This window comes from Pontibacter sp. JAM-7, assembly GCF_048548695.2.
Taxonomy (GTDB): Bacteria; Pseudomonadota; Gammaproteobacteria; order Pseudomonadales; family Balneatricaceae; genus Neptuniibacter.
In genome coordinates this window covers 287,492-335,809 of sequence record NZ_JBLYIF020000004.1, presented here as the reverse complement: position 1 = coordinate 335,809, position 48,318 = coordinate 287,492, and the positions used below count along the sequence as shown (strand labels likewise).

General features: G+C 51.5%; 48 protein-coding genes (1 of these 48 running past the window's edge). 21 read left to right on the top strand and 27 right to left on the bottom strand.

Going from position 1 to position 48,318, the window contains the following annotated elements; all coding sequences use genetic code 11:
* Positions 1-290: 290 nt before the first annotated feature.
* A complete protein-coding gene (gene tyrS, locus ACFVYJ_RS07815) occupies positions 291-1,586 on the bottom strand; it encodes a tyrosine--tRNA ligase (protein ID WP_419414563.1) in 1,296 nt (431 codons plus the stop codon).
* A gap of 172 nt (positions 1,587-1,758) precedes the next feature.
* Between tyrS and ACFVYJ_RS07810 the strand changes: the two genes are divergently transcribed.
* Both ACFVYJ_RS07810 and ACFVYJ_RS07805 read left to right on the top strand, forming a co-directional pair.
* Positions 1,759-3,135 carry an OapA family protein gene (locus ACFVYJ_RS07810; protein ID WP_419414564.1) on the top strand — a complete coding sequence of 459 codons (1,377 nt, stop codon included), beginning with the start codon at positions 1,759-1,761 and terminating at the stop codon, positions 3,133-3,135.
* A complete protein-coding gene (locus ACFVYJ_RS07805; RefSeq protein ID WP_419414565.1) occupies positions 3,132-4,247 on the top strand; it encodes an anhydro-N-acetylmuramic acid kinase in 1,116 nt (371 codons plus the stop codon). Before ACFVYJ_RS07810 ends, ACFVYJ_RS07805 begins: the two co-directional genes overlap by 4 nt.
* Before the next feature lie 4 nt (positions 4,248-4,251).
* Here the strand turns inward: ACFVYJ_RS07805 and ACFVYJ_RS07800 are convergent, their stop codons facing one another.
* From ACFVYJ_RS07800 to argC, 3 genes are all read right to left on the bottom strand, one after another.
* A complete protein-coding gene (locus tag ACFVYJ_RS07800) occupies positions 4,252-4,692 on the bottom strand; it encodes a DsrE family protein (protein WP_419414566.1) in 441 nt (146 codons plus the stop codon).
* Positions 4,693-4,730: 38 nt separating this feature from the next.
* Positions 4,731-5,081, bottom strand: a complete 351-nt coding sequence (gene erpA, locus ACFVYJ_RS07795) for an iron-sulfur cluster insertion protein ErpA (RefSeq protein ID WP_419414567.1) — start codon at positions 5,079-5,081, stop codon at positions 4,731-4,733.
* A gap of 63 nt (positions 5,082-5,144) precedes the next feature.
* Positions 5,145-6,179: an N-acetyl-gamma-glutamyl-phosphate reductase gene (gene argC, locus ACFVYJ_RS07790; RefSeq protein ID WP_419414568.1), complete on the bottom strand. Its 1,035-nt coding sequence runs from the start codon at positions 6,177-6,179 to the stop codon at positions 5,145-5,147.
* 176 nt (positions 6,180-6,355) lie between these two features.
* On the opposite strand from argC, the gene ACFVYJ_RS07785 reads away from it, so the two are divergent.
* From ACFVYJ_RS07785 to ACFVYJ_RS07765, 5 genes are all read left to right on the top strand, one after another.
* Positions 6,356-8,083, top strand: a complete 1,728-nt coding sequence (locus tag ACFVYJ_RS07785) for a chloride channel protein (RefSeq protein ID WP_419414569.1) — start codon at positions 6,356-6,358, stop codon at positions 8,081-8,083.
* A complete protein-coding gene (thiE, locus tag ACFVYJ_RS07780) occupies positions 8,080-8,706 on the top strand; it encodes a thiamine phosphate synthase (protein WP_419414570.1) in 627 nt (208 codons plus the stop codon). Before ACFVYJ_RS07785 ends, thiE begins: the two co-directional genes overlap by 4 nt.
* Positions 8,707-8,720: 14 nt before the next feature.
* Positions 8,721-10,001: a glutamate-1-semialdehyde 2,1-aminomutase gene (hemL, locus tag ACFVYJ_RS07775; RefSeq protein WP_419414571.1), complete on the top strand. Its 1,281-nt coding sequence runs from the start codon at positions 8,721-8,723 to the stop codon at positions 9,999-10,001.
* On the top strand, positions 10,001-10,600 hold the full coding sequence (locus tag ACFVYJ_RS07770; RefSeq protein ID WP_419414572.1) for a hypothetical protein: 600 nt from the start codon (positions 10,001-10,003) through the stop codon (positions 10,598-10,600). The genes hemL and ACFVYJ_RS07770 overlap by 1 nt, the downstream gene beginning before the upstream one ends.
* A gap of 63 nt (positions 10,601-10,663) precedes the next feature.
* On the top strand, positions 10,664-11,146 hold the full coding sequence (locus ACFVYJ_RS07765) for a CBS domain-containing protein (RefSeq protein ID WP_419414573.1): 483 nt from the start codon (positions 10,664-10,666) through the stop codon (positions 11,144-11,146).
* Here ACFVYJ_RS07765 and ACFVYJ_RS07760 read toward each other — a convergent pair.
* The gene (locus ACFVYJ_RS07760) at positions 11,140-11,706 is read right to left on the bottom strand and encodes a hypothetical protein (RefSeq protein ID WP_419414574.1); all 567 of its coding nucleotides are present in this window, start codon (positions 11,704-11,706) and stop codon (positions 11,140-11,142) included. The genes ACFVYJ_RS07765 and ACFVYJ_RS07760 overlap by 7 nt on opposite strands.
* On the bottom strand, positions 11,694-14,024 hold the full coding sequence (mrcB, locus tag ACFVYJ_RS07755; protein ID WP_419414575.1) for a penicillin-binding protein 1B: 2,331 nt from the start codon (positions 14,022-14,024) through the stop codon (positions 11,694-11,696). The genes ACFVYJ_RS07760 and mrcB overlap by 13 nt, the downstream gene beginning before the upstream one ends.
* A 43-nt stretch (positions 14,025-14,067) precedes the next feature.
* Between mrcB and ACFVYJ_RS07750 the strand changes: the two genes are divergently transcribed.
* Entirely contained in the window at positions 14,068-15,627 is a 1,560-nt protein-coding gene (locus ACFVYJ_RS07750) for a bifunctional aminoglycoside phosphotransferase/ATP-binding protein (RefSeq protein WP_419414576.1), read from the top strand.
* A gap of 13 nt (positions 15,628-15,640) precedes the next feature.
* Positions 15,641-15,988, top strand: coding sequence for a Rieske (2Fe-2S) protein (locus ACFVYJ_RS07745; protein WP_419414577.1), 348 nt, complete (start codon positions 15,641-15,643; stop codon positions 15,986-15,988).
* Here ACFVYJ_RS07745 and sfsA read toward each other — a convergent pair.
* Both sfsA and ACFVYJ_RS07735 read right to left on the bottom strand, forming a co-directional pair.
* Positions 15,985-16,692, bottom strand: a complete 708-nt coding sequence (gene sfsA / locus ACFVYJ_RS07740; protein WP_419414578.1) for a DNA/RNA nuclease SfsA — start codon at positions 16,690-16,692, stop codon at positions 15,985-15,987. The two genes, ACFVYJ_RS07745 and sfsA, sit on opposite strands and share 4 nt — an antisense overlap.
* A 1-nt stretch (position 16,693) precedes the next feature.
* Complete coding sequence (locus ACFVYJ_RS07735) at positions 16,694-17,854, bottom strand: pyridoxal phosphate-dependent aminotransferase (RefSeq protein WP_419414579.1); 1,161 nt, start codon at positions 17,852-17,854, stop codon at positions 16,694-16,696.
* A 303-nt stretch (positions 17,855-18,157) separates the two neighbouring features.
* Between ACFVYJ_RS07735 and dksA the strand changes: the two genes are divergently transcribed.
* From dksA to ACFVYJ_RS07700, 7 genes are all read left to right on the top strand, one after another.
* Complete coding sequence (gene dksA, locus ACFVYJ_RS07730; protein WP_419414580.1) at positions 18,158-18,520, top strand: RNA polymerase-binding protein DksA; 363 nt, start codon at positions 18,158-18,160, stop codon at positions 18,518-18,520.
* 44 nt (positions 18,521-18,564) lie between these two features.
* A complete protein-coding gene (gene gluQRS / locus ACFVYJ_RS07725) occupies positions 18,565-19,461 on the top strand; it encodes a tRNA glutamyl-Q(34) synthetase GluQRS (protein WP_419414581.1) in 897 nt (298 codons plus the stop codon).
* 562 nt (positions 19,462-20,023) lie between these two features.
* Positions 20,024-21,430 (top strand): polynucleotide adenylyltransferase PcnB, encoded by a 1,407-nt coding sequence (gene pcnB / locus ACFVYJ_RS07720; RefSeq protein ID WP_419414582.1) that lies wholly within the window; start codon positions 20,024-20,026, stop codon positions 21,428-21,430.
* The gene (folK, locus tag ACFVYJ_RS07715) at positions 21,423-21,914 is read left to right on the top strand and encodes a 2-amino-4-hydroxy-6-hydroxymethyldihydropteridine diphosphokinase (RefSeq protein ID WP_419414583.1); all 492 of its coding nucleotides are present in this window, start codon (positions 21,423-21,425) and stop codon (positions 21,912-21,914) included. The genes pcnB and folK overlap by 8 nt, the downstream gene beginning before the upstream one ends.
* A gap of 35 nt (positions 21,915-21,949) precedes the next feature.
* A complete protein-coding gene (gene panB / locus ACFVYJ_RS07710) occupies positions 21,950-22,744 on the top strand; it encodes a 3-methyl-2-oxobutanoate hydroxymethyltransferase (RefSeq protein ID WP_419414584.1) in 795 nt (264 codons plus the stop codon).
* A gap of 8 nt (positions 22,745-22,752) precedes the next feature.
* Positions 22,753-23,613, top strand: a complete 861-nt coding sequence (gene panC, locus ACFVYJ_RS07705; RefSeq protein WP_419414585.1) for a pantoate--beta-alanine ligase — start codon at positions 22,753-22,755, stop codon at positions 23,611-23,613.
* Between the two features lie 384 nt (positions 23,614-23,997).
* Positions 23,998-25,179, top strand: coding sequence for an acetyl-CoA C-acetyltransferase (locus tag ACFVYJ_RS07700; RefSeq protein ID WP_419414586.1), 1,182 nt, complete (start codon positions 23,998-24,000; stop codon positions 25,177-25,179).
* 48 nt (positions 25,180-25,227) lie between these two features.
* Here the strand turns inward: ACFVYJ_RS07700 and ACFVYJ_RS07695 are convergent, their stop codons facing one another.
* The gene (locus ACFVYJ_RS07695) at positions 25,228-25,608 is read right to left on the bottom strand and encodes a hypothetical protein (protein ID WP_419414587.1); all 381 of its coding nucleotides are present in this window, start codon (positions 25,606-25,608) and stop codon (positions 25,228-25,230) included.
* A gap of 81 nt (positions 25,609-25,689) precedes the next feature.
* A complete protein-coding gene (locus ACFVYJ_RS07690) occupies positions 25,690-26,526 on the bottom strand; it encodes a 6-carboxytetrahydropterin synthase (RefSeq protein WP_419414588.1) in 837 nt (278 codons plus the stop codon).
* Positions 26,527-26,645: 119 nt separating this feature from the next.
* On the opposite strand from ACFVYJ_RS07690, the gene rsuA reads away from it, so the two are divergent.
* Together rsuA and ACFVYJ_RS07680 are read left to right on the top strand one after the other, a co-directional pair.
* Positions 26,646-27,341, top strand: a complete 696-nt coding sequence (rsuA, locus tag ACFVYJ_RS07685) for a 16S rRNA pseudouridine(516) synthase RsuA (RefSeq protein ID WP_419414589.1) — start codon at positions 26,646-26,648, stop codon at positions 27,339-27,341.
* Positions 27,338-28,375, top strand: coding sequence for a methyltransferase (locus ACFVYJ_RS07680; RefSeq protein ID WP_419414590.1), 1,038 nt, complete (start codon positions 27,338-27,340; stop codon positions 28,373-28,375). The genes rsuA and ACFVYJ_RS07680 overlap by 4 nt, the downstream gene beginning before the upstream one ends.
* Positions 28,376-28,378: 3 nt before the next feature.
* Here ACFVYJ_RS07680 and ACFVYJ_RS07675 read toward each other — a convergent pair whose 3' ends face one another.
* The 3 genes from ACFVYJ_RS07675 to ACFVYJ_RS07665 form a co-directional block, all read right to left on the bottom strand.
* Positions 28,379-28,801 carry a VOC family protein gene (locus ACFVYJ_RS07675; protein ID WP_419414591.1) on the bottom strand — a complete coding sequence of 141 codons (423 nt, stop codon included), beginning with the start codon at positions 28,799-28,801 and terminating at the stop codon, positions 28,379-28,381.
* A 160-nt stretch (positions 28,802-28,961) separates the two neighbouring features.
* Positions 28,962-29,456 (bottom strand): acetolactate synthase small subunit, encoded by a 495-nt coding sequence (gene ilvN / locus ACFVYJ_RS07670; protein ID WP_419414592.1) that lies wholly within the window; start codon positions 29,454-29,456, stop codon positions 28,962-28,964.
* A gap of 2 nt (positions 29,457-29,458) precedes the next feature.
* The gene (locus ACFVYJ_RS07665; protein WP_419414593.1) at positions 29,459-31,180 is read right to left on the bottom strand and encodes an acetolactate synthase 3 large subunit; all 1,722 of its coding nucleotides are present in this window, start codon (positions 31,178-31,180) and stop codon (positions 29,459-29,461) included.
* Positions 31,181-31,605: 425 nt separating this feature from the next.
* Between ACFVYJ_RS07665 and ACFVYJ_RS07660 the strand changes: the two genes are divergently transcribed.
* Positions 31,606-31,872 carry a hypothetical protein gene (locus ACFVYJ_RS07660; RefSeq protein WP_419414594.1) on the top strand — a complete coding sequence of 89 codons (267 nt, stop codon included), beginning with the start codon at positions 31,606-31,608 and terminating at the stop codon, positions 31,870-31,872.
* A gap of 12 nt (positions 31,873-31,884) precedes the next feature.
* On the opposite strand, the gene ACFVYJ_RS07655 is transcribed toward ACFVYJ_RS07660, so the two are convergent.
* Together ACFVYJ_RS07655 and ACFVYJ_RS07650 are read right to left on the bottom strand one after the other, a co-directional pair.
* Positions 31,885-32,673, bottom strand: coding sequence for a response regulator (locus ACFVYJ_RS07655; RefSeq protein ID WP_419414595.1), 789 nt, complete (start codon positions 32,671-32,673; stop codon positions 31,885-31,887).
* Positions 32,674-32,740: 67 nt separating this feature from the next.
* Positions 32,741-33,436: a hypothetical protein gene (locus tag ACFVYJ_RS07650; RefSeq protein WP_419414596.1), complete on the bottom strand. Its 696-nt coding sequence runs from the start codon at positions 33,434-33,436 to the stop codon at positions 32,741-32,743.
* A gap of 371 nt (positions 33,437-33,807) precedes the next feature.
* On the opposite strand from ACFVYJ_RS07650, the gene ACFVYJ_RS07645 reads away from it, so the two are divergent.
* Positions 33,808-34,065, top strand: coding sequence for a hypothetical protein (locus tag ACFVYJ_RS07645; protein WP_419414597.1), 258 nt, complete (start codon positions 33,808-33,810; stop codon positions 34,063-34,065).
* A gap of 42 nt (positions 34,066-34,107) precedes the next feature.
* Here ACFVYJ_RS07645 and clpB read toward each other — a convergent pair whose 3' ends face one another.
* The 6 genes from clpB to rluD form a co-directional block, all read right to left on the bottom strand.
* Positions 34,108-36,687 carry an ATP-dependent chaperone ClpB gene (clpB, locus tag ACFVYJ_RS07640; RefSeq protein WP_419414598.1) on the bottom strand — a complete coding sequence of 860 codons (2,580 nt, stop codon included), beginning with the start codon at positions 36,685-36,687 and terminating at the stop codon, positions 34,108-34,110.
* A 140-nt stretch (positions 36,688-36,827) separates the two neighbouring features.
* Positions 36,828-37,169, bottom strand: coding sequence for a hypothetical protein (locus tag ACFVYJ_RS07635; RefSeq protein WP_419414599.1), 342 nt, complete (start codon positions 37,167-37,169; stop codon positions 36,828-36,830).
* Positions 37,166-38,119: a GTP-binding protein gene (locus tag ACFVYJ_RS07630; protein WP_419414600.1), complete on the bottom strand. Its 954-nt coding sequence runs from the start codon at positions 38,117-38,119 to the stop codon at positions 37,166-37,168. Before ACFVYJ_RS07630 ends, ACFVYJ_RS07635 begins: the two co-directional genes overlap by 4 nt.
* 218 nt (positions 38,120-38,337) lie before the next feature.
* Complete coding sequence (locus ACFVYJ_RS07625) at positions 38,338-38,961, bottom strand: M15 family metallopeptidase (RefSeq protein ID WP_419414601.1); 624 nt, start codon at positions 38,959-38,961, stop codon at positions 38,338-38,340.
* Entirely contained in the window at positions 38,958-39,707 is a 750-nt protein-coding gene (gene pgeF, locus ACFVYJ_RS07620) for a peptidoglycan editing factor PgeF (RefSeq protein ID WP_419414602.1), read from the bottom strand. The genes ACFVYJ_RS07625 and pgeF overlap by 4 nt, the downstream gene beginning before the upstream one ends.
* A gap of 7 nt (positions 39,708-39,714) precedes the next feature.
* On the bottom strand, positions 39,715-40,677 hold the full coding sequence (rluD, locus tag ACFVYJ_RS07615) for a 23S rRNA pseudouridine(1911/1915/1917) synthase RluD (protein WP_419414603.1): 963 nt from the start codon (positions 40,675-40,677) through the stop codon (positions 39,715-39,717).
* Positions 40,678-40,797: 120 nt separating this feature from the next.
* On the opposite strand from rluD, the gene ACFVYJ_RS07610 reads away from it, so the two are divergent.
* Entirely contained in the window at positions 40,798-41,730 is a 933-nt protein-coding gene (locus ACFVYJ_RS07610; RefSeq protein ID WP_419414604.1) for an outer membrane protein assembly factor BamD, read from the top strand.
* A gap of 60 nt (positions 41,731-41,790) precedes the next feature.
* Here the strand turns inward: ACFVYJ_RS07610 and nadE are convergent, their stop codons facing one another.
* The 6 genes from nadE to ACFVYJ_RS07580 all read right to left on the bottom strand — a co-directional run.
* A complete protein-coding gene (gene nadE / locus ACFVYJ_RS07605) occupies positions 41,791-42,624 on the bottom strand; it encodes an ammonia-dependent NAD(+) synthetase (RefSeq protein ID WP_419414605.1) in 834 nt (277 codons plus the stop codon).
* 87 nt (positions 42,625-42,711) lie between these two features.
* Positions 42,712-43,797 carry a glycine oxidase ThiO gene (thiO, locus tag ACFVYJ_RS07600; RefSeq protein ID WP_419414606.1) on the bottom strand — a complete coding sequence of 362 codons (1,086 nt, stop codon included), beginning with the start codon at positions 43,795-43,797 and terminating at the stop codon, positions 42,712-42,714.
* A gap of 18 nt (positions 43,798-43,815) precedes the next feature.
* Positions 43,816-45,909 (bottom strand): type IV pilus modification PilV family protein, encoded by a 2,094-nt coding sequence (locus tag ACFVYJ_RS07595; protein ID WP_419414607.1) that lies wholly within the window; start codon positions 45,907-45,909, stop codon positions 43,816-43,818.
* A 10-nt stretch (positions 45,910-45,919) separates the two neighbouring features.
* Positions 45,920-47,209, bottom strand: coding sequence for a hypothetical protein (locus tag ACFVYJ_RS07590; protein WP_419414608.1), 1,290 nt, complete (start codon positions 47,207-47,209; stop codon positions 45,920-45,922).
* An 18-nt stretch (positions 47,210-47,227) separates the two neighbouring features.
* Positions 47,228-47,872 (bottom strand): PilW family protein, encoded by a 645-nt coding sequence (locus tag ACFVYJ_RS07585; protein ID WP_419414609.1) that lies wholly within the window; start codon positions 47,870-47,872, stop codon positions 47,228-47,230.
* A protein-coding gene (locus ACFVYJ_RS07580) for a GspH/FimT family pseudopilin (RefSeq protein WP_419414610.1) crosses the window boundary here: on the bottom strand, positions 47,866-48,318 show its 3' portion. The gene runs 84 nt beyond the window's last position; 453 of the gene's 537 nt are visible here — the last part of the coding sequence; its start codon lies beyond the right edge, outside the window; it ends in the stop codon at positions 47,866-47,868. The genes ACFVYJ_RS07585 and ACFVYJ_RS07580 overlap by 7 nt, the downstream gene beginning before the upstream one ends.

Below are 48,318 nucleotides of genomic sequence, written 5' to 3'. Positions count from 1 at the left end.
ATATTCTACTTCCCGCCCCTTCAAAGTCAACCGTTATTTTTACCCTTTGTGACAATTTATCACACCGTACATAACGCCAACTTCACACCACCTAAAACGCACAAAATATAAACAATTTCATTTGTTTACAGCGGTTAATCCTAAACCCCACCCGGCAGATAAACACTGCCCTGTAGCGGTCAGGGAGGCGCATTCTACACCGCACAGAATTAAGGTCAACAGGCGGCATAAAATATTAATTAAAAAGGGTGCTATAGCACCCTTTTTAATTCGTCCACTGTAACGCTCAGTTAAAGCATAAACAGATGGTGCTTTTTCTTACCTAGCTTGACCAGGAAGTATCGCCCGAATCGCGCCTGCTCAGCTGCAAAGATATCCGCAGCACGCATATTGTCATCCATACCAACACCAATGCCATTCACTACAACCGCATTGCGCTGAAGGGCATCTTTAACCTGCTTGCCACTGGGCGCCATTCCGGCTTCAGATAACAGCGTTGTCAACGGCAGCTCTGTCAGCTCAGCCTGGTTAAGGACAGAGACAGGCAAACCATCAAGCGCCAGTTGTTCATAATCCGCTTCAGCCAGAGCAGAAGTATCACCGGAAAATAACGCTTCTGTAATACGTCTTGCCGCCGTCAGCCCCGCCTCATCATGTACCAAACGAGTGACCTCTTCAGCTAATATCGCCTGCGCCTGAGGACGCCCCTGACGCTCAGCATCTTCCCGCTCGATCTGCTCAATTTGCTCAACCGACAGGAATGTAAAGTAGCGCAGGAATTTATATACATCCGCGTCAGCAGTATTCATCCAGAATTGGAAGAAGTTATAAGGCGAGGTTTTCGCCGGATCCAACCAGACAGCGCCCGCTTCAGTTTTGCCAAACTTAGTCCCGTCCGCCTTAGTGATCAGCGGCACGGTTAAACCAAACACCTGGGCCCCATTCTGACGGCGGGACAGATCAATACCACCAACAATATTGCCCCATTGATCTGAACCACCAACCTGCAAGGTACAGGCGTAGCGACGGTTCAGTTCAGCAAAATCCATACCTTGCAACAGCGCATAAGAAAACTCAGTAAACGAAATGCCAGCGCCATCACGGTTAAGGCGCTGTTGCACGGATTCTTTATTGATCATCGCATTAACAGAAAAGTGTTTACCAACATCCCGCAGGAAATCCAGCACACTCATCTCGCCGGTCCATTCCAGGTTATTCACCACCGTTGCGGGATTTTCAACACCATCAAAGTGAATGAACTGACTAACCTGTTGGCGTATTTTATCGGCCCAGCCAGCAACAACATCCGCTGTATTCAACTGCCGCTCTGACGCTTTAAAACTCGGATCGCCTATCAAGCCGGTCGCCCCGCCTACCAACGCAATCGGGTTATGCCCTTCATTCTGAAATCGGGTTAGCACTAACAAGGGAACTAAATGCCCCAGATGCAGACTATCTGCAGTCGGATCAAAACCGCAGTACAAGGTCACGCTTCCGTTAGCCAGGTGCTGTTCCAGTTCTTCTTCGCTGGTCATTTGAGCAACCAGCCCACGGGCTTTCAGATCTTGTAACAGTGTTCCGCTCATGAGGTATTCAGTATCCGGATCAAATAATAGATAGAAAAAGAGGCCATATTCTAGCGGCAGCGGCAGTAGCAAACAAATACCCGTGACTGCAGATTGACATTCTGGTGCCGACAATATTAAAAGGAGATGGCATAATGGCAGGTTATTACATTGTTTTAAGCAGGAGTAGAGCGTGCTAGATCACATCAAGCGCTTAAAAGGCAGCTTTCCCACCGTACATCTTATGGCTGTTAGCGTATGCGTTTTCATTATCAGCATTACTCTAATGCTATTGCCCTCAGAAGAGGTCTCAGCAACACGCAGTATCGCTCTGGATATAAATGACACTTCGCCGCATAGTACTGAAAGCGATAATACACCTGAACAGCTAGCGATAACCCCTGCTCTTTTGCCCGCAGCAAAATCCGTTCCGGCGACCACAGCACCAGCGAAACCCGTTCCCGCACCAGAAAACTGGGTCGAGTATGAAGTAGAATCCGGCGACAATCTCACTACGCTATTTAAAAAAGCAGGCCTGTCTGCCCGGGATGTCTATACCGTTGCGACTGCCGCAAAGCCTCATAAAACGTTTGCCCGCATGCATCCAGGCGAACGTCTGGCCTTCCTGATTGAAGGCGGCAAACTGGAAAAGCTGCGTTATATCCAATCCCGCCTGACCAGCACGTTATTGATCCGGGATGAAGACAGCTTTACCGTTGAAAAGATAGAACGCATCCCCGAAGTTCGACAGCAATTTACTTCTGGCACTATCGAAAACTCGTTGTTTGTTGCTGGCGAACATGCCGGGCTGTCGAATAAAAAAATCATGGAACTCGCCAGCCTGTTTGGCTGGGATGTAGATTTTGTACTCGACATCCGCCAAGGCGATAGCTTCAACGTTATGTATGAAGAGCATTACCTTGATGGTGAAAAAATCGATGAAGGACCAATCCTTGCCGCGCAATTCACCAATCAGGGCAATACCTTTACTGCGCTGCGCTATATCAATCAGGATGGCGACAGCAACTATTACACCCCCGATGGGTACAGTATGCGCAAAGCGTTTCTGCGCTCTCCAGTAGATTTTGCCCGCATCAGTTCGCGCTTTAACCTAAAACGCAAACACCCGGTACTTAACCGCATTCGCGCACACAAGGGTGTCGACTACGCAGCAGGCTCCGGCACACCGATTAAATCCGCCGGCGATGGTAAAATCATTTTCCGGGGCGTAAAAGGCGGCTATGGCAATGTAGTGATTGTGCAACATGGTGGCAATATCACCACCCTGTACGCCCATATGAGAAGTTTCAAACGCGGTCAATCCGTTGGCAGCCGAGTCAAGCAAGGCCAAGTCGTTGGCTTTGTCGGCTCCAGCGGACTAGCAACCGGTCCCCACCTGCACTATGAATTCCGGGTGAATGGGGTGCATAAAAATCCACTAACGGTGAAATTACCCCAGGCTGAACCAATACCGAAATCTGAGCGTGGCTCATTTGATATTGCCGCCAACAGGTTACTGGCTCAACTGGAAACCTATCAGGCAACGCAATTGGCTCAGCTAAATCAATGAACCCCCAGGCTGATCTCTATATCGGCCTAATGTCCGGCACCAGTGTGGATGGCATTGACGCCGCACTGGTGCAGTTCGAGCCCAGTTTCAAACTGCTCGCTACACACAGCTGCGCCTTTCCCTCTGACATTCACGCTGAAATATTAGCGCTCTGCCTATCAGGAGCCAATGAGATAGACCGGATGGCACAGCTTGACCTGCGCATTGCCGATTGCTTTGCGCAGGCCGCAGCACCACTCATAAGCAAAAGAGCCAGCCATCAAACCATTCGAGCTATCGGCAGCCACGGGCAAACCATCCGTCACCGACCAGAGCTAGGGTTTTCATTACAAATTGGAGAGCCCAGCAGGATCGCTGAAAAGTCCGGCATTACAACTGTTGGCCACTTTAGGCAGCGTGACCTGTCTGCCGGGGGCCAGGGTGCCCCTCTGGTACCGGCATTTCATGCTGCACTATTCAGCAAACCCGGTCAGGAACGTTTTATCCTGAACCTGGGCGGCATGGCGAACATCACTCACCTACCGGGACGGACGGACCAATCAGTGACCGGATTTGATACCGGCCCTGGAAACGTACTGCTAGACAGCTGGACCTTACAGCATCTACAACAACCTTTTGATCGCAATGGCGATTGGGCGGCTACTGGTAAAGCAATCCCCCCTCTGTTAACTATCATGCTTTCCGAGCCTTATTTCTCTGCACCAGCACCCAAAAGCACGGGGCGGGAACAATTTAACACTGGATGGCTGGAGCAAGCACAGGCAAGAGCCGACCTAACAGATGCCAGAGCCGAAGACATTCAAGCAACACTACTTCAGCTCACTGCCCAAACAGCCTGCGATGCCATTCAAAGTCAGGCATTAAGTAATCAATATGAGGTATTTGTCTGCGGCGGCGGCGCGCATAACCGTACGTTAATGCAGGCTATCAGGGAGCAACTCCCTGCCCAACGGGTAAGTTCAACGATGTCGCTGGGTCTTGATCCGGACTGGGTAGAAGCAGTAGCATTTGCCTGGCTGGCTTGGCGCTGCATTAACAAACAAAGTGGCAACATCCCTGAAGTCACAGGCGCTGCGGGCAACCGCATCTTAGGCGCCATTTATCCAGTCTGACAGGCTAGAAATAAAGGTAACCCGACTGTTTTAGCTGACGGCCATATTCAGGCCCATTAGGCACTGTATCGATAAAGTCAGGCAAGTCAGCGCGCTGTATACCGTGGTCCAGCATCCAGGCCTCACACACCCTGACATCAATAATATGCTGCTCATCCAACTGACGTGCCAAACCGATCAGATTAGAAAAACGCTGGGCATTGGCATTTAAAAACGCAAACGTTTCATCACCATGCAAAATGAACACAATGGGCTCATGCTGGCGCACTTCAGAGGAGTCCTGCGCCAGCATTGCTGCGCGCTGAAACAAGTACTCCAATTCCGTAGGCGTATGTTTAACCAGATACGCCATAAAGCGGGATTCGGACTGAGGGACAGGAGATTGAAGGGGCGCGGCGACCACGCCCATTGCCAAAACCAGAAAACATGATGCGAGCCATTTCATACCTGCACCTCCGGTTGCGGCTTAAGCCTGTAAAACAATCAGATAGAGAAGGATGAACCACAACCACAGGTTGTCGTGGCATTCGGGTTATTGATAACAAATTGCGACCCTTGCAGGCCTTCTTTGTAGTCAACCTCAGCACCAGCAAGATACTGATAGCTCATTGGGTCAACCACCAGCGCCACGCCATCACGCTCAACCACAGTGTCATCTTCTGCTGCCTGCTCATCAAAGGTAAAGCCATAAGAAAAGCCTGCGCAACCACCACCGGTGATGAACACCCGCAGTTTAAGGCTATCATTGGTTTCTTCTTCCATCAGTGTTTTCACTTTACGGGCAGCTGCCTGAGTAAAAACAAGTGGGGTATTTGGATCTTCAGTTTCGATCATTGCCGTCTACATATCATTTGCTAGGGCTTAATTATCCACTTAACCAAGCAAATTAGTCAAGTATTATGGCATCAAACCTACCAGATTCAGACCTGCAGTCTCTTCCAGTCCTAGCATGATGTTCATGTTTTGTACTGCCTGACCCGCCGCACCTTTAACCAGATTATCAATCACCGAAAGCACCACAACCACATCTTCACCCTGGGGCTGATGTAAGCTGATACGGCACATATTGGCGCCTTTCACACTACGCGTCTGGGGGTGACTGCCCATTGGCATGACATCAACAAAGGGCTCATCCGCATAACGGCGCTCGAAAAGCTGTTGCAAACCCTGATCTATCGGGTCCTTGAGCACGCTGTAACACGTGGCATGAATACCCCGAATCATAGGCGTCAGGTGCGGCACGAAGGTCAATCCCACCGGACGTCCAGCTGCTTCTGTCAGGCCTTGTTTAATTTCCGGTAGATGACGATGACCTGAGGCACCATAGGCACTCAGACTTTCAGAGGCCTCACACAGCAGCGAGCCAACTTTAGCACCACGCCCTGCACCGCTAACACCTGACTTACAGTCAGCAATCAACCGCCGGTGATCCACCAGCCCCTGCTCCAACAGAGGAATGTACGCCAGCTGCGTCGCCGTTGGGTAGCACCCCGGGCAGGCGATCAGCTCAGCACTGCGAATGGCATCTCGGTTTACTTCGGGCAAACCATATACTGCCAGTTCTGCCATTTCAGGTTCAGTGTGCTCCATGCCATACCAGCGCGACCACAGGTCGAGATCTTTGATCCGGAAGTCCGCGCCCAGGTCGATCACTCTGACGCCGCGTTTCACCAAATCAGGCGCCATTTTCATAGCCACACCATGAGGTGTAGCAAAAAAGACGACTGCACATTCAGCCAGCTGATCAACGTCGGGAAAGGTAAAGCAGAGGTCATGATGGCCACGCAGGTTCGGGTACATATCAGCCACAGCAATACCTTCCTCCGAACGGGAAGTAATCACAGCTACTTCAACATTCGGATGGTTTGCCAACAAACGCAGCAATTCAACGCCGGTATATCCCGTACCGCCTACGATACCTACTTTAATCACAACAACCTCACCTTCAGCAAAAAACCAAGTGCCTATGATACAAAGCTGACACCGCCATGACCACAGATTCCACTCTACCAATAGTGTAAGATAGATCACCTTTGCTCTAGCCTGCTGTCAGACTCCTGCCACAGGTTCGTACAAGTGATACCCGATGTTATGCAAGCTGGTATGCCATGCAAAAATACGCCTCATCACTAAAGTCCTTCCGACATCGCTTAGCCTATGCTGAAGCACTGCCACAAATGGTGGTATTGGGTGTTATCTGCGGCATACTGTGCGGCCTTTTACTCGGCCTGTTTCGCATCGCACTAGAGTGGCCCTTGGAGACCTGGCTACCCAATGGCCAGCATGAGGGGTTTGAAAGCTTACCGAACTGGCTGCGTTTCTGCTTACCGGTAGTCGGCAGTCTGTTATTACTGCTTTTGCTCTGCCCATTAGCACCGCTAAAACGCAAGGTGGGTGTAGCCCATTTACTCGAGCGGATATCTTACCATCAGGGCCAGCTGCCTGCTGGCAATGCCATTTTACAGTTTGCTGCCGCACTACTAGCCTTGCTGACCGGTCACTCTGCTGGCAAAGAGGGGCCTGCCGTGCATTTGGGGGCAGCCTGTGGCAGCCTGCTGGGGCAGCGCATGCGTTTGCCAAACAATACCCTGCGTATTCTAGCCGGCTGCGGTACTGCTGCCGCTATTGCCGCAATGTTTAATACGCCTCTGGCCGGGGTCATCTTTGCCATGGAAGTGGTGTTGCTGGAATACAGCGTACTTGGCTTTATGCCTGTCATGGCAGCCGCCGCAACCGCGACTCTGGTCATGCACCTGCTGTTTGGTGCAGAGCAGGTTCTCAATGTCCCAGTCATGCAGATCCATTCGATGAATGAAATCCCTTATGTGCTGTTTCTTGGCGTGGTGATCGGCCTGCTGGCGAGTCTGTTCGTTAAACTGACGACTAAGGTTACCTGCTGGTCTACCCATCAAGAATTTCACTTAAGCTATCGTTTACTTATTGCAGGCCTGTTGACTGGTACCTGCGCGGTGTATGTACCTGAGATCATGGGGGTAGGCTACGATACTGTCACCGCGGCGCTGCAGGGGGAATTAGCCATCACCGCACTGTTGTTGATTTTGTTGGTGAAGGTACTACTAACACCGGTGATTATTGGCCTTGGTATTCCCGCTGGACTGATCGGACCCACCTTTTTTATTGGTGCTATCGCTGGAGGTGCACTTGGTATTGTTGGCAGCAGCGCCGTTGAGCAACAGGTTGCACATCAGGGTTTCTATGCCCTGATAGGTATGGGTAGCATGATGGCGGCAGTGTTAAATGCACCGCTTGCTGCGCTCATAGCCATTATGGAACTGACCGGCAATCCTAATATCCTATTTCCTGCGATGATCGCCATCATAGTGGCCAATCTAATTACCCGTTATGTATTCAACCTACCGTCAATTTTCATCGCCATCATGCGGGCACAGGGCATGGATTTCCGCCTTAAACCCGTACAGCAGGTACTGAGCCGAAGCGCCGTGAGCAGCCTGATGAACACCGATTTCATCAGTACGCCAAAGACCCTAAGCTCAGCACAGTCAGCTGAAATTCTGGAGCGTAACCCAAACTGGCTGCTGATTGAGGGCTCGCCCTCGGCACTGTTACCACCAGCTGACCTTGCCGCTTTCCTCAAGAACAATCCGGATTCAGAACACATATCACTACTAGAAATACCCGCCCTGAGGCTGGATTGCGCCACATTAAGTATCCGTTCTACTCTACTGGAAGCACTGGAGGCATTAACCGGCAACGAGGTAGATGCGCTATGCATTGCCGACTTCAATGGCAGAATAGAAGGGGTGATCACCCGTAACCAACTTGAAACCTACTACCAACAGTATTCCAGCCTATGACAGCACTTACTGGCTTATACGCCATCACCGACGCCGGACTGATGCCCGACACCCCTACTCTTCTGAGGCAAGTCGAACAAAGTCTACTAGGGGGCGCCAGGCTGGTTCAGTACCGGGACAAGTCTAACGACACTGACAACCGCCTGGCTCAGGCCAAAGCACTGCGGCAACTCTGTCAGCAGTACGATGTACCGCTATTAATCAATGATGATATTGAACTGGCCTACGGCTGTCTGGCTAATGGCGTACACCTAGGTCAAACCGACGGCACCGTCGTCGCCGCCAGAGCGAGACTGGGACCAAAGGCCATCATAGGTGTTACCTGCCATGCCGACCTTACTCTAGCAAAACAGGCTGTCGCCGCCGGCGCGGATTATGTCGCGTTTGGTGCCTGTTTTCCGTCACGCAGCAAACCAGATGCGCAGCTGGCACCCTTGACACTTTTGCAGGATGCCAGCAAGCAGATAAGCTGCCCAATAGTGGCGATTGGCGGCATAAGTGTAGATAATGCCCGGCAGGTCATTGATGCCGGCGCAGGTATGGTCGCTGTTATACATGCACTCTTTGCCAGTGACGATATTTCTGCAACCGCGCAACAATTTTCCCAGCTATTCCCCGATTAACAGAGAGAAAACCTATGTCCCGTTCCGATGAGCTATTTCAGTCAGCACAGATCCATATTCCGGGAGGCGTAAACTCCCCGGTACGCGCCTTTAAAGGTGTGGGCGGAACTCCCGTATTCTTTAACCGCGGCGAAGGCGCTTATCTGTTTGATGAAGATGGCCAGAAGTACATCGACTATGTCGGCTCATGGGGACCAATGATTCTTGGCCATTGCAATCCAACTGTAATTGACGCCGTTAAACAGTCATTGGGCAATGGCCTAGGATTTGGCGCACCCACCGAAATCGAAATCACTATGGCCGACAAGGTCTGTGAAATCATGCCCTCTATAGAGATGGTTCGCATGGTGAATTCAGGCACCGAAGCCACCATGAGCGCCATCCGTCTGGCACGCGGTTTCACCGGACGGGACAAAATCGTCAAATTCGAAGGCTGCTACCATGGCCACTCTGATTCTCTGCTAGTCAAAGCAGGCTCAGGTGCTTTAACCCTGGGAGAACCTAATTCACCGGGCGTACCAGCCGCACTGGCCGAACACACTATCACCTTGAACTTCAATGATATCGATAATGTCCGTCAGGCATTTGCTGAAGTCGGCGAACAGGTCGCCTGCATTATTGTCGAGCCGGTGGCTGGCAACATGAACTGTATTCCGCCACAGCCGGGCTTCCTGGAAGGTTTGCGTGAAGTCTGCGATCAGTACGGTAGTGTGCTGATTTTTGATGAGGTAATGACCGGATTCAGGGTTGCCCTGGGCGGCGCACAGGAAGTGTATAACGTTAAGCCTGACCTCACCACGCTTGGCAAGGTTATTGGCGGTGGTTTACCGGTAGGCGCGTTTGGTGGCAAAAAAGAAATTATGCAGCATATCGCACCACTGGGGCCGGTTTACCAGGCAGGCACATTGTCGGGCAACCCACTGGCGATGGCCGCAGGGCTGGCCATGCTCAACGCGATCAGCCAGCCGGGATTCTATGCCCAGCTGAGCGCCAAGGTTGAGCTTCTGACCGAAGGTCTGCAGGCAGTTGCTATGGCTAATGGTATTCCATTTACCACCAGTAAAGTTGGTGGCATGTTCGGTCTGTTCTTTACCGAGCAGCGGCAAGTCACCAGCTTCAGTGAAACCATGGCCTGCGATGCAGAGCGGTTCGCCAAATTCTTCCATGGCATGTTGCAGCAAGGCATTTATCTGGCACCGTCTGCCTTTGAAGCCGGATTTGTCTCTGCTGCCCATACTCAGGCAGATATTGAACAAACCCTGGCTGCAGCTGATCAGGTATTCTCAACGCTCTAATGATGCTGACACTGTTTGCTGATAGCTGCCTACTTGTTTGTGCCTTACTGCTAGCCGGCCAAAGCTACCGGAACGGCGAACAACGGGCTCATACAGCCAGTTTTGTCATCAGCCTGGCGGCGGCATTTATTGCCATCGCCAGCCTGGGCACATTGGTGGTTGAGGCCCGCAACCAGGATCTACAGACCCTGCAACGCATACTGGATAACCTGGCGTTTTATGCCGCATTGCCACTGCTGGGCACAGCGCTGCTAAGCCAGGCATGGCAGCTGGACTGGAGCCGAGCCGGCTGGGGACGTTGGCTGCTGGCTTTGTTTGCTCTGTTTGAATTAATGCGCCGATCCGAGCTGGGCAACCTTTACAGCCAGATAGTTACCGCAGCAACGCTCGGACTGATTATTGTCAGCCTGATCCGTTTACAGCAACCGATGCAGCGCTATATCGGTCTACTGGCGCTTGTACCGCTAACCCCAGCCTTACTGATATTCAGTCAAGGCAGCCTGATGCCTGAATACTACTCGACCCGTGACTACGCCTTCAGCCTGGCTCTGGGCCTACTGATGCTGGCCTGGCAGCAACGCTATAACCCAAGCAGCTAACCGCTCGCCATTACCTGATAGCCTGCTATGCTTTTGAAGTGAGCAGATGTGAGGAGAATAATAATGCGCACGCTGCAACAGTACACTGCCCGGGATATTATGAACCGGGAACTACTTACCGCCTCGGAACACTGGTCTATTCAAACCCTGATTGATTTTTTTAACCGACACAAAATTTCTGGCGCACCGGTGCTGTCAGCCCAGCGCGAGTTTGTGGGTGTAGTGAGCCTAAGTGATATTCTGACCTTTGATGGCAACACCAAACATTCGATGTCAGAAAACCCTATGACTCAGTACTACTGCAATATGGCTGATGGAACTTCGCCTGATGAACTAGGGTTTAAAGACGTCAATCAACATCAAAGTCATCTGGTGAGTGAAATAATGACCGAAGCCCTGATCACGGCACCCGCCGACACCAGCCTTCCAGCACTGGCAGGACTGATGCACAACAGAAACATTCACCGGGTGTTTATTACAGAGGATGACCAGATCTGCGGCGCAGTGTCCACGTTGGACATTTTGCGCCTGGTTGCTGATCAGTAGCGACTGGCGCGGTTGCGAGCCTCACCTGCGCCCTGGGCGTTACCCGCACCGGTTCGAATATCCGCAATCAGCAGCCATAACCGGCGTAACATAGCTGTATCGCCTATCGCCAGATCGGTCCCCCGCAGCGCCAATTGCTCCGCTTGGTACCACTGCTTCTCCACTCGCCTGATGTCTGCCAGACGGTAATACACCTCGGGATCTCGCGGCGCAATGCGTTGCGCCCGCTCAAGGCTACTTGAGGCCGCCCCGGTAGCACCCTGACGTTGCTGCTGTGCCGCAGTATCCAGCAAAGCAACCACCGCAGGATTTACCTGTCGCACCGGTGCTGCAACCGGCGCTTCCGGAACCTGTTCTATCACCAACCCACGTTGCGCCGGAGTCACCGCAACACCCTGCTCTGGTGCGGCGGGTGCAACGACCTCGTTGCCATCAGTATCACCACTCGAACGATCATAAACCGGCGGCCCACCCACAGGCGAAGGGCCTGCACAACCCGCCAGCAAGCCCGCCAACAAACCCAGTTTAAATAATGTAGCAACATGTTTTATCTGAACCATTGTCTGAACCAATCCAATGTCCGCTCAACTTGATTATCCGCACAGGCCGCATGACCCTCCGGCTGTGACCCTGCAACAAACGGGATCTGACGGGCACCTTCACAATAGGCAGCCGATAACAGCCCTGTGCTGTCTTCGATCCATTCATACTCTATTTGTTCCGGCCGTACCGCCATAAACGGATGCGGCTTTTCCCACTGCATCAGATCGATCCATGCCTGCAAGGCACCACCCGATCCGGTAAAAGGCAGCGGGGCATTATTATCCAGACCCAACCAAACAACCGCCAGCCGGTTTCCGGCAAAACCGGCAAACCAACTGTCGCGCTGGTCATCACTGGTGCCGGTTTTACCTGCCACATTCAATACCTGTGGCAAACGACTGTAGATAGAACGGGCGGTGCCTTCCCGTGCCACTTCCTGCATCGCATACTGAATCAGGTGCACCATTTCCGCTGCCACCACCTGTTTAATCTGGAACGGGTAACGCGACAGTTCTGCACCCTCGGCATCCGTAACCAGGCGGATTGCTCGCAACGGAATTCTAAAACCGTTAGCCGCCAGTGTCTGATAGAGCTGAGTCACCTCAACCGGTGACATCGCCTCAGCTCCCAGCAGCAGCGACGGGAACGGCTTCGCATCTCGCTCATAGCCCAGCCGTTGCAACATATCCACGACACGGCCAACCCCCACATCCATGCCCAACCGTGCAGTGCTCTGGTTGTAGGAATGCGCCAATGCCTGGTGCAGTGGCACAACACCATGCCCGGTACGATCAAAATTCTGCGGCCGCCACTCATCACCATTCGGCATTTTTACACTGATAGCATCGTCATCAATTTGACTGGCAAGGGTATAACCCTGTTCCAGAGCCGCCAGATAGACCGCTGGCTTAACCAGAGAACCAATTGGCCGCCGGGCATCCAGGGCACGATTGAAGCCCTGATAACGTGCATTACGGCCACCCACCATCGCCAGCACTTCGCCAGTTTGTGGATCAGTCACTACCATCGCCCCCTGCAGTGCTGACATACTGGCGCCAAACCGCTTGCGCAGCCGCTCAATTCGATCAGACAGCGCATTTTCACTATTCGCCTGCACCACCGGATTGAGACTGGTGAACACCTTCAACCCTTCCGAACTGAGCACTTCCTGCGGGTACTCCTCCCGCAGCTGGCGTTTTACCAGATCCAGGTAAGCCGGGTAGGCACCTTTATGCAGACTGCGCTGCTGCACCACACCCAACCCTTTACGCTCGGCCTGGGTGCGCTGCTGCAGGGTAATCACACCCTGCTCTTGCAGAATCTTTAGCACTAAATCACGCCGAGCTTTGGCGCGCTCCGGGTTTCGGCGCGGATCGTAATAGGATGGTCCTTTTACCAGCCCCGCCAGCAATGCCACCTGATGCAGATCTAACTCATTAATTGGCTGGGCAAAATAATATTGACTCGCCAGCCCAAAGCCATGCACTGCACGAGAGCCGGATTGCCCCAGATAAACTTCATTCAGGTAGGCCTCGAGAATTTCATCCTTGTCGTAATGCATATCCAACAGCAATGCCATTGGAATCTCCATCAGCTTGCGTGCCAATGAACGTTCTGATGTAAGGTAAAAGTTCTTGATCAACTGCTGAGTCAGGGTACTGCCGCCCTGGACAAAACGCCCGGCCTGAAGGTTCACCCACATCGCCCGGCTAATGCCTCGCAAAGAGATTCCGGCGTGCTCGTAATAATTACGATCTTCTACTTCGATCAACGCCTCTTTCAGATAAGGCGGCGCATCTTCAAGCCGAATCAGATCACGGTCTTCATTGTCCTGTGGATAAATACCGCCCACCAAAATCGGTTCCAGCCGGGTGAGAGAAACGGTACGACCTGAATCATCACGGATCTGCTGCAAGGTTTTGCCATTAAATTCAAGCAACAGGGTCCGTGCCGATTCGGCGCCATCGGGAAACTCAAAACCCCGGGTATGAATGCGTGCCCGGCTACTGGCCCACTCAACCATCCCCGGCGCTGTCGCCCGCTGCACAAAGCGGTAACCAAGCCCTTGCAGTTCAAGTTTAAGGTCATCACGATTCAGTAACTGCCCTGGATATAGTTCCAATGGTCGCGCATACACTTTCGCCGGCAGGGCCCAGCGTTTGCCTTCAAACTTGGCCCTCACTTGCGCATCTAGGTAGATCAAACCTACACCGACGATAACCAGCCCCAGCAGGCTCAGTTTAAGAAATAAGGACAGTAAACGGCGGGATAACCCCCGCGCCTGAGAAGTGCGGCCACGACCGCGGGATGATTTAGATGCTCTCTTTTTTGCCATCGGCTAAGTATAATGCCTTCCTATGCCTGGTGATACAGAACAGATGCAACTGATCGATTCTCTCCGCAACCCCGCCGTATACCCTCATCCGGTAACGCAAATAGAGGTGCTGGAAACCCATATTTCCTGGATTATTCTGACGGGAGAATACGCCTATAAACTAAAGAAACCGGTTGATTTTGGTTTTCTCGATTTCACCACACTCGAACAACGAGAATACTTCTGCCATGAAGAACTGCGGCTGAACCAGCGTCTGGCACCCGATATTTATCTGGAAGTGCTGCCCATTGGCGGCAGCACCACCGCACCCATACTGGCAAGTAACGAGAACGTGCTGGAATTTGCTGTCAAAATGCAACAATTCGAAGCGCAAGATCGATTAGACCGGCTGCTCGCTAACAACCAATTCAAATCTGAATGGATCTACCAACTGGCACGACAGATCGCCAGATTTCATCGCAAAGTGCCCATCATCGCCCAGGACAGTCCACTAGGGAACCCGGAAACTATCTGGGACGTGGTGGCTGACAACTTTGTCCATATCACCACCACACTGGCCGAGCTGGATGACTGCCACAGGGTACAAACACTGCTGCATAAAACCGCGCAGTTGTTCCGCCGCATCGTACCTCAGTTAGAACAGCGCAAACTGGAAGGACATGTTCGAGAGTGTCATGGCGACCTGCACTTGGCCAATATAACGCTTTATCATGGTGAGCTGAGACTATTTGATTGCATCGAATTCAACCCACGTTTCAGTTGGATAGATACCATCAGTGACCTGGCGTTTCTCTTGATGGACCTAGAAGCCAACGGTGAGTTTGGTCTGGCCAACCGCTGTCTCAATCGCTACCTGGAATTGATTGGCGATTATGCCGCATTGCCATTACTGAATTTTTACAAATCCTATCGCGCAATGGTGCGCGCCAAAGTTGCAGTACTGGGACCTGAACTTGATATGGCCACCATGCGCCACTACCTATCGCTCACCGAACACTATGCCAGTCCCAAACAGCCCGTTTTGTATCTAATGCAGGGCCTATCCGGCAGCGGCAAGAGCTACTTAAGCCAGAAAATCCTGCAACATAGTCCGGTTATCCGGCTGCGTTCAGATGTAGAACGCAAGCGACTGTTTAAGCAATTAAGCAAACAGGGAGAGATGCTTGAGCTATATGGGCCACAAATGAATATGCTGACGCTGAACCATTTATTTGATCTCAGCAATCGACTGCTGCGAGCGGGCTTATCCGTAATCGTCGATGCCACTTTTATCCGCAGTAGCAGCCGACGCATGTTTATTGAATTAGCAACCCAACAGCAAGTTAAGGTGAAAATTATTGCTTGCCACTGTAACGAAGAGGCCTTGGTCAACCGACTCGAAAAGCGTCAGCAAAGCGGCAATGATATTTCAGACGCCAACGTCAAAGTGATGCAGCAACAGCAGATTCATTTGCAACCCCTGTCAGAGGATGAAGAAGCCATTGCAACGCATATTGATACCGCGGATACACTGGCTGTTACCGAACTGCTGAATCAATTTCCCCGGTTTGAACCCGGCAGCAATGATGGCAATATAATGCGCAATTGCCAGACGGCTCACTAAAGCGAACCAACCTATGCAGCCACTTTGCCAGCTCAATGACATCCCGGAAGATGAAGCGCGCGGCTTTTCCTGCCAGGGCATCAGCCTGCTGGCGGTAAAGTACCGGGGGGGGCTGTATGTGTATCATAATAGTTGTCCTCACCGCAGTATCCCGCTGGAGTGGCAACCTGATCAGTTTTTCGACTATGAAAAAACATTTCTGCAATGTGCCACCCACGGGGCACTGTTTAAGATAGATAGCGGGGAATGTATTAGCGGTCCCTGTGTAGGCGACAGCCTAACCGCTGTCACACATGCCGTGACTAAGGGCACCATCATGGTTGACCTAAGCCAGCTCCTACCGGCCAAGGCGGACAACTAATCCAGGATCACCGGCAATGGGTCCTGCAGCAAGATGGACTGCTGCGAAATCCGTGCCCGATAGGCCAGCACTTCGACCCCGGCAGCTACTACCTGCCGCAACAATCGGCCATAGCCAGGATCGATCTGATCCGCCGGACGGACCCGCTCAATCCCCTGATGAGCAACGCAAAACAACAGCACCGCACGATCACCTTCCTCAACCCGCTGCTGCAGGGCCCGCAGGTGGCGTGCGCCACGGGTTGTGACTGCATCTGGGAAACTGCCCCAGCCATCACGTTCAAGCAAAGTAACGTTTTTAACTTCAACCCAGATCTGGCCCTTGTGCGGATCCTGCAACAAAAAGTCGATGCGGCTTTGTTCTCCATCCGGCACTTCCCGCCGCAATTTGGCATAACCGGCTAACGCAGGAATAACACCCGCGGTAATCGCTTCTGCCACCAAACTATTCGCTCTAGCGGTATTGATACAAGCCAGATGACGCTGCTCAACTTCAACCAACTCCCAGGTCATGGGGTATTTACGTTTTGCGTTACCACTATCCCATACCCAGACCCGACTGCCCGGCTCCGCACAATTGCGCATAGAGCCGGTATTTGGGCAATGCACTGTCACCTCATGGCCATTATCCAGTTCAATATCCGCCAAAAAACGCTTGTAGCGCTTAATCAGGCGCCCCGGTTGTAACGGTAAGGGGTATTGCATTTCAGCTCCAACGGCGTTGCATACGCGTCAACGCCAGATCAATCCGATCCAGACCAGTGGTGTAAGAGAAACGGACAAAGGCATTGCTGCGATAATTGCCAAAATCCAGCCCCGGGGTGCAGGCAATATGCTCCTCTTCCAGCAATTGCCAACAGAACGCAAAACTATCATCTGTCAGGTGGGACGCATCGGCATAGACATAAAACGCGCCAGCAGGTTGCAATGGCACTTCAAAACCCAATGTTTTGAGCCCCTCAACCAGCCGGTCCCGGCGCGCCCGAAATGCCGCTTTACGCTGTTCCATAATGGCAATTGTGTCATCGTCAAACGCTGCCAGCGCCGCATATTGCGACACCGTAGGCGGTGAAATCATTAGATTCTGCGCCAATTTTTCCAATGCCGGCATCATATTTTCCGGTGCCACCACCCAGCCAAGACGCCAGCCTGTCATGCCAAAGTATTTAGAAAAGCTGTTGACCACATACGCCGTGTCATCATTCTGCAGCACGCTGTAACTAGGCGCTTCATAACTCAGACCATGGTAGATTTCATCCACCACCAGCGACCCACCCAAGCCTTTGACAACTTGAGACAATGCAGACAACTCATCCGGCGCAATCACCGAACCCGTGGGGTTAGCCGGCGATGCCAGCAACACACCGGCGGTATTTTCCGACCAGTGCTGCTGTACCAGCTCAGCATTCAACTGATAGTTCTGTTCAGCATCCACCGCAACCAACTGCGGGGCGGCGTTCAATAACCGCAGCAACTGCCGGTTACAGGGGTAGCCAGGATCCGCCATCATAAAGCGCTGCCCGGCATCGGTTAGCAAAGCAAACAGCATCAGCAGGCCGCTGGATCCACCTGTCGTAATGAGAATTCGTCCTGGGGTGATGCTAAGCCCGTAACAACGCTGATACCACTGAGCAATTTTTTCCCGCAACGGCGGAATACCGGCAGCAGGTGTGTACTTGATACTGCCCTGCTCAATCGCGCGAATCGCCGCTCTACAGATAGGCTCGGCCGTCGGAAAATCCGGCTCACCGGCTTCCATATGGACCACATCAAACCCGGCAGCATCCAACTCTGCGGCTCGCTTCAGCAGATCCATTACCTTAAAAGATTCAATCTGCTCAACGCGACTAGAAGGGACTGGGGTCATAATCTCGGTCCGACATGGAAAATGGATGCCGTATTATACTGTTTTCCGCCCCTGATACCGACTCTGCAACGGCCAAACGCGTACAGTTGGTGATTAGCGTGAATTAGGACTAGCCTAATTCACGGGCATCTGTTAATTTCGCAGCCTTTCATGCCGTTTGAATAGATTGCATTAAACCAAGGAGTCGATCCGGCCACTATAAAAACAGGTCGTATCGGAAAGAGCGAGGCAGTGCATATGCCAAATAAAAGCGATTCTTTCACACATTTTGAGCCTTACCCAATTGTTAAGGGTGAGGAATACATGAATGAGAAACAGAAGGATCACTTCCGTAAGATTCTATTGTCCTGGAAGCAGGAGTTGATGGAAGAGGTGGACAGCACAATCCATCACCTGCGCGAAGAGCCTTCCAACTTTGCTGACCCAAGCGATCGTGCCAGCCAGGAAGAAGAGTTCAGTCTGGAACTGCGTACCCGTGACCGCGAACGCAAATTGATCAAAAAGATCAATGAAGCACTCGATTTCATCGATGAAGATGAATACGGCTACTGTGACGCATGCGGTATTGAGATTGGCATCCGCCGGTTAGAAGCACGACCAACGGCTTCTCTCTGCATAGACTGCAAAACCCTGGCTGAAATCAAAGAAAAACAGCTTGGCGGTTAAGCGTCCCGGAGCCTGAGACCCATCCAGGCTCCGGCCTCTCGACTATGGCGGCCGCAAACTACATCGGGCGTTTCGCTCCATCACCCACCGGGGCTTTACACTTCGGTTCGCTGCTGGCTGCACTGGCCAGCTACCTTGATGCCCGGGCACACAATGGCCAATGGCTTCTACGCATCGAAGATCTCGATCCTGCCCGAGAGCAGCCCGGAATCAAAGCCGACTTTGCCAGAGTACTGGACGCCTTTGGCTTCGAATGGGACGGCCCCATCAGTTATCAGAGTGATCGACTAACGCTTTATACCTCAGCATTGCACCAACTGCATGAGCAGCACCGAACATACCCTTGCAGTTGCTCTCGTAAAGAGATTCAACAACGCACCGGTACCCACCAATACGACGGCCACTGTTTTAATCAGTTACCTAAAGCTAACCGCAAACTGGCCACCCGGCTCCACTGCACCAGCGGAGCACTGTGCTTCCATGATCGGATTCAGGGTACCCGCTGCCATGACCTGCAACAGGAAAGCGGGGACTTTATTCTACGCCGCCGTGACGGCCTCATCGCCTACCAGTTAGCCGTGGTCGTTGATGACTATCTGCAAGGCATTACCCATGTGGTACGCGGCTGTGATCTGTTGAATGAAACGCCACGACAAATCCAACTACAAAACTATCTGGACTACCCTTCACCCTGTTATGCCCACATCCCTGTAGCCACTAACCCGATGGGGCAAAAATTAAGCAAACAAACCGGCGCAACAGCGCTGGACATAACCCAGCCCTCACAGCAATTATTCAGAGCCTTACAGCAACTGCACCAGTCACCACCTGAAGAGCTACAGCGGGCTGATGTGAACACACTTATCAGCTGGGCAATACAGAATTGGCAGTGTCATAACATTCCGGCCACTGAGAAAAAGACCGCACCTTTACCAGAATAACCCGCATTGTGTACTGCACAATAAAATATTTTTTAATGTAACCTGAGTCAGTAATAAACCGTTAAATCTATTTAAAAGATAAAGTTTTATTATTCAAAAACAATCAATTATATACTTAAGTAAACTAGACCTCCGACATACTCCAACAGTCGCAGTAATGTGCTCTGCAACATGAAAAAATATACTACTAAAGTTGTTTGCACCTTTTCGAAAGGTCCTGTTATAGTGGCCTCCGAAAACAACAAGAAGCATGCTTTGAAACATGCGCCGCAATAAAAATAAAAATAGGTAGTATGCGTAAAAGCCCCGCCTCGAATAAAAATAAAAATGAGGTTTGAATAGCAGATCGTAGAGCAGCACAACGCAATATAGCTCTACAATAAAAATAAAAGTGGGAAATAACGTTGTCCCCTGATATGCGATCTGCTCCCCATCCCCCTCTATGTAACTCCATCTCTATTCATACTCCAGGCTTAACGTAAGGTTTTACTTATACCCTGCCCCTATCGGTGGTATGATGCGCAGCCTGAAACTCGGAGCGACTGCGGTTTTATTGCTATCAATGGGCAGATCACTTTTCCAACACATCATTTCACGCCTGCTTGGCCTTTTGGGTATCACTATCCAAGAACCCCCGGCAGAACAGGCCGATATCATCTTCAGTAAACGAATCATTCCTGAAGCAGAACATCGTATCCCTCGCCGTCTGCTGGATGACAACGCTCTGAAAGTCGCTTATCGACTGCAAGATAGCGGCTATGAAGGCTACCTGGTAGGCGGCTGTATACGCGACCTGCTGCTCAGCAAAGTGCCTAAGGATTTCGACGTAGCCACTGACGCTCATCCAGAAGAGGCCGCCGAGCTATTTCGCCGCTCCCGCTTAATCGGTCGACGCTTCAAACTGGTTCACGTTCGCTTTGGCCGCGACCTGGTTGAAGTCGCCACGTTCCGTACTAGTCATGACAATCAAGTTAAGCAAGATGATCAGGCTGGCCGTCAGTGTGACAGCGGCATGATCCTGCGCGATAACGTTTACGGCACCATAGAAGATGATGCGCGACGACGTGACTTTACCGTCAATGCCCTTTATTACTGCCCGAAAGATCATTGCGTATATGACTTCGCCAATGGCTACCAGGATCTGCAGCAGCGCCGCTTACGCATCATGGGCACCGCTTCAGACCGCTACCGTGAAGATCCGGTACGCATGCTCCGCGCCGCCCGGTTTGCCGCCAAACTGGATTTCACCATTGAGCCCGCGAGTGAAAAACCGATTTTTGAACTGGGTCAACACCTGAGTAAAATAGCGCCGGCTCGACTGTTTGATGAAACACTTAAACTGTTCCAGTCCGGTCATGCAGTAGCGTCATTCACCGAACTGCGCCGCCTAGACCTGTTCCGTTACCTGTTTCCCCAGGTAGAACCATTACTGGAACAAGATATACCGGAGATGCCAGTTGATACTCTGGTACTCAATGCACTAAACAACACCGATAGAAGGCTGGCTCAGAACAAAAGCGTGACCCCGGCATTCCTGTTTGCTGCCCTGCTCTGGTATCCCACCAAGCAGCTTATGGAAAAGCTGATTCGGGAGCAGAACATGCCGCAGCTACCAGCACTGCACGAAGCCGCCAACCAGGTGCTGGCAGCACAAGTACGCACAACGGCAATTCCCCGCCGCTTTTCTACACCGCTGCGTGAAATATGGGAACTCCAATTAAGGTTAACCCGGCGCAGTGAAAAATCAGCAGCACGCACCTTCGAGCACCCGCGTTTTCGCGCCGCTTATGATCTGCTTCTGTTAAGGGAAAACAGCGGTGAGGCCTTAGATGGCCTAAGCCAATGGTGGACCGACTATCAAACCGCCAACCCTGACCAGCGTCACTCCATGAGTCAGCAGCCCGCCACAGCTGAACGCCCCAAGCGGCGGCGCCGCAGACGCGCGCCTAGCAATCGAGCAAATGACTGACCCAGTCATCTGCTTCATTGGGCTTGGCAGCAATCTGGCTGAGCCCACCGGCCAGGTTAGGCAAGCGCTGCAAGAACTCAGCGACCTACCCGACACCCAGCTACTGAAAGCATCCTCACTCTATAGCTCATCCCCTGTAGGCCCTCAGGATCAACCCGACTTTATCAATGCCGTGGCGGCAATTACCACGACGCTGCCAGCACATGATCTGCTAGATCAATTACAGGCGCTGGAACAGGCACATCACCGCATCAGAGAGCGCCACTGGGGACCAAGAACGCTGGATTTGGACTTATTACTTTACGGCGAACAGACCATCGCGACCCACCGGCTACAGGTACCCCATCCCTGCATGCCAGAGCGCAATTTCGTCCTTTACCCTCTGGCTGAAATTGCTCCAGAATGTCTGATACCAGGGTTCGGGCCACTATCTAAACTGCTCACAACTTGTCCTCTGGGCAGCCTGACCCAGTTGCAGGTATAATTCGCGAATAATCTGCCAACAGGACGCTGAATTCCATGAGCACCACCACACTGCACACCCTGTCGACACTAAAACAGCAAGGTCAAAAATTTGCCGTACTGACTGCCTATGATGCCTGCTTTTCACAACTGATTAGCGAAGCCGGTGTCGAGGTAATTCTGGTAGGCGACTCCCTGGGCATGGTATTGCAGGGGCAGGATAGCACCCTGCCAGTATCCGTCGCCGATATGGCTTACCACACAGCTTCCGTAGCCCGAGGCAACCAGGGCAGCCTGATCATGGCCGACCTGCCATTTATGAGTTACGGCACGCCTGAACAAGCTATGCAAAGCGCTGCAGAGTTAATGCAGGCTGGAGCCAACATGGTCAAGCTGGAAGGCGGAGCATGGCTGGAAGAAACCGTATCTGTGCTGGCTGAGCGAGGCGTACCCGTGTGTGCCCACCTCGGCCTAACCCCACAGATGGTTAATCAGCTGGGTGGGTATCGGGTACAGGGGCGTGACAAAACCTCCGCTCAACAGATGATTAAAGATGCCTGCTTATTACAGGATGCCGGTGCCAGCATCCTACTACTGGAGTGTGTCCCTGCACTGCTTGCCAAAGAGATTACTCTGGCGGTAGATATTCCTGTGATCGGCATTGGTGCTGGCCCAGACACTGATGCTCAGGTACTGGTGATGCACGATATGCTAGGTATCACACCCGGACGCTCACCTCGCTTTGTGAAAAACTTCATGGCAGAAACCGGTAACATCACAGATGCTTTTGCCGCTTATGCCAAAGCCGTTAAAGAAGGCAGCTTCCCAGCTACTGAACACTGCTTCGAGTAAATCCGACCATGATCACTGTACACAGCATTCAGGCACTGCGTGCTGCTCTGGCCCCCTTACGCCAGTCAGGCAAAACTATCGCCTTAGTGCCCACCATGGGCAACCTGCATGATGGACACCTGCAATTGATTGACCTGGCAAAACAGCATGCAGATATCACTGTGGCAACGATCTTTGTCAATCCATTGCAGTTCGGGGCCGGCGAAGACCTGGATACATATCCCCGCACCCTGACAGAGGATCAAGCCAAGCTCAACAGTCGCGACTGCGATTTCCTGTTCGCCCCCAATGAAGTGGAAATGTACCCCAACGGCAGAGCTCAGCAAACTGAAGTATCAGTGCCTGCCATATCGGACATACACTGCGGTGCCAGCCGCCCCGGCCACTTCACCGGTGTAGCGACCGTTGTCTGCAAGCTATTTGGTATTGCCCAGCCTGACGTTGCCGTGTTTGGTGAAAAAGATTACCAGCAGCTGAAAGTTATCCGTCAGATGGCAACCGATCTATGCATACCCGTCAACATTATCGGCGCCCCCATCGCTCGCAATAAAGACGGCCTGGCCCTTAGCTCACGCAACGGTTATCTCAGCGAGCAAGAAATACAGCTAGCTAAAACCCTTAGAGCAACATTGCAGCAGACCGCCGACCTGCTACAGCAGGGCAACCGCAACATTGCCGAGCTACAAGAGTCTGCGCAACAACAGTTGGAACAACACGGGTTTAAACGAGACTATTTTGTCATCTGTCGCCAACACGACCTGCAACCCGCTGACTCAACGGATAAGAATCTGGTTATTCTGGCAGCAGCACATCTGGGAGCTGCCCGCTTAATTGATAACCTGGAAGTGCTACTCAGCTCCAGCGAATAACACCTGCCTCGGTGTTGGATCAAAAGTACCGAGCCACTTCTACCAGCGGCCATGGCTCATAGTGGCCTTCCACAACCCGCAACAACCTGTTAATTTGGCAATAGGGTGATTAGGGAATACACCTTACGCAATGGACCTGTCCTGATGTTTGCCTGTGGTTGACAAATCACGAGGCAATACGCAGACTGCAAAACGTAAGCACTGCAGCGCACAAAAACCTCTTATATCTGCGGTAGTCGCTTACCTTAAAAAAGCGTTTTAAACCCGACGGGAGTGCAGATTAATGCCGGTGTTTAATAACATGCTTTTGTACTCGTTTTCCGAGTCATCCAAAAGAATTCACTCCGCGTGAACATTTACACTTAAGCTTAAGAGGCATTAAGAATGCGTGATGTTGTTATTGTAGCCGCCGGCCGTACTGCTGTTGGCACCTTTGGTGGAACCCTGTCCAAAATCCCTGCATCCGATCTCGGCGCTACAGTTATCAAAGGCCTGCTGGAAAAATCAGGTATCGATGGCGCTCAGGTTGACGAAGTTATCATGGGCCAGGTTCTAACCGCAGGCTGCGGTCAGAACCCCGCTCGTCAGGCATGTATCAATGCCGGCCTGCCAATAGAAGTCTCTGCTCTTACCATCAACAAAGTATGTGGCTCCGGCCTGAAAGCCATTCAGATGGCCACTCAGGCGATTCGCTGCGGTGATGCCGAAATCATCATTGCTGGCGGCCAGGAAAACATGAGCCTGTCACCACATGTACTGCCTAATTCTCGTAACGGCTCCCGCATGGGCGACTGGAAAATGGTCGACACCATGATCAAGGATGGCCTATGGGATGCGTTCAACGATTATCATATGGGTATTACCACTGAAAATATCGTTGAAAGATACGGCTTTACCCGTGAAGAACAGGATGCTTTCGCTTCTGCCTCTCAGAACAAAGCGGAAGCGGCGGTTACTTCCGGTCGTTTTAAAGACGAGATTTTCCCGGTAACCATTCCTCAGCGTAAGGGCGACCCAATCGTTTTTGATACCGACGAGCAGCCACGTTTTGGCTGTACTCCTGAAGCACTGGGCAAACTGCGTCCGGCATTCAAAAAAGACGGTACCGTAACCGCCGGTAACTCCTCCACCATCAATGATGGCGCAGCTGCGGTTATTGTCTGCTCTGCTGAAAAAGCTGCCGAACTGGGCCTGCCAGTGTTGGCCAAAGTCGCCGGTTATGCATCTGCTGGTGTTGACCCATCTATCATGGGCACGGGTCCAATCTGTGCTACGCAGAAAGCCTTGACGAAAGCAGGCTGGAGCGTAGCGGACTTGGAGCTGGTTGAAGCGAACGAAGCATTTGCTGCTCAGGCCATGTCCGTCAACAAGGACCTGGGCTGGAACACCGATATCGTTAACGTTAACGGCGGCGCTATCGCACTAGGTCACCCAATCGGTGCTTCAGGCTGTCGCGTTTTCGTTAGCCTGTTGCACGAAATGGCTAAGCGCGACGCCAAGAAAGGACTGGCTACCCTGTGTATCGGTGGCGGCATGGGTACTGCTTTAGCAGTTGAGCGCGACTAAGCGCAAGAGTGGTGCAAAAAAACCGCAGCTTATGCTGCGGTTTTTTTATTACCTGAAAAACGACTTAGGTAACAGGTGATCATAACCATGAAGTGCTCGCCAAGGCATAAACATTAACTCAAACATGGCATCCATCTGCTGTGTCATCTGCAATTGAAATTGCTCAGCTACCTGTTGAAATACCTGCTCATCGGCAACGGTGGAAAATGTTTCTTGCCGCACCTTGCCCTGCTCAACCAACGTACGTTCAGCTTTAATCAGGCTCTTAGAGCCATCCATACGAATTTCTATCGACTGATACTCACAGTTACCCAAGGGTAACGCTGCGGGAGGGAGTACTTCAGCCTCTTGCGGTTGTGCCGGTAGCAGATCCTGGTGTTTGTCAGACACAACGTTCTTCGGCAACACGGGACGGGCGAATCTTGACATGATACAGGCCTCATTTAATCGACTGATTAACCCTAGCCTAGCCTAAAAATCACTATTGTGCAGTGCAAAATTTTCACGTCATCAAACTTGCGCAATAGCACCTTTACCAATACCCTCATACGCACGCACCAAAACCTGACGCTCGGGATAGGAGTGCTTGATAACCTTTGCAACGTGCTCTGCAATTCGCTCGACTGTACTTTCCGTATCAATGACATGACAACAACGCGCAGGTAAGGACAGTGCAAACTCGCCCTGTGGCGCCTGATAGCGATAATTGTGCTCACCCGCCTGTTCCGACTGCAAATGACTACGGGTGCCAATGTAAATATCGCTTAACTGCTCAGCCCAGTGCTGCTCCAGGTCAGTATCACGTTCACCATCGATAAAGATTTCAATTTTAGAGCGATGGCCGTGGGCGATACGTTGGCAATTGCCATCATGCTGCTGCAAGCCATGACTGTAATGATAAAACGCGCCATTAATCTGCTCGCATACAAACCGAATATTGAGCCCTTTCACTTCTGCGGGAAACAACGACAATAATTGATCGTGGCACCAGTCAGCTAAGGTGAGGTCAGTAATCTCAGATGCATCAATCAGGGTAATTGCCTGATCAGGAGAACGGCAGAAAAAAGGCTCGCCGGAAGGATAACGCCAGTGAACCTCGGTATAGCCTCCCTGTTGCTGACACTCCAGATTCTGCATGCCCGCAGGCACCACCAGAGCATGATCCACCACACGGTCCAGCCACTGTTTGACCTGTTTTTTAACAATACCGAAATCACAGATCATCCCCTGCTCATTCAGACTGCCATCCAGCTCAAGTAGCACTGACCAGGACTCGCCCAGCAGTCCACGCTCAGGATGCAGGTAGGAAAAATCGACATGGGTCAGATTATCAACAAACAGTTTCACAACAGGCTCCGCTTTAAGGGACGCGTATAGTAGCTCAAAACGACTGTACAAAAAACGTCATTCTCGGCATGGCTATCCCGCTTGGGTATAATAGCCTTTTACCTGCGAATCCCAGCTATATGCGCCTTGATAAATACCTTTCCCACGCCACTGGACTATCACGAAAAGAGGTTCAACGCCTACTGAAAACCGAAGTAGTGAGCGTCAATGACAAAATTATACGCAGTGGTGCCTTTAAGGTTAAACCGGAGCTGGATGATATCTGTTTTGAAGATCAGAATATCGAGGCGCCGACCACACGCTACCTGATGCTGCACAAGCCAGAAGGTTTTGTTTGCGCCAACGATGACCCAACCCACCCCACAGTACTCAGTCTGATTGATCTACCCCGGGCAGATGAACTAATTATCTGCGGCCGATTGGATATCGATACCACCGGACTGGTACTCCTGACCAGCGACGGCCAGTGGGCACACAGAATCACCTCGCCCAAACACAAAACCGGCAAATGCTATGAGGTCACCACCGCCGATCCAATTTCCGAGGGTGCCGAGCGTAAATTTGCACAGGGCATGATGCTGCATAACGACAAACAGCGAACCCAGCCAGCCCAGCTAACCCTGCTGGATGAACATCATGCCGAAGTGGTGCTGACCGAAGGCCGCTACCATCAGGTTAAGCGTATGTTTGCTGCCTTAGGCAATCGGGTCACGGCGCTGCATCGGCGCAGCATTGGTAATATTACACTAGATCCGGAGCTGGCCCCGGGGGAGTACCGAGTCTTGAGTACCGCTGAACTGGAGGGTGACACATGACGGATGCTGCCTTTGCTCTGCTGCAACCTTTTCTACAACAACCCCAGGGACGGACCTTGTGGTTGGCGGATGAAAACCTACTATCTGCCCGTATTACACCGCAACCGGGGCTTGAAGCACTCACTAACCGGTACGACTTACAACTCAGCCTGACGCAACAGCAGTGGCCTGTATTGTTTAACGATTATGATTTCGGCCCGCTGCAAAACACCCTCTTTGACCGAGTGATATACCGTATATCCAAAGAAAAGCCGGTCGTACATCACCTGATAAACCAGGCATACAACATCCTCAAGCCGGATGGGGAATTAATACTGGCCGGAGCAAAAACCGAGGGAATCAAAACCTACTTCAGCAAAGCCAAAAAATTATTTGGCGCTGGCCTGTGCAACAAAAACAGTGCTGATCTCTGGCTGGCACAGCTGACAAAAGCCACTGTCGAACCGGTATATCTGGATGACCAAAACTATAGCCAACTCAGAGCTGTCGCAGCCGATGAAAATTTCGAATATTGCAGCAAACCCGGGGTATTTGGCTGGGATAAAATAGATAAGGGTAGCGCCTACCTGATCGAACATCTAGACCAGTTTCTGATGACCTTGGCCGAGCCACCGCGGTCAGCATTAGATCTGGGCTGTGGTTATGGTTACCTGACGATGAACCTCAACCATTTAGAAATCCCGGTAACCGCCACAGATAATAACGCCGCCGCCATTAAGGCCTGTGAGTACAACCTGTCCGGTCTCAAGATGGACGCACAGGTGGTAGCGGATAACTGCGCCGCAGGCATCCAAAAACGTTTTGATCTGATTGTCTGCAACCCGCCATTTCATACCGGCTTTGCGACCAACGGCGATCTGACTGACCGTTTCCTTAGGGCGGCACACGACCATCTGGAACCGCGCGGTATTGCCTGTTTTGTCACCAATCTACATATCCCACTGGAGCGTAAAGCCAGCCAGTGGTTTCGTCAGTCAGAGATCATTGCCGCCAACGGACATTTCAAATTAGTGCGACTCAGCCACGGCGAGTAACCGCTACAGCGATGGAGACTTGTCTTCCGGGCCGATCCAGCAAAACGGGTTATAGGCCAACTCCCACAGGTGACCATCCGGATCAGCAAAATACCCACTATAGCCACCCCAGAACACCGACTGAGGGGCTTTGACCACCCTAGCCCCGGCCTGCTCAGCTTCCTGCATGGCAGCATCGACTTCAGCTTCAGATGCCAGATTATGCGCCAACGCAAAACCCGAAAAGCCCTGACCATCAGCTGGCACACCGGCATCTTCCGCTAAAGCATCACGCCCATATAAACCCAGCCATGAACCGTTCAAATTAAAAAACGCCACTGAAGGCGGCGAGTCCAGCTGAGGCAGGCCAAGTCCATCGCGATAAAAACGCACTGAACGCTGCAAATCACTGACCCCTAAGGTGATCATACTGATTCTGGGTTGCATCACTACACTCCGAAGTTATGTCTATGCCAACAGCCTAGCGGCCATCACAGGGAAGTGCCAGCAGCCGCTGTACATCTGCAACCTGCGTTAACAACGCCCGCTTTTAAAACCAAAAAAACCGCTCCTGAAGGAGCGGTTTTTTTGGTACTTCGGCCCATGTTTAGAGAGACAGAATTTTCTCACCACGGGCAATACCGGAAACACCTGAACGCACCACTTCCATAATATTGGTGGTACCCAGAGCATCAATAAATGCATCCAGCTTGCTACTAGCACCCACCAACTGAACGGTGAAAGTGTTCGGTGTCACATCGATGATAGTGCCACGGAAAATATCCGCGGTACGTTTGATCTCTGCCCGAACCGTGCCATTGTTAGCTTTCATCTTGATCATCATAAGCTCACGCTCAAGATGATCACCCTCAGTCAGGTCAACCACCTTCACCACATCAATCAGCTTATTCAACTGTTTGGTGATCTGTTCGATCACATGGTCATCACCAATGGTGGTTACCGTCAGACGGGACAGCGTCTCGTCTTCTGTCGGGGCCACAGTCAGCGTTTCAATATTGAAGTTACGCTGAGAAAACAGGCCTACAACCCGGGACAGTGCACCCGGCTCGTTTTCCATCAATACAGAAATGATATGGCGCATGGTTAGGTTCTCTCCGTTTTGCTCAGCCACATGTCACGCATGGAACCCCGGGGTACCTGCATCGGGTATACGTGCTCGTAAGGATCTACCGAGATATCCATAAATACCATGCGATCTTTCATGGCAAATGCCTTACGCATGGCATCTTCCAGCTCGCTGTATTTCTCAACCTTGATCCCAACATGGCCGTACGCTTCCACCAGTTTCACAAAGTCCGGCAGGGACTTCATGTAAGACTGGGAGTGACGGGACTCATAGTTCATATCCTGCCACTGGCGAACCATACCCAGTGACTGGTTATTCAGACAGATAACCTTTACCGGCATGCCGTATTGGCTAATGGTCGACAGTTCCTGAATGTTCATCTGGATACTGCCTTCACCGGTCACACACACCACTTCCTCTTCAGGGAAGCTCAGTTTAATGCCCATCGCCGCTGGCAAACCAAACCCCATGGTGCCGAGGCCACCAGAGTTGATCCAGCGATTAGGTTTATTGAACTTGTAATACTGGGCAGCAAACATCTGGTGCTGACCAACATCAGAACAGACATAAGCGTCACCATTGGTGACTTTACTGAGCATCTCGATAACATGCTGCGGCTTCATCTGCTCAGAATCATCCATGCGATAACGACCGCCATGACGGCCACGCCAGTCATCGATCTGCTCCCACCAGGATTTAAGAGCTGCTGCATCTGGCGCTTTTTTCGCGGTCTGTATCTGCTCAAGCATCTCTTTCAGTACCGCCTTGGACGGACCCACAATCGGCACATCAGCCTTGATGGTTTTGGAGATAGACGCCGGATCTATGTCGATATGCACAATCTTGGCAGTCGGGCAGAACTTATCGCAAGCATTGGTAACACGGTCATCAAACCGCGCACCAATTGCCAGAATCAAGTCACTGTGGTGCATCGCCATATTAGCTTCATAACTGCCATGCATACCCAGCATGCCAATAAACAGCTTATCGGTACCAGGATAACCACCCAACCCCATCAGAGTATTGGTCACCGGGTAACCCAGCTTACGCGCCAGCTCAGTCAGCTCTTCACTGGCATCACCCATAATGACACCGCCGCCGCTGTATATGACCGGACGCTTCGCTGCCAACAGCAGGTCAACGGCCTTTTTAATCTGACCAGAGTGACCCTTGTTAATCGGGTTATAGGAGCGCAGTTTAACGCTTTTGGGGAATTCATATTCAAAGCGCTCCGTCGGCGTCGTCATATCTTTCGGAATATCCACTACCACTGGACCCGGACGACCGCTTTCTGCGATATAGAACGCTTTTTTGATCACTTCCGGAATTTCTTCAGGACGGGTGATACTGAAACTATGCTTCACGATTGGACGGGAAATACCGACCATATCGGTTTCCTGGAAGGCATCTTCACCAATCAGATGGGACATTACCTGGCCGGTGATCACGACCATAGGAATAGAGTCCATGTATGCAGTAGCAATACCAGTAACCGCGTTGGTTGCACCAGGACCCGAAGTCACCAGTGCTACACCCGCTTTACCGGTGGCGCGCGCATAGGCATCTGCCATATGGGTAGCGGCCTGCTCATGACGGACCAGAATATGCTCAACGTCATCCTGCTGAAAGATTGCATCATAGACGTGCAGCAGAGCACCGCCAGGATAGCCGTATACGTATTTAATGCCTTGATCGCGCAGGGCACGTACTACCATTTCTGCGCCTGAAAGTAATTCCACGTGTGTCACCCTCTAACGACGTCAGTAGTCAGTTACTGACGAAATTAACAGTTTTTGTTTCTGCAACGTTGAACGTGCCTGAACCAGACAAATTGTTGTATCTCTAGCGGTCTCACTCTGAACCAATTCAGGGTAGAGCTGCAGGCCCACGTTCGGGTGTGTGTCGGAGCCAGGGATCACCCGGCCGACAGACCTTTATCGAGAAACAACCCTCAGAAAGTTGCTTCCATGAGCTTCGGGATTTCCTACACACTCAAGGTCTCAAAAAAAATGAGGCGGCAATTGTCGCATAGGGGCGCTAGTGGGGCAACCAAACTCTGGCTATCGTCGCCAATTAACTACTATCGGCGGGTATTAGATGACTGTGCAGCCATTCGGGGAAAGGTTATAGTGAAATCGAACCCTGATACATAAGGATTGAAACGATGAATATCAGCGATATTAAAAATCAGGAACGGGTTATTAACGAGCTGATCGGTTTTATCCGCAAAGTGCTGGTTGAGCCTGAAATTTCTGATATCGCCAAACGCATAGCGCGAGAGCATATCAATGATGACAGTGCTGATGCCATTATTGCCGAACAACTCTCTGCAACCACCAATGTCAAAATTCCCGCCAAACACAGCGATGCTGACAAGCTGTTTCTGAAAGTTCTGAAAGATGTGATCAAAGATGAGAAGGCACTCTACTGAGTGCCTTTTGCTTTAGCTTTTTTTCTGTCGTTTCAGGCTGGCGATAAACCGGGTCAAGTGCTCCAGCTTTTCCGGATCCGTATCTGCAAACTGCACATCCGCGCTAATGAAGGGCGTATCGATACGCAGTTCATTGGCACTCAGTCCACTGATAAAACTGTTTAGCTGTACTACCTGATCCGCAGCAAACTCGATGTCTACCACGACTTGCTCCAACAGCTGCGGCACGCCATCCTCACGTTTTAGTGCCACCCTGGCATGTTGCAAAGTGACATCTTTCAGAGCACAACGCAGCAACCCGGCATTACACCTGAGCTGCACCAGACCCAGTGGTTTTTTCTGTGCTTTGGCCTGACCGGCCGCCGATTTACCTGCTGCCAACATTTGTGCCGCTTTACGACGGGACTCGGCACTGGTTTCAATCCGTTTTCCGGCAAACTTGTCAATCTTCTCTACCAGCGAGGCGTCTTCAAACGGCTTGCCCATGTAATCATTAACCCCGGCCTGGATCGCCTTGAGTACATAATCACGCTCGCCACGACTGGTAATCATGACAAAAGGAGCATCGCGGTAGACTGGCTGCTGCCTGGCCCACTGCAAAACCTCCAAACCGGACATACCCGGCATCTCCCAATCACACAGAATCAGATCATAATCCTGGCGGGTCATCAGGGTTCTGGCCACATCACCATCTTCCGCTGCATCTACCTGATAATCAGGGAAGTGATTTTTCACAATGCGACTGACATGCTCCCGAATCAGTCGGGCATCATCCACCACCAGTACTTTTATTTCAGCCATATCACCACTCAACATCCCGTGGGTTTGAATTTTATTGCGGCACGTTACGCAACCGAATCCGGCGCACTCACTGATAAATCTTCGGAATCCTGATTTCAGGAAAACGCTGGCTCAAAGCCGACATCAAACGGGTCAGCGTGGCGAAGTCACGGAAGATCAGCACCGTATCACCCTCCCCGTAGTATGGGCCTAACATAGCGGGAATACTGCTACCGGGCTGAAACAGCGTACTGTTGGTCAACCCGGTGCATTCAAAATACCCCGGCTGACTGGAGAAGTTAAGTTTACTGCCACTCCAGGTAGGCGCTCCATTGGCCTGGGTTGTCAGACAGATACGTGCCTGCTTCAGCACCAACGCATAAAGTGTGCCCTGCGGCGTATTGTCCAGCTTAAACGCATTTGCTACCGATGTCGGCGTCACGCTGGTCGTGACATAACCCCAGGCATCACCGGATGTCTGCTGGAATATTTGCACTAACCGCGGCGCAGCTCCCGTGCTCACTTCGCCAGCGTAAGCATAGCTGCTAAGCAAACGCTGACTATTGGCTGCACTGAAAAACGCCGTTTGGCTCATCACCCTTAACAGGGGCTGCAGATAATCAACGCGCAGATCCATGCCGGTCGCAACCACAGACATCGAAACCGGCGTTACTGTTAACCGTTTTTTTGGTTCCGGCTCAGGTTGTGCCATTTGAGTTGGTCCGGCGCAGCCCACCAACAAAGTTGCCACTAGCGCCAACATTCCTGCTGTTTTCAATTGCATTGTTTCTCCTCTCATCCCTGCCAACGTGCTCGATTTGATAAGCATATTACATGGCCAACGGGCTGGAAACCTGTTTTAAAGCAGCGCCATGCCAAGCCAGATCAAGGATTATTCAATTTTAATTATTGAATCATCAAAAATATGAAAAAATTTCACTTTTGAAGCAAAAACACAGACTCTTAAAAACCCAATTTAATCCATAAAAATCAACATCTTACAATTGCATAAATTCAATTCTTAAATATACCAGAAAATATTTAAAAAACCTTTTAAATACAATAACTTAAAATCAAAATAAGAGTTGTATTTGTCACCGTTTGTTTTATAATTATCAATATAGTTTTTTTATTAATCTAAATAGGATTAAGATCATGCAAGAGAAGGAAATAAAGCTTCTATTCCGGGCCGGTGTATTTCGTTCCTGCAAAGCTTCGCCTGTCTCGATGTCGCGGGGATGGACTCTTAAATTCCATACTCATAACGACGAAATCATCACGCTCGATCTACAGCGATCCCGTGAAGAACGTGAATTCAAGAGCCTGGATGGCGCCGCGGCAGTCGCACGGCGCATCGGTTTTGAATGGCTGCATGTGCAGCTGGGGGATATGGAATGGCGCGAAAAAGCATAAAAAAACCCGCTGGGCAGCGGGTTGGATATGAGTGGTAATCGATTAGCGGAACACGAATTCTCCGGACTCGACATCGACAGCAATTTCAACGCCGGGGGCATATTGTCCCGCCAAGATCTGTTGCGCCAGAGGATTTTCGATCCATTGCTGAATCGCACGTTTCAATGGCCTTGCACCGTAGATAGGCTCAAAGCCCACATCCACCAGTTTATCCATGGCTGTGCTAGTGAGGGTCAGGGTTAAACCCCGTTCTGCAAGGCGCTGACGTAGACGATCCAGCTGAATCTCGGCAATGCCCGATACCTGCTCTTTGCGCAAACTATGGAATACCACCACTTCATCGATACGATTAATCACTTCCGGTCGGAAGTGCATGCCGACCGCTTCCATAACGGCATTACGCATCTGCTGATAGTCATCATCATCGCTAAAGTTTTGAATCAGGTCAGATCCCAGATTGGAAGTCATCACCACTATCGTGTTGCGGAAGTCGACTGTGCGCCCCTGACCATCCGTCAAGCGACCATCTTCCAACACCTGCAGCAGAATGTTAAACACATCCGGATGGGCCTTTTCTACCTCATCCAGCAGTAGCACCGAATAGGGTTTACGCCGCACCGCTTCAGTCAGGTATCCACCCTCTTCATAACCAACATAGCCTGGCGGTGCACCAATCAGACGCGCCACAGAGTGCTTCTCCATAAACTCCGACATATCGATCCGCACCATGGCTTCCTCAGTATCAAACAGGAAGCTGGCTAATGTTTTACACAGCTCAGTTTTACCCACGCCAGTAGGCCCCAGGAACAAGAATGAACCATTAGGCCGGTTAGGATCAGCCAACCCTGCCCGCGAGCGGCGCACCGCATTGGATACGGCGATGACGGCCTCATCCTGACCTATCACCCGCTGATGCAAAGCCTGCTCCATGCGCAGCAGCTTTTCCCGTTCGCCTTCCAGCATTTTACTGACCGGAATGCCGGTCCAGCGGGACACGACTTCTGCAACTTCTTCTTCCGTCACTTTATTACGTAGCAGTTTATTACTGGTTTCACCCTGCTGCTCCGCCTCAGCGGCGGCTGCCAGCTGTTTTTCCAGCTCCGGAATCTCACCATACTGCAGCTCTGACATGCGGGCGAGATCGCCAGCACGACTGGCCTGTTCCATCTCCACACGCGCCTGATCAAGCTGCTCTTTGACCTTCTGCGAACCCTGTAGGGCAAGTTTCTCGGCTTTCCAGACCTCATCTAAGTCAGCAAACTCTTTCTCCAACCGACTGATCGTGTCTTCCAATTCCTGCAGACGCTGCTTCGCCGCAGCATCTTGCTCTTTTTTCAGCGCTTCACGTTCCATCTTCAGCTGAATAAGACGCCGCTCCAGACGGTCCATATCCTCGGGTTTCGAATCCATCTCCATCCGGATGCGCGATGCCGCTTCATCGATCAGATCAATCGCTTTATCCGGCAACTGACGATCGGTGATATAACGCTGTGACAGCTTTGCTGCAGCAATAATGGCGGAGTCGGTTATATCAACCCCATGGTGCACTTCGTAACGTTCTTTCAAACCACGCAGGATCGCTACAGTGGACTCTTCGTCAGGCTCATCCACCTGCACCTTCTGGAAGCGGCGCTCCAGTGCTGCATCCTTCTCTACATACTGACGGTATTCATTCAAAGTCGTAGCGCCTACGCAGTGCAGTTCGCCCCGTGCCAGCGCCGGTTTCAGCATATTACCGGCATCCATGGCACCTTCGCCCTTACCAGCACCGACCATGGTGTGTAGCTCATCAATAAACAGAATGACCTGACCTTCCTGTTTCGACAGTTCATTCAGCACCGCTTTAAGGCGCTCCTCAAACTCGCCACGGAATTTTGCACCCGCAATCAAAGCGCCCATATCCAGTGACAGGACTTTTTTCCGCTTCAGCCCTTCGGGGACTTCACCGTTAACAATGCGTTGGGCCAGGCCTTCAACGATGGCGGTTTTACCAACCCCCGGTTCACCAATCAGTACCGGGTTGTTTTTGGTTCGGCGCTGCAACACCTGGATAGTACGACGAATCTCATCATCCCGGCCGATCACCGGATCAAGCTTGCCGGACTCTGCCCGTTCCGTCAGATCGATACAGTACTTGCCCAGTGCCTGCCGATTATCTTCAGCATTAGGATCATTCACACTGTCTCCACCACGCATCTGGTTGATCACCTGTTCTAACTGAGCTTTGGTTATCCCGGCATCACGCAGTAACTTGCCGGCATCGGTTTTATCGTCAGCCAGTGCCAGCAACACCAATTCACTGGCAATAAACTGGTCACCACGCTGCTGCGCCAGTTTATCGATTAGATTGAAGATCCGTGCACTGTCCTGAGAAAAACGCACTTCTCCATCAGGATTATTCACCCTGGGTAGCGCTTCAAGCTTAGTCTGCAGTTGCTGCCGCAGGTTCTGTAGATTAGCGCCGGCCTGTTGTAAAACCTGGCCAGCGGTACCCTGACGTTGCTCCAGCAAAGCACTGAGCAGATGCAGGGGTTCAATGAAGTTATGATCACGCCCAACAGCTAGCGATTGTGCATCAGCCAGGGCTTCCTGAAGTTTGGCGGTAAATTTATCGGGGCGCATATATCCTCCACACCCAAGTCCCGTAAGGGATTAAATCAAATGAATGATTCAGGTATGGGGGTTGAATGCGGTCGCTTCAAGCATGAAGCGTATAAAAATTAGACAAAGCTGATATAGATCAAGCGTTCAGCAAATGGGAATCAAGCCGATTGTACTGCGCTGGCCAGCTCTTGCTGACTGCACTTAACTACCTCGCGTACCAGCTGAATATTACTATGCTTGGGCGACAGGCAGACTAGGATCCAGCCCTGCTTCATCAGAAAGCCACTGAGACGCATATGCCCGATTTCAAGATGAGACTCGTTATGATTCGCCCCCACCCGGGAGGCATTGTGGAAAATATAGCTGAAAGCCTGTCGGGCAATAGTCTGGTAGTTACGTTCACTGGCCTCAAACGTGGATGCCTCGACTTCCTTGTTACGCAACAGGCAGGCAGCCTGTATTAATCCAGGTTGATGTAGCTGTTTCAGGGCAGTGATCATTCGTTACTCCACTGTAGCAGGTCAGCAGCTTGTTGCTTCAGCACCGTCAGGGTCAATGATGGCTCGGAGCAGAGACCTAAAGCATGTTCTGTATCCACAAACACGGAAAGCGTTTCTTCGCCTTCTCCACACAGCACCAGGTTATCAATTGACCCCATAAAAGCAGCCTTCTTCTCCAAAGCTGAGATCAGGTTTGCCATGGAACAAAGCAGCTCTTTTTTCAGTTCACTCTTTATGGTTGAGTCGACAATCTTGCGCTCCGCATCCAGATACATCGCGGAGGTAATACCCCGGGTATTGATTGCAGCCTGTAGCAGTGGCACCTGATTAATCTCTGTCGAAGGCTCTGCTGTCGTTTCCGGCAACTCAGGTTGTTTGCTATCCAGTCGTGCACCAATATTCTGCCAATCGAGTCCTGAGACCTCATTACCTACCAGATCCTGCAGCACCGACAACACAGAGGACGGCACCCGGGCATCGATAAACATGACAGTCGTGAACACACCCATATCCTTGAGCACACGCTGATAATGATCCAAGTCGGGCTGAGCACGCAGGTCAGAATGCGTTACGGCGATAATCATGCGACGCCGAACGATAAAGTCACGAAACTCTTCCAGATAGAATTTGATGTCACGAAAAGGGTCTTTACGGGTATTGTCCACCAGCAAAATCATACCGATGGCATCATGCGCCAGGTCACTCATCATGAGTTCCCACATGAACTTAAATCGCTCCTGCCCCGGGGTGCCATAGAGGTGCATACGTGCCGTATCGTCCAGCTCCAGCACACCATAATCCATAGCAATGGTGGTCGTACGCTTACGACGAATCGCCGAATCACTGACATTGGCGTCAGTATCGACAGTATCAATATCACTTAATGATCGGATAGCAGTGGTTTTGCCGGATGCCACTGAACCGGTAAACAACACCTTAAAATCTTTCATTCACAGCTCCCTGACGGCACGGATCAGACATGCAAAGAGTCGCGCAAACACATGACATAACAGCATCTTAAACTCTGTGGCGTGTAATCAACAAGCCACTCATTAAAAGCTTTATCGCTATTTTGTGTCTACTGATCCAATCCAGGCCCTTTATCCTGAATGAGTATCGGCCAAACTGCGGGTTGCTCAAGTCTGCGATCAGGTACTTTTATACGCCACTACACTATCGGAATATCAAAATACGTCTCGGGGTATGGCTCATCCGCCAGCGTAAAGTGCCACCACTCATGATGGAACGGCACAAACCCATGCTGTTCCATCATACTTCTCAGTAGCAGCCGGTTAGCCCTCGCCTGGGCACTTATATCGGCGCAGTCGATCCAGGAACGGCGACCAAAGAAATCAAATGGGCTGCCCATATCCAGCTCAGCCCCACTGGCCATATCCACGATCGTCAGGTCCACGGTACTGCCACGACTATGGCTAGAACGCGCCATCAGATAACCTTCGCTAAACAGCTCAGCAGGCTGCAAGCCCGGGTAATATTGCTCCGCCTGACATGCAACCGGTGCCGACTTTGCCCAGCGAAGAAAATGACTGACAGCGCGTTGCGGGCGATAGGCATCAAATACTTTAAGCCCCAGACCAGACAGTAACAGTGCCTTCTGCACTTGCAACAACGCCTCAGCAGCGGGAGGCGTCAACCAGGCATGATTTGCTGCATAACCCTCAATCGGCTCACCAATAAAATTATCTTCTGAACTGTATTTCAGGTCCACCACCAAGGTAGGAATCAGCGACTTCAGCTCAACAAAAAGCTCAGAAAGTATGTACTTACTCACTTTAGAGGAACCCGCATATCTTCAATCCATATAAGACTTGCCATTCTGCCGGTCATACCATCCCGCCGGTAAGAAAAGAACTTATCTGCATCATTGAACGTACAGTAATCGCCACCCGAAACCGAAACCACACCCGCTTGTTTCAGCCGCATACGTGCCAGTTGATAGAGATCTGCCATATATTTTTCAGGCACTCCCGTTGCCTCAAACGCATCGGCATTCTCCAGATTCTGAGACAAAAACGCGGCACGAACTTCATCGCCGACTTCAAATGCCTTCGGCCCGATAGCTGGCCCCAGCCAGGCAATAACATCGTCGGTATTATTAAACTGTTGCAGTGTTTTTTCTAATATCCCGGCCAGCAAACCACGCCAACCTGCATGCGCTACCGCAACCCGGGTACCACTGCTATTGGTAAAAAACACCGGCAGACAGTCCGCGGTCATGACGATACACGCCAGCCCTGTCTCGACGGTCCAGCAAGCATCCGCTTCAGGTATCAGGCCGTTATCACTGGCTTCAACAACATCTGTACCGTGCACTTGCTGCAACCACTGCGGCGAGCGCACCAGCCCTAGAGACTGCAGCAACAGAACTCTGTTTTTCGCGACACTCTCTGATAAATCATCAACATGATCGCCCAGATTCAGGCTAGCAAAGGGCGCATTACTCACCCCCCCTAGGCGGGTAGTGGTCAGAGCATGAACCTGCTTCGGTGCCGGCCAGCTCGCCTGTATCCATTGCATACGAACTTCAGACCTCAACCTGTTCTTTATCGGCTTTTAACAGAGTCAATAAATGCTGTATATCCTGTGGCAGATCAATTTCCCAGGATACCAGCTCTCCGGTTTCCGGGTGCCATAATTCAAGCTTTTTAGCATGCAGTGCCTGACGGCGAAAACCGCGTAACGCCTCCAGCAGATCGTCACTAATTCCTTTAGGCAACCGGAAGCGCCCCCCATATAGCTGATCACCCACTAGCGGATAGTGAATGTGCGACATATGCACGCGGATCTGGTGAGTACGTCCGGTCTCAAGCTTGAGCCGTACATGGGTGTGGGCGCGGAATTTTTCTAACACCCGATAATGCGTAATGGCTTCTTTACCAACCCCAACAACTGCCATTTTTTGCCGGTTTTTGGTGTGCCTGCCCATAGGTTCATCCACCGTGCCGCCACCGGTCATCACCTTGTGCACAATGGCTTCATACTCACGGCCCATCTCGCGTGACTGCAGTTGGGTGACCAACTCAGTCTGCGCAGGAATGGTTTTCGCCACCACCATCAGGCCTGTGGTATCCATATCCAGCCGATGGATAATACCGGCTCGGGGCACCTGCGCAATATCGGGACAATGATGCAACAAGGCATTCAACAGCGTACCGTCATGATGCCCTGCCGCCGGGTGTACCACTAACCCTGCGGGTTTATTGATAACGATGATCGCATCGTCTTCGTAAACCACATCCAGCGGGATGTCTTGCGGCTTATGATGCTCAATTGACTCCAAAGTGGCATTAAGCGCCAGCGTTTCGCCGCCGAAAAGCTTATCTCGGGGACGGCGCACTTCGCCATTCACTGTCAGAGAGCCGTCTTTAATCCAGCCCTGCAAACGAGACCGGGAGTATTCCGGGAACAGTTTTGAGACTGCCTGATCGAGGCGCTGACCTATCAGGTCATCGGTTACCGGGGCAGAAAGAGTAATTTGGTCAGACATTAGAACCTGTTAGATATTTCAGGAGGCTTTGGCTTACAGAACGGTTGTGTTTAAATAGGCCGTTAAATTCTTTGCCAGTATACCTCATAACCGGCTAGGGACTGCATCGGGATCGATAACATGCTACTCACCAGATTCATTGCAATACTGCTGTTAAGTTTTTCCATTTCGGCTTGCTCATGGTTTGCCGACAAATTGCCAGCACCAGATATTCCAGAGCAACAGCTCTACGAGGAAGCCATTCTGGCCATGGACCTGAATGACTGGGAACTGGCATTAGAGAAACTGCAGCTCTTGGAAGCGCGCTACCCATTTGGTCGCTACTCCGAGCAAGCCCAGCTTGAGCTGATCTATGCCTATTTCAGCAACTACGAACCTGAAGCAGCCCGCGCTGCCGCTGATCGTTTTATCCGGCTGCACCCTAATCATGAAAATATTGATTACGCCTATTACCTTAAGGGGCTGACTGCATTCGAGCAGGATCGTTCGTGGATCTCCAGCTACCTGCCGGTGGATGAATCAAAACGCGACCCCGGTGCCGCACTGGACTCATTTGAGAGTTTTAATCAGCTGGTAACCCGCTACCCTGACAGCCAATTTGCGCCGGATGCGCAAAAGCGCATGGTATACCTTAAGAACCGCCTGGCTGCTTATGAAGTACATGTTGCCCGCTATTACATCAAACGCGGTGCCTACGTCGCTGCAGTGAACCGTGGCCGCTATGTAGTAGAAAACATGCAGGAGACCCCTTCTCTTGCCGATGCGCTTGGCGTGCAGGTGGAAGCTTACACCCTGCTCGGTCGTCAGCAATTAGCCGCAGACACATTGGCGGTACTGCAGGAGAACTTCCCGGCTTACCAGTACACCCCAGCTTACAAGGCCGAAAAAACCCTACTGGATGCTGCCACCTTCGACCTGTTCAGCGACAGCGAAGATGCACCGCCTCCGGTAGCCGTAACCGCTCAGAGCGTACCGAAACCAGATAGAAGCTGGTTCAGTAAACTGACCTTTGGCCTGTTTGATGACGAAGAGTCAGAAGCAAAAGCGGAATAAATACGACTTCACCGCACAAAAAAAGGCACCTCAGGGTGCCTTTTTTTTACTCGTACTGCTTCAATCATATAGGGTTGGAATAGGCTGACGCTTATGCTCGGTACGCTGATAAATCGCAACAAGCTTCTTGGTTACCACCGGGTCCTGATTTTTACCTTCAAGAAAATCATCAATCTGCTCGTAGCTTAACCCCAGCGCATGCTCATCAGCTTTCTGCGGTGCCAGACATTCCAGGTCGGCTGTTGGCACCTTGGTGACAACAGCATCCGGGGCACCCAGCGTTTTCGCCAACTGACGCACCTGACGTTTACTCAAACCAAACAACGGCGCAAGGTCACAGGCACCATCGCCAAATTTGGTATAAAACCCGGTCACGTTTTCTGCCGAATGGTCTGTGCCCAGCACAAGGCCACCCAAGATACCTGCTACCTCATACTGCGCCACCATACGGCTACGCGCTTTAACATTGCCCTTGGCAAAGTCAATCGCGGCCTCATGCGCCGATAGCAAACTCGCCTGATCCAATGCGGTTAACACCTCAGCATGAATACCATCGACACCCGACTGCACATTCACTGCAATGCTCTGGCTCGGGCGAATAAAGCGCAACGCGGCCTGTGCGTCGTCCTCATCCTGCTGCAAGGCATAGGGCAGACGAACCGCGACAAATGTATAAGTGGTATCGCCTGTTTCAGCCTGCAGCTGCTCAACCGCAAGCTGTGCCAAGCGGCCACAGGTGGAAGAGTCGACACCGCCACTAATGCCCAGCACAAGGTGTTTCTGCCCGGCACCGAGCAAGGTCGACTTAATGAAATCAATACGGCGCTGAATTTCGAAATCAGGATCAATGTCCGGCAATACCCGCATCTCGCGGATGATGTCCTGCGCTTGCATAGCTCAACCCCTGGAAAGAAACAAACGTTATTGGTGCCATTGTAAGGCACCCAGCCAACGGCGCAAGTCAGCAACCTAGATAGCGGGTTAGAGGTCAGGCTGATAGGGTGCTGGATCTACAATCGGCGTACGGTTTAGCATGATATCTGCCAACAACCGAGTCGATGCCGGAGCCAGGACCAAACCGTTGCGGAACTGCCCTGCATTGACGAAGAGGTTATCAAATGACGGCACGGCACCAATAAACGGGATACCCAGTGGCGAGCCGGGACGCAGCCCCGACCAGTGATGCTCCACCGGGTAATTCGCCAGTGCCGGAATAATCTCAAGTGCCGAGGCATGCAGCGCTTTTGCCGCGTCCTCAGTGGTACGTTTCACAAAGCCGATACGTTCCAAGGTACTACCCACCAACACCCGGCCATCATTACGCGGGATCACATAACGCTCACCACGCAAGACTACCCGGTCAACAACCCCCGGCTCTGCTTTAAACAGCATCATCTGACCATGCACCGGCTCAACGGGTAACGTTAAACCCAGTTGCTCCAATAACTGACCACTCCAGGCACCCGCTGCAACCACGTATTGATCTGCACGCAACACCCCGCCCGGCGTACGAATACCGGTAATCTGTTGCCCATCGGTATCAAAACCCGCGATCTGATGATGCTCCAGCAGAGTGACCCGTTCATTCAATACCAGGCTTTGACGCAGTGACTGACCCAAGCGGGGGTTTCTGACACTGCAGACTTCCGGCATCCAGAGGGCTCTGTCGATACCGGGAGCAAGGTGTGGTTCGGTTTTATAAAGAAAATCAGCATCGACCTGTCGCAGCGGCCGATGAAACGCCTCAGCCCAGGCCAAGGCATCCGCCTGATCCTGCACATCCACCATCAGCATACCCTTCTGGCGCAGCTCAGGATCTATGCCAGTTTCCTGGGCCAGTTCAGCTGCCAAATGGATATAACTGCTTTGCGACCAGGTGGCCAATTGCGTCACCGCAGAGGGATAACGCCAAGGATAGAGGGGAGAAACAATACCGCCACCGGCCCAGGTCGCTTCCCGGGCGCAGGCGTTTTGATCAACCAAAGTAACGTTGGCGCCGGATGCGGCAAGTTCGCGGGCGGTGAGCATGCCAATCACGCCACCGCCGATAATTAAAATCTGTGACATGTGATTAAATTTTACACACTACGGTCGCTCAAGCGTGAACGTCAACCCTGTTGAGCCCGGGGCCTGTGAGTTGTATACACCATTCGAAGTAATACCATCACCATCGCCTACGACAAACGCGCTGCCTGCGACCGTCAGATCATAAGTACCAACATTAGGCACTTCACAACTGAAGCTGATCTGGGTACCTGTATTCAGCCCATAGCTACAGCCAAAACCCGAAGGACTCACCGTCAGATACACATCGGCACTGGCATCAAAACCAAAGTCAATCGAGCTAAAGTTCATCGGGTTATTACCCGAATAGTCTTTTTCGATTACACCGGAAATGTAACAGGTTAAGCCGCAGATATTAACATTGACCGCCAGACTGCCGGAGACCACTCCAGGGCTTGGGACAATCTTATTATCACTGCCCTTATAAGCACTCGGATTAGCATATTCGTTACCTAGCAGGCCAGTATTATCTGTACGCATGTAAGCAGTGACTGAAGTTGATGCAGCTGTTGCAGTCTCACCAACCACCAAACCTCGACTGAAGGAACCATAATAGTCCGTCACAGGGTCATCCACTAGGTCGATAACTTCGCTGGTGACAGACGCAATGGACTCAGAAGCAGACTGCCAGGTACTCAACAATGTGGTATTCACCTCATTGAAGGGAATATATTGCAGCCATGCCTGACCCGATACAGAGGCAGCACTCAAACCAGACAAGTACGTCAAAAGCGCAGTATCGTGGCTGATATCATCCAAGTATAACGTACGGGATAGCGCCTGAGTTGAATCACCAGTAGCCGTCGTTATCTCTGGAGTGGGCGAAATCGTCGGGGCTGAAACGGCTGACCATACGGACAAACTGGCAACAGTATCGCGCAGTTCATAGTGCACTCTATCTTTGATATAGGTGACATAACTGGCCAGGCTCGATGACGCGCCACTTGTGAGATAACTCTCTGGGAAGACATTGACCTCAAACGCCTTCCAGTCAGGCACCAGGCGATAGATACCATCGATACGCTTAAAACGGCAGGCTTCGACATAATCATCACCTGCGCTGTCGGCAATATCGCCGAGAATCACTTCATCCCCAGAGATGGTATAAGTGTAATGAGCATGATCACCCAAGGTGCCAAAAGCACCAGAGGCAGAACTTGCCCCGGTCTTAAATGTGATTCCGGTGGTATTATTAACTGAGTCATGGTGTCCCGCACAGCAGCGGTCACAATACTCCGATTGGGTGCGACCACCGCTAAGTGATAGCGCTGTACCCGTGGCGGCTGATACATAATCACCGTAGTGCTCTTCAAAACCTTCAGTTTCATTTTCAAAGGTACGGTAAGCCGGTGTTCGGATCAGCGCACTGCCTGCGGACATCTCACAAAAGCAGTTAACGGTGACGTAGTCTTCTTGAACCAGCTGAATCTCCGAAGTGTCGTAAGTGATGGTTTCAATTCTCACCACTGTACTTTCGTTTTTCGCTTCTACTTCAGGCAAGGGCTTGGTGGTTTCCTTGAACTTGCCATCCCCCACATCAACCGCAATAACATCCGGCGCTTCACCCGGGGTGTACTCCACGTCCGGTGTGCCACCACCAATGTTGGCAGCCCCTACATTCGCCAACACCGCAGAGCTATCGCTGATTGCGGCAATGATGCTTGATAGGGAAACGCTACCTGCCGTAGGCGTATCCCAACTGACGGTTACCGCAACCTCTTTAAAACGCTTATTAACGGCACCACTGGTAAAAGCGGTTACCGCTCCACCGGAGACAAAATAATCCACCACATCCCAACTCACATCATAACTGAGTGAAGAGGTACCCGTAGACACCGTCACCGTCGCCGGAGCTGTATTGACAATATCAGTGAACGCGGTTTCAGCAGATGCGGAGGTAGCTTCCAGGCGCTCAAAGCCCCGAAGGTTTTCTATGGCGTCTTCCGCCAATGTCATGGCTATAGCACGACGTTCAGAATCGGAAATTGTGTTTAATACCACCCCGGAAAGCTGAATGATGCCCAGTACCCCAATAACCGCAACCACCAAGGCGATCAACACTTCCAGCAGAGTAAAGCCACGTGAAAAGGCCGGTGACGCTTGCCGCATATCCATAATCTTCACCTTAATCAAAGTCTGTCCAGCTACCGGCTCTACGACCTACGCCGTAGCGGATAGACCCCGCATTATTTGACAGGCGCTCCAGAATATTCTGCGCATATACCAGAGTAAAACTACCGGTTGGCAGATTCACCTCACTGTTCACCAGAATCACGCCATACACTGTCGGGGAACCATTAATCGTAATATCGTTTGTTTCTACACCCACCGCAGTCGGGTCCGGGTAAACATCCGAAAACGCAAACATAATACCAAAGAAGGTACTGTTAGAGTTCATGGTCAAATCACCATGCACCACCAAAATAATTGGTTTTTCATAACTGGCTACTTGGGTGTTGGCCGGAATAGAACAGTCTCCGGTGATCCAGTACAACGGCAACTGCCCCGCTTTAGCGCCCCCCTCGTAGAAAGGGTCACCTGCAGCCGCCCCTAACGCCTGAAAATCAGCACAACTGATCAGGGTGGCAAACTCATCACGGAAAGACTGCCAGGGCGTGTCGTCACTGGCACCACAAGCGGTGGTGACACAGATACCAAAAACATTTTCAAATACATCGGGCACAGCAGATTCAGACGTCTCGACGATATCGAGACATTCGGAGGGGTCAGACACATCGCCCGCTTCACACAGAGTATTGTCCGCCTGCTGACAGCGGCAGTCATCACACAGGACAAAACCATCTGCCTGCTCTACTTTGGTATCCGCCGCATTACCGCCCTGATACAAAAATTCATCCATGTTGCAGGTCTGCCAGGACGCCACACCCACAGTGGTTGAAGTTTCAACCCATGCCGACACCGGTACTCCGGTGCCACCACCATTCGGGTTGCCAACAATGGAGAATGTGCCACCCGGCGGAAAATTACCGTTACTCATCAACGGTGGCAGTTCGCCAAAATCGACAATCGGGAACCGACCATAGCCCTCTTTCACCGTCGCATTGCCGGTAATATCAAGCGATGCGCCACTGGCGGTAATGGTCAGAAGATCACTGGCAATATCTCCACGCACAGACACACTGGTACCATTATCCAGACCCACCACTGTCACGGTACCGTCAGCCCAGGAATCGCCCTGGTCCAAATACAACATGGAACCATAATCCAGACCGGCTTGCGCATGATGCAAAGCCTCTTTGGCCCGGTTTGCATTGGCAGAGGTTCTTGTTTCCAACAAGCTAACCTTTGCCAGATAGATGGTGGTAATAGTCACGATCGCCAACAACAGAACCGTAACCAATAAAGTTACAGCGCCTTGTTGCTTCTGTGGATAGGGTGTTGATTTTGTCTCCATAAAAATCGGGCCCTTCACCTAGAGTTCATTTCTGACACGCACGGTATCTGTCAGCGTGCTGGTTATATTCGTATCTAATAATGACCGTGCCTGCAGCGTGATGGTGATGACTTTAAGCGTCGAGGCTGCGAAGGATGCTGCAGTATTCGGCGCTATGGCGAACGACACTCCAAGCATAGTTGAAGTTTTTTCATCATTCAGGCGCGACCAGCCACCTGGTATGGTGGTTGAGCAATTGGGCGTGGTTAAGGCTGAAGAGGTCAATAAGAATGACTTAATATCATTTGCTTCCAACTTATACCCGATCAGCTCCTCTGCCGTAGAGCTTGCATCTCCATCGTAGTCATAACTCAACAAAATACAGTCACCTGCACCTGACACCACATTAAAAACGTTCAAAGCGGTGCTGCCGCTAATTGCAGATGCATGCGGATTACTGGCCGGATTGGTGCCGGCCCAATAACCAGCACGTCGGATATCTCGAATCATCATATCCATCATGACCCGCATATCCTGATTCAGACGTGCGGTTTTAATCGCTTGACCATGTATGCCCAAAGAAGATGTAAACATGGCAATTACCAGCCCCATCACAATGAAGGACAGGACCAGACCAATCATCAATTCAATCAGGGTAAGGCCTAACTGCTTTTTCCTTAGCATTCGTCATACCCCCAAGAACTGCCTTTGGTAGCACATATCTTTGCCCGACCCAGTCGGCTTAGAACCACATCAAGCGTCATCCCGCCAGCGTCAGACGAGAAATAGACTGTACCAATAGGGTTCATCGTGCCACGAACGGGGTCAAAGGTGATGGTCGAGCCAGCCGCCAGCGACGCCGTCATAGATACACCGGGAAAACGCTCATCCTTAACAACATATTGTACAGTATTAATGGTACAACCCGCCGCCGAAGCACCACCGCAGATACAGCTTGCCGCTGCAGTATCATCAATACCATAACACCATTCGGTCGGGTCCATGACCAGATAAACCGGCTGATTCTGTTTAATTGACTCAGCCCGGGCATACTGAACATCGGACAGGAAAGCCTGAGCAGCACCTGATACACGCTGGTTATCTATCGACTGAAAAAGGCTGGGCATGCC

What these genes read in the sequence shown, in the direction of transcription:
- tyrS (WP_419414563.1), bottom strand. Translation starts at nt 1,586, where the DNA reads ATGAGCGGAACACTGTTACAAGATCTGAAAGCCCGTGGGCTGGTTGCT.
- ACFVYJ_RS07805 (WP_419414565.1), top strand. Translation starts at nt 3,132, where the DNA reads ATGAACCCCCAGGCTGATCTCTATATCGGCCTAATGTCCGGCACCAGT.
- ACFVYJ_RS07800 (WP_419414566.1), bottom strand. Translation starts at nt 4,692, where the DNA reads ATGAAATGGCTCGCATCATGTTTTCTGGTTTTGGCAATGGGCGTGGTC.
- erpA (WP_419414567.1), bottom strand. Translation starts at nt 5,081, where the DNA reads ATGATCGAAACTGAAGATCCAAATACCCCACTTGTTTTTACTCAGGCA.
- ACFVYJ_RS07785 (WP_419414569.1), top strand. Translation starts at nt 6,356, where the DNA reads ATGCAAAAATACGCCTCATCACTAAAGTCCTTCCGACATCGCTTAGCC.
- thiE (WP_419414570.1), top strand. Translation starts at nt 8,080, where the DNA reads ATGACAGCACTTACTGGCTTATACGCCATCACCGACGCCGGACTGATG.
- hemL (WP_419414571.1), top strand. Translation starts at nt 8,721, where the DNA reads ATGTCCCGTTCCGATGAGCTATTTCAGTCAGCACAGATCCATATTCCG.
- ACFVYJ_RS07770 (WP_419414572.1), top strand. Translation starts at nt 10,001, where the DNA reads ATGATGCTGACACTGTTTGCTGATAGCTGCCTACTTGTTTGTGCCTTA.
- ACFVYJ_RS07765 (WP_419414573.1), top strand. Translation starts at nt 10,664, where the DNA reads ATGCGCACGCTGCAACAGTACACTGCCCGGGATATTATGAACCGGGAA.
- ACFVYJ_RS07760 (WP_419414574.1), bottom strand. Translation starts at nt 11,706, where the DNA reads ATGGTTCAGATAAAACATGTTGCTACATTATTTAAACTGGGTTTGTTG.
- mrcB (WP_419414575.1), bottom strand. Translation starts at nt 14,024, where the DNA reads ATGGCAAAAAAGAGAGCATCTAAATCATCCCGCGGTCGTGGCCGCACT.
- ACFVYJ_RS07750 (WP_419414576.1), top strand. Translation starts at nt 14,068, where the DNA reads ATGCAACTGATCGATTCTCTCCGCAACCCCGCCGTATACCCTCATCCG.
- ACFVYJ_RS07745 (WP_419414577.1), top strand. Translation starts at nt 15,641, where the DNA reads ATGCAGCCACTTTGCCAGCTCAATGACATCCCGGAAGATGAAGCGCGC.
- sfsA (WP_419414578.1), bottom strand. Translation starts at nt 16,692, where the DNA reads ATGCAATACCCCTTACCGTTACAACCGGGGCGCCTGATTAAGCGCTAC.
- ACFVYJ_RS07735 (WP_419414579.1), bottom strand. Translation starts at nt 17,854, where the DNA reads ATGACCCCAGTCCCTTCTAGTCGCGTTGAGCAGATTGAATCTTTTAAG.
- dksA (WP_419414580.1), top strand. Translation starts at nt 18,158, where the DNA reads ATGAATGAGAAACAGAAGGATCACTTCCGTAAGATTCTATTGTCCTGG.
- gluQRS (WP_419414581.1), top strand. Translation starts at nt 18,565, where the DNA reads ATGGCGGCCGCAAACTACATCGGGCGTTTCGCTCCATCACCCACCGGG.
- pcnB (WP_419414582.1), top strand. Translation starts at nt 20,024, where the DNA reads ATGGGCAGATCACTTTTCCAACACATCATTTCACGCCTGCTTGGCCTT.
- folK (WP_419414583.1), top strand. Translation starts at nt 21,423, where the DNA reads ATGACTGACCCAGTCATCTGCTTCATTGGGCTTGGCAGCAATCTGGCT.
- panB (WP_419414584.1), top strand. Translation starts at nt 21,950, where the DNA reads ATGAGCACCACCACACTGCACACCCTGTCGACACTAAAACAGCAAGGT.
- panC (WP_419414585.1), top strand. Translation starts at nt 22,753, where the DNA reads ATGATCACTGTACACAGCATTCAGGCACTGCGTGCTGCTCTGGCCCCC.
- ACFVYJ_RS07700 (WP_419414586.1), top strand. Translation starts at nt 23,998, where the DNA reads ATGCGTGATGTTGTTATTGTAGCCGCCGGCCGTACTGCTGTTGGCACC.
- ACFVYJ_RS07695 (WP_419414587.1), bottom strand. Translation starts at nt 25,608, where the DNA reads ATGTCAAGATTCGCCCGTCCCGTGTTGCCGAAGAACGTTGTGTCTGAC.
- rsuA (WP_419414589.1), top strand. Translation starts at nt 26,646, where the DNA reads ATGCGCCTTGATAAATACCTTTCCCACGCCACTGGACTATCACGAAAA.
- ACFVYJ_RS07680 (WP_419414590.1), top strand. Translation starts at nt 27,338, where the DNA reads ATGACGGATGCTGCCTTTGCTCTGCTGCAACCTTTTCTACAACAACCC.
- ACFVYJ_RS07675 (WP_419414591.1), bottom strand. Translation starts at nt 28,801, where the DNA reads ATGCAACCCAGAATCAGTATGATCACCTTAGGGGTCAGTGATTTGCAG.
- ilvN (WP_419414592.1), bottom strand. Translation starts at nt 29,456, where the DNA reads ATGCGCCATATCATTTCTGTATTGATGGAAAACGAGCCGGGTGCACTG.
- ACFVYJ_RS07660 (WP_419414594.1), top strand. Translation starts at nt 31,606, where the DNA reads ATGAATATCAGCGATATTAAAAATCAGGAACGGGTTATTAACGAGCTG.
- ACFVYJ_RS07655 (WP_419414595.1), bottom strand. Translation starts at nt 32,673, where the DNA reads ATGGCTGAAATAAAAGTACTGGTGGTGGATGATGCCCGACTGATTCGG.
- ACFVYJ_RS07650 (WP_419414596.1), bottom strand. Translation starts at nt 33,436, where the DNA reads ATGCAATTGAAAACAGCAGGAATGTTGGCGCTAGTGGCAACTTTGTTG.
- ACFVYJ_RS07645 (WP_419414597.1), top strand. Translation starts at nt 33,808, where the DNA reads ATGCAAGAGAAGGAAATAAAGCTTCTATTCCGGGCCGGTGTATTTCGT.
- clpB (WP_419414598.1), bottom strand. Translation starts at nt 36,687, where the DNA reads ATGCGCCCCGATAAATTTACCGCCAAACTTCAGGAAGCCCTGGCTGAT.
- ACFVYJ_RS07635 (WP_419414599.1), bottom strand. Translation starts at nt 37,169, where the DNA reads ATGATCACTGCCCTGAAACAGCTACATCAACCTGGATTAATACAGGCT.
- ACFVYJ_RS07630 (WP_419414600.1), bottom strand. Translation starts at nt 38,119, where the DNA reads ATGAAAGATTTTAAGGTGTTGTTTACCGGTTCAGTGGCATCCGGCAAA.
- pgeF (WP_419414602.1), bottom strand. Translation starts at nt 39,707, where the DNA reads ATGCAATGGATACAGGCGAGCTGGCCGGCACCGAAGCAGGTTCATGCT.
- rluD (WP_419414603.1), bottom strand. Translation starts at nt 40,677, where the DNA reads ATGTCTGACCAAATTACTCTTTCTGCCCCGGTAACCGATGACCTGATA.
- ACFVYJ_RS07610 (WP_419414604.1), top strand. Translation starts at nt 40,798, where the DNA reads ATGCTACTCACCAGATTCATTGCAATACTGCTGTTAAGTTTTTCCATT.
- nadE (WP_419414605.1), bottom strand. Translation starts at nt 42,624, where the DNA reads ATGCAAGCGCAGGACATCATCCGCGAGATGCGGGTATTGCCGGACATT.
- thiO (WP_419414606.1), bottom strand. Translation starts at nt 43,797, where the DNA reads ATGTCACAGATTTTAATTATCGGCGGTGGCGTGATTGGCATGCTCACC.
- ACFVYJ_RS07595 (WP_419414607.1), bottom strand. Translation starts at nt 45,909, where the DNA reads ATGGATATGCGGCAAGCGTCACCGGCCTTTTCACGTGGCTTTACTCTG.
- ACFVYJ_RS07590 (WP_419414608.1), bottom strand. Translation starts at nt 47,209, where the DNA reads ATGGAGACAAAATCAACACCCTATCCACAGAAGCAACAAGGCGCTGTA.
- ACFVYJ_RS07585 (WP_419414609.1), bottom strand. Translation starts at nt 47,872, where the DNA reads ATGCTAAGGAAAAAGCAGTTAGGCCTTACCCTGATTGAATTGATGATT.